The sequence below is a fragment of the Terribacillus jepli genome (genome assembly GCF_047228925.1).
Classification (GTDB): domain Bacteria; phylum Bacillota; class Bacilli; order Bacillales; family Amphibacillaceae; genus Terribacillus.
Map to the genome: position 1 here is coordinate 226888 of NZ_JBFEGH010000002.1, position 57671 is coordinate 284558.

At 44.2% G+C, this 57671-nt stretch carries 52 protein-coding genes (2 of these 52 only partly in view); 10 read left to right on the forward strand and 42 right to left on the reverse strand.

The features are described from left to right. The 4 genes from AB1K91_RS03525 to AB1K91_RS03540 form a co-directional block, all read right to left on the reverse strand. A protein-coding gene (locus AB1K91_RS03525) for a YojF family protein (protein ID WP_413088163.1) crosses the window boundary here: on the reverse strand, positions 1–194 show its 5' portion. Its footprint begins 154 nt before the window's first position; 194 of the gene's 348 nt are visible here — the first part of the coding sequence; it begins with the start codon at positions 192–194; its stop codon lies off the left edge, out of view. Positions 195–325: 131 nt separating this feature from the next. Beyond that, positions 326–3205 (reverse strand): excinuclease ABC subunit UvrA, encoded by a 2880-nt coding sequence (gene uvrA, locus AB1K91_RS03530; protein ID WP_413088164.1) that lies wholly within the window; start codon positions 3203–3205, stop codon positions 326–328. Positions 3206–3210: 5 nt separating this feature from the next. Then, a complete protein-coding gene (gene uvrB, locus AB1K91_RS03535) occupies positions 3211–5199 on the reverse strand; it encodes an excinuclease ABC subunit UvrB (protein WP_413088166.1) in 1989 nt (662 codons plus the stop codon). 170 nt (positions 5200–5369) lie between these two features. Continuing rightward, a complete protein-coding gene (locus AB1K91_RS03540; protein ID WP_413088168.1) occupies positions 5370–6959 on the reverse strand; it encodes a peptide chain release factor 3 in 1590 nt (529 codons plus the stop codon). 250 nt (positions 6960–7209) lie between these two features. Between AB1K91_RS03540 and AB1K91_RS03545 the strand changes: the two genes are divergently transcribed. The 3 genes from AB1K91_RS03545 to AB1K91_RS03555 all read left to right on the forward strand — a co-directional run bounded on the left by AB1K91_RS03545 (position 7210) and on the right by AB1K91_RS03555 (position 12120). Next, positions 7210–7704 carry a PTS sugar transporter subunit IIA gene (locus AB1K91_RS03545; protein ID WP_413088170.1) on the forward strand — a complete coding sequence of 165 codons (495 nt, stop codon included), beginning with the start codon at positions 7210–7212 and terminating at the stop codon, positions 7702–7704. A 113-nt stretch (positions 7705–7817) separates the two neighbouring features. Further along, positions 7818–11021, forward strand: a complete 3204-nt coding sequence (locus tag AB1K91_RS03550; protein WP_413088172.1) for a DEAD/DEAH box helicase — start codon at positions 7818–7820, stop codon at positions 11019–11021. Positions 11022–11304: 283 nt separating this feature from the next. Next, a complete protein-coding gene (locus AB1K91_RS03555; protein ID WP_413088173.1) occupies positions 11305–12120 on the forward strand; it encodes a lipid II flippase Amj family protein in 816 nt (271 codons plus the stop codon). Between the two features lie 58 nt (positions 12121–12178). On the opposite strand, the gene AB1K91_RS03560 is transcribed toward AB1K91_RS03555, so the two are convergent. The 13 genes from AB1K91_RS03560 to flaG all read right to left on the reverse strand — a co-directional run bounded on the left by AB1K91_RS03560 (position 12179) and on the right by flaG (position 26596). Further along, complete coding sequence (locus AB1K91_RS03560) at positions 12179–13372, reverse strand: PDZ domain-containing protein (RefSeq protein ID WP_413088175.1); 1194 nt, start codon at positions 13370–13372, stop codon at positions 12179–12181. A 112-nt stretch (positions 13373–13484) separates the two neighbouring features. Further along, a complete protein-coding gene (locus AB1K91_RS03565) occupies positions 13485–14912 on the reverse strand; it encodes a S41 family peptidase (RefSeq protein WP_413088376.1) in 1428 nt (475 codons plus the stop codon). A 146-nt stretch (positions 14913–15058) separates the two neighbouring features. After that, positions 15059–16450, reverse strand: a complete 1392-nt coding sequence (locus AB1K91_RS03570; protein ID WP_413088177.1) for a murein hydrolase activator EnvC family protein — start codon at positions 16448–16450, stop codon at positions 15059–15061. A gap of 51 nt (positions 16451–16501) precedes the next feature. Continuing rightward, positions 16502–17389: a permease-like cell division protein FtsX gene (ftsX, locus tag AB1K91_RS03575; RefSeq protein ID WP_413088179.1), complete on the reverse strand. Its 888-nt coding sequence runs from the start codon at positions 17387–17389 to the stop codon at positions 16502–16504. After that, a complete protein-coding gene (gene ftsE, locus AB1K91_RS03580; RefSeq protein WP_413088181.1) occupies positions 17379–18065 on the reverse strand; it encodes a cell division ATP-binding protein FtsE in 687 nt (228 codons plus the stop codon). The genes ftsX and ftsE overlap by 11 nt, the downstream gene beginning before the upstream one ends. Positions 18066–18355: 290 nt before the next feature. After that, positions 18356–18649, reverse strand: a complete 294-nt coding sequence (locus tag AB1K91_RS03585; protein WP_413088378.1) for a c-type cytochrome — start codon at positions 18647–18649, stop codon at positions 18356–18358. A gap of 81 nt (positions 18650–18730) precedes the next feature. Next, positions 18731–19829, reverse strand: a protein-coding gene (gene prfB / locus AB1K91_RS03590; RefSeq protein ID WP_413088183.1) for a peptide chain release factor 2 whose coding sequence is annotated in 2 segments (ribosomal slippage) — positions 18731–19756 and positions 19758–19829 — 1098 coding nt in all. Because the reading frame shifts where the segments join, the coding sequence is not laid out codon by codon here. Positions 19830–19921: 92 nt separating this feature from the next. After that, positions 19922–22438: a preprotein translocase subunit SecA gene (gene secA, locus AB1K91_RS03595; RefSeq protein ID WP_413088380.1), complete on the reverse strand. Its 2517-nt coding sequence runs from the start codon at positions 22436–22438 to the stop codon at positions 19922–19924. Positions 22439–23162: 724 nt separating this feature from the next. Next, the gene (gene hpf / locus AB1K91_RS03600) at positions 23163–23738 is read right to left on the reverse strand and encodes a ribosome hibernation-promoting factor, HPF/YfiA family (protein ID WP_413088185.1); all 576 of its coding nucleotides are present in this window, start codon (positions 23736–23738) and stop codon (positions 23163–23165) included. A gap of 179 nt (positions 23739–23917) precedes the next feature. Beyond that, positions 23918–24271, reverse strand: a complete 354-nt coding sequence (fliT, locus tag AB1K91_RS03605) for a flagellar protein FliT (protein WP_411216869.1) — start codon at positions 24269–24271, stop codon at positions 23918–23920. After that, positions 24271–24669, reverse strand: a complete 399-nt coding sequence (gene fliS / locus AB1K91_RS03610; RefSeq protein WP_413088186.1) for a flagellar export chaperone FliS — start codon at positions 24667–24669, stop codon at positions 24271–24273. Before fliS ends, fliT begins: the two co-directional genes overlap by 1 nt. Positions 24670–24691: 22 nt before the next feature. Continuing rightward, the gene (locus AB1K91_RS03615) at positions 24692–26227 is read right to left on the reverse strand and encodes a flagellar hook-associated protein 2 (RefSeq protein WP_413088188.1); all 1536 of its coding nucleotides are present in this window, start codon (positions 26225–26227) and stop codon (positions 24692–24694) included. A gap of 15 nt (positions 26228–26242) precedes the next feature. Continuing rightward, a complete protein-coding gene (flaG, locus tag AB1K91_RS03620; protein WP_413088190.1) occupies positions 26243–26596 on the reverse strand; it encodes a flagellar protein FlaG in 354 nt (117 codons plus the stop codon). 168 nt (positions 26597–26764) lie between these two features. Here flaG and AB1K91_RS03625 point away from each other — a divergent pair. Next, positions 26765–28299 (forward strand): IS3 family transposase gene (locus tag AB1K91_RS03625; protein WP_413088192.1). Its coding sequence is split into 2 segments (ribosomal slippage): positions 26765–27404 and positions 27404–28299, totalling 1536 coding nucleotides; the frame shifts between segments, so codons are not numbered across the junction. A gap of 69 nt (positions 28300–28368) precedes the next feature. Here AB1K91_RS03625 and AB1K91_RS03630 read toward each other — a convergent pair. The 3 genes from AB1K91_RS03630 to AB1K91_RS03640 form a co-directional block, all read right to left on the reverse strand. Next, entirely contained in the window at positions 28369–29136 is a 768-nt protein-coding gene (locus AB1K91_RS03630; RefSeq protein WP_413088193.1) for an acetoin reductase, read from the reverse strand. Positions 29137–29220: 84 nt separating this feature from the next. Next, a complete protein-coding gene (locus tag AB1K91_RS03635) occupies positions 29221–30066 on the reverse strand; it encodes an STAS domain-containing protein (RefSeq protein WP_413088195.1) in 846 nt (281 codons plus the stop codon). A 190-nt stretch (positions 30067–30256) separates the two neighbouring features. Then, complete coding sequence (locus AB1K91_RS03640; protein ID WP_413088197.1) at positions 30257–32758, reverse strand: CDP-glycerol glycerophosphotransferase family protein; 2502 nt, start codon at positions 32756–32758, stop codon at positions 30257–30259. A 171-nt stretch (positions 32759–32929) separates the two neighbouring features. Here AB1K91_RS03640 and AB1K91_RS03645 point away from each other — a divergent pair, with 171 nt between their 5' ends. Next, entirely contained in the window at positions 32930–33733 is an 804-nt protein-coding gene (locus AB1K91_RS03645) for a glycosyltransferase family 8 protein (protein WP_413088199.1), read from the forward strand. 567 nt (positions 33734–34300) lie between these two features. On the opposite strand, the gene AB1K91_RS03650 is transcribed toward AB1K91_RS03645, so the two are convergent. The 16 genes from AB1K91_RS03650 to AB1K91_RS03725 all read right to left on the reverse strand — a co-directional run bounded on the left by AB1K91_RS03650 (position 34301) and on the right by AB1K91_RS03725 (position 48575). Continuing rightward, complete coding sequence (locus tag AB1K91_RS03650) at positions 34301–35341, reverse strand: glycosyltransferase family 2 protein (RefSeq protein WP_413088201.1); 1041 nt, start codon at positions 35339–35341, stop codon at positions 34301–34303. Further along, positions 35342–37252: a tetratricopeptide repeat-containing glycosyltransferase family 2 protein gene (locus AB1K91_RS03655; RefSeq protein WP_413088203.1), complete on the reverse strand. Its 1911-nt coding sequence runs from the start codon at positions 37250–37252 to the stop codon at positions 35342–35344. A gap of 91 nt (positions 37253–37343) precedes the next feature. Beyond that, on the reverse strand, positions 37344–38165 hold the full coding sequence (locus tag AB1K91_RS03660) for a flagellin N-terminal helical domain-containing protein (RefSeq protein WP_413088205.1): 822 nt from the start codon (positions 38163–38165) through the stop codon (positions 37344–37346). 122 nt (positions 38166–38287) lie between these two features. After that, entirely contained in the window at positions 38288–38518 is a 231-nt protein-coding gene (csrA, locus tag AB1K91_RS03665) for a carbon storage regulator CsrA (protein ID WP_411216879.1), read from the reverse strand. 1 nt (position 38519) lies between these two features. Then, a complete protein-coding gene (gene fliW, locus AB1K91_RS03670) occupies positions 38520–38957 on the reverse strand; it encodes a flagellar assembly protein FliW (RefSeq protein ID WP_413088207.1) in 438 nt (145 codons plus the stop codon). Positions 38958–38965: 8 nt separating this feature from the next. Continuing rightward, positions 38966–39559 (reverse strand): DUF6470 family protein, encoded by a 594-nt coding sequence (locus AB1K91_RS03675; protein ID WP_413088209.1) that lies wholly within the window; start codon positions 39557–39559, stop codon positions 38966–38968. A 55-nt stretch (positions 39560–39614) separates the two neighbouring features. After that, the gene (gene flgL, locus AB1K91_RS03680) at positions 39615–40499 is read right to left on the reverse strand and encodes a flagellar hook-associated protein FlgL (RefSeq protein WP_413088211.1); all 885 of its coding nucleotides are present in this window, start codon (positions 40497–40499) and stop codon (positions 39615–39617) included. 7 nt (positions 40500–40506) lie between these two features. Next, positions 40507–42036: a flagellar hook-associated protein FlgK gene (gene flgK / locus AB1K91_RS03685; RefSeq protein WP_413088213.1), complete on the reverse strand. Its 1530-nt coding sequence runs from the start codon at positions 42034–42036 to the stop codon at positions 40507–40509. 24 nt (positions 42037–42060) lie between these two features. Continuing rightward, positions 42061–42552 (reverse strand): flagellar protein FlgN, encoded by a 492-nt coding sequence (locus AB1K91_RS03690; protein ID WP_413088215.1) that lies wholly within the window; start codon positions 42550–42552, stop codon positions 42061–42063. Between the two features lie 18 nt (positions 42553–42570). Further along, a complete protein-coding gene (gene flgM, locus AB1K91_RS03695) occupies positions 42571–42828 on the reverse strand; it encodes a flagellar biosynthesis anti-sigma factor FlgM (RefSeq protein WP_093725505.1) in 258 nt (85 codons plus the stop codon). 84 nt (positions 42829–42912) lie between these two features. Beyond that, positions 42913–43329, reverse strand: coding sequence for a TIGR03826 family flagellar region protein (locus AB1K91_RS03700; RefSeq protein ID WP_413088217.1), 417 nt, complete (start codon positions 43327–43329; stop codon positions 42913–42915). 117 nt (positions 43330–43446) lie between these two features. Beyond that, entirely contained in the window at positions 43447–43980 is a 534-nt protein-coding gene (locus AB1K91_RS03705) for a ComF family protein (RefSeq protein ID WP_413088219.1), read from the reverse strand. Positions 43981–44120: 140 nt separating this feature from the next. Continuing rightward, on the reverse strand, positions 44121–45515 hold the full coding sequence (locus AB1K91_RS03710; RefSeq protein WP_413088221.1) for an ATP-dependent helicase ComFA: 1395 nt from the start codon (positions 45513–45515) through the stop codon (positions 44121–44123). A gap of 48 nt (positions 45516–45563) precedes the next feature. Then, the gene (locus AB1K91_RS03715) at positions 45564–46406 is read right to left on the reverse strand and encodes a DegV family protein (RefSeq protein ID WP_413088223.1); all 843 of its coding nucleotides are present in this window, start codon (positions 46404–46406) and stop codon (positions 45564–45566) included. 192 nt (positions 46407–46598) lie between these two features. Further along, positions 46599–47279: a response regulator gene (locus AB1K91_RS03720; protein ID WP_093725495.1), complete on the reverse strand. Its 681-nt coding sequence runs from the start codon at positions 47277–47279 to the stop codon at positions 46599–46601. Between the two features lie 156 nt (positions 47280–47435). Further along, the gene (locus tag AB1K91_RS03725) at positions 47436–48575 is read right to left on the reverse strand and encodes a sensor histidine kinase (protein WP_413088224.1); all 1140 of its coding nucleotides are present in this window, start codon (positions 48573–48575) and stop codon (positions 47436–47438) included. Positions 48576–48713: 138 nt separating this feature from the next. Between AB1K91_RS03725 and AB1K91_RS03730 the strand changes: the two genes are divergently transcribed. Beyond that, a complete protein-coding gene (locus tag AB1K91_RS03730) occupies positions 48714–49346 on the forward strand; it encodes a YigZ family protein (RefSeq protein ID WP_413088225.1) in 633 nt (210 codons plus the stop codon). Positions 49347–49401: 55 nt separating this feature from the next. Here AB1K91_RS03730 and nagB read toward each other — a convergent pair whose 3' ends face one another. Together nagB and nagA are read right to left on the reverse strand one after the other, a co-directional pair. Beyond that, positions 49402–50157, reverse strand: a complete 756-nt coding sequence (gene nagB / locus AB1K91_RS03735) for a glucosamine-6-phosphate deaminase (protein ID WP_413088227.1) — start codon at positions 50155–50157, stop codon at positions 49402–49404. A 2-nt stretch (positions 50158–50159) separates the two neighbouring features. After that, positions 50160–51317 carry an N-acetylglucosamine-6-phosphate deacetylase gene (gene nagA, locus AB1K91_RS03740; RefSeq protein WP_413088228.1) on the reverse strand — a complete coding sequence of 386 codons (1158 nt, stop codon included), beginning with the start codon at positions 51315–51317 and terminating at the stop codon, positions 50160–50162. Positions 51318–51456: 139 nt separating this feature from the next. Between nagA and AB1K91_RS03745 the strand changes: the two genes are divergently transcribed. Then, entirely contained in the window at positions 51457–52179 is a 723-nt protein-coding gene (locus AB1K91_RS03745) for a GntR family transcriptional regulator (protein WP_413088230.1), read from the forward strand. Between the two features lie 41 nt (positions 52180–52220). Here AB1K91_RS03745 and AB1K91_RS03750 read toward each other — a convergent pair whose 3' ends face one another. Beyond that, positions 52221–52361, reverse strand: coding sequence for a hypothetical protein (locus AB1K91_RS03750; protein ID WP_413088232.1), 141 nt, complete (start codon positions 52359–52361; stop codon positions 52221–52223). A 129-nt stretch (positions 52362–52490) separates the two neighbouring features. Continuing rightward, positions 52491–52994 (reverse strand): VanZ family protein, encoded by a 504-nt coding sequence (locus AB1K91_RS03755; RefSeq protein WP_413088234.1) that lies wholly within the window; start codon positions 52992–52994, stop codon positions 52491–52493. 167 nt (positions 52995–53161) lie between these two features. On the opposite strand from AB1K91_RS03755, the gene AB1K91_RS03760 reads away from it, so the two are divergent. Next, positions 53162–53773: a class D sortase gene (locus AB1K91_RS03760; RefSeq protein WP_413088236.1), complete on the forward strand. Its 612-nt coding sequence runs from the start codon at positions 53162–53164 to the stop codon at positions 53771–53773. Between the two features lie 13 nt (positions 53774–53786). Here AB1K91_RS03760 and lhgO read toward each other — a convergent pair whose 3' ends face one another. After that, a complete protein-coding gene (lhgO, locus tag AB1K91_RS03765) occupies positions 53787–54968 on the reverse strand; it encodes an L-2-hydroxyglutarate oxidase (RefSeq protein ID WP_413088238.1) in 1182 nt (393 codons plus the stop codon). A gap of 24 nt (positions 54969–54992) precedes the next feature. Further along, positions 54993–55676, reverse strand: coding sequence for a FadR/GntR family transcriptional regulator (locus AB1K91_RS03770; RefSeq protein ID WP_413088240.1), 684 nt, complete (start codon positions 55674–55676; stop codon positions 54993–54995). A gap of 233 nt (positions 55677–55909) precedes the next feature. Between AB1K91_RS03770 and AB1K91_RS03775 the strand changes: the two genes are divergently transcribed. Together AB1K91_RS03775 and AB1K91_RS03780 are read left to right on the forward strand one after the other, a co-directional pair. Further along, positions 55910–57187: an Nramp family divalent metal transporter gene (locus tag AB1K91_RS03775; protein WP_413088242.1), complete on the forward strand. Its 1278-nt coding sequence runs from the start codon at positions 55910–55912 to the stop codon at positions 57185–57187. Between the two features lie 127 nt (positions 57188–57314). Then, on the forward strand, positions 57315–57671 hold the beginning of the coding sequence (locus AB1K91_RS03780; RefSeq protein WP_413088243.1) for a cation:dicarboxylate symporter family transporter. 903 nt of this gene lie beyond the right edge of the window; only the first 357 of its 1260 coding nucleotides appear in the window; it begins with the start codon at positions 57315–57317; the stop codon falls past the right edge of the window.

Below are 57671 nucleotides of genomic sequence, written 5' to 3' on the forward strand. Positions count from 1 at the left end.
GCCATTCCAGTACCTTTGATCTTGCCATGCTCGTAAGTCACCTGTGCATTCCGGATAAAAGCACCAACATTATACGCTTTTTCATTTACATGATTAGCATATGCACCATTTGTCGTTTCCAGATGTATAAACACTTTTTTTCCAGCAAATGCATCTATTTGTTCTTGCACTTCATTCAAATCAATCGGCTTCACCGTAAGTCGCTCCTTCCAAAGCTATATCTAAACAAATATTTTACTACAAATCTCACTGTAATGCTCAATTTGATCATTTGCATGGCGCATAGATAGAAAAATACAGCGAGCAAATGCCCACTGTATCTTATTTATCGTTCTGCAACATGCGTCGCATATTCCAATTGACTTGCTGTACGTTCCCGGTCACGTTCGAGAATCGGCTTCAGGTATTTCCCAGTGTAAGAAGCAGGAACTTCCGCCACTTCTTCCGGTGTACCAGTTGCTACGATCTGACCGCCGCGGTCTCCACCTTCCGGGCCTAGGTCGATGAGATAATCCGCTGTTTTGATAACATCCAGATTATGCTCGATGACAAGTACAGTGTCGCCGTTTTCGACGATTCGATCCAATACTTTCAACAATCGTGAAATATCATCCACATGCAAACCGGTTGTCGGCTCATCCAGTATATAGAATGTTTTACCATTGCTGCGTTTATGCAATTCACTGGCAAGCTTCACACGCTGCGCTTCCCCGCCGGAAAGCGTTGTGGCCGGCTGTCCGAGCTTCACATAACCAAGCCCTACATCTGAGATTGTCTGCAGCTTGCGTTTGATTTTTGGAATATTGGAGAAGAATTCCAGACCTTCCTCGATTGTCATATCCAGAACATCTGCGATGCTTTTTCCTTTGTACTTAACCTCAAGTGTTTCCCGATTGTACCGTTTTCCATGACAAACCTCGCATGGTACGTACACATCCGGCAGGAAATGCATCTCGATTTTGATGATACCGTCCCCTCGGCAGGCTTCACAGCGTCCGCCTTTCACATTGAAGCTGAAGCGGCCTTTCTTGTAGCCACGAACTTTGGCAGCATTCGTACTGGCGTACACATCACGGATATCATCGAAAGCCCCGGTATACGTAGCCGGGTTGGATCGCGGAGTCCGTCCGATGGGCGATTGGTCAATGTCGATGACTTTGTCCAGATGGTCCAATCCTTTGATTTGCTTATGCTTGCCCGGCTTCACTTTGCTCCGGTTGAGTTTCTGTGCCAATGTTTTATGCAGGACTTCATTGACGAATGTACTTTTACCGGAACCGGATACACCTGTTACTGCAGTGAATAGACCCAGCGGAATTTGTGCTGAAGCTTTCTTCAAGTTATTCTCTTCTGCCCCGATGACTTCTATGGTGCGATCCTTATCAGGTTTACGGCGTTCAAACGGCAGCGGGATGAATTTCTTACCGGATAAATACTGGCCAGTGAGGGATTTTTTGTCCTTCATCACCTTTTCAGGCGCTCCCTGACTTGTGATCTGTCCGCCATGCTCACCGGCACCAGGACCGACATCGATAAGCCAATCGGCTTCCATCATCGTATCTTCATCATGCTCGACCACGACAAGCGTATTGCCAAGATCACGCATCCGCTTCATCGTTTCGATCAGCCTGTCATTATCGCGCTGATGCAGTCCGATGGATGGTTCATCCAATACATACAAGACACCAGTCAAAGCAGATCCGATTTGAGTGGCAAGACGGATACGCTGTGCTTCCCCGCCAGACAATGTACCGGCTGAACGTGAAAGCGTCAGGTAATCCAGGCCGACGTTATTCAGGAAGGTGATTCTGTCGATGATCTCCTTGGTGATCATGAACGCGATCTGTCTTTCCTTCTCGTTCAGTTCCAATCCTTCCATGAAGTGTTTCACTTCCAGGACGGATTTTTCGGTAACATTGCTGATATGATGGCCGTTGATGAGGACAGCAAGCGATTCTTCACGCAGACGATGTCCTTTACACTTCGGACAAGGTCGATTATTCATATACTTTTCCATTTGTTCGCGGATGAAATCGGATGTTGTTTCCCGATAGCGCCGGGCTATATTAGTTAATACGCCCTCGAATTCAATATTGCTCTCACGGACGCGGCCGAAATCATTTTCATAACGGAAATGGATTTTTTCCTTTTTCTTCCCGTTCATCAAGATATCAAGCTGTCCTTCCGGGAGTTCATTTACCGGTACATCCATATCGATGCCGAAATGGCTGCAGGCTGCTTCAAGCAGTTTTGGATAATACTGCGAGCTCGTCGGTTCCCAAGCTGCGATTGCACCATCACGCAGGGTAAGATCTTTGTTCGGAATAACCAGATCTGGATCCACTTCCAGTTTGGTACCTAGCCCATCACAAGTCGGGCAAGCCCCAAAAGGATTATTGAAAGAGAACATGCGCGGTTCCAATTCCCCGATGGAGAAACCGCAAATCGGGCAGGCATGATGCTCACTGAAAAGCAGCTCTTCCACACCCATCACATCGACGATGACGCGGCCGTCTCCGAGTGTAAGTGCTGTCTCCAATGAATCCGTCAGACGGCCGGTGATACCCTCTTTGATGACGATCCTGTCGACAACCACTTCGATTGAATGTTTCTTTGTTTTCTCCAGCTTGATATCATCGGTGATTTCCACCATCTCGCCATCCACACGCAAACGAATATAGCCCTCGGACTTCAGCTTTTCGAGCACTTTGACATGCTCGCCTTTTTTCCCGGAGATGACCGGGGCAAGGACCTGCAGACGGGAACGCTCCGGAAATTCCAAGATCCGATCGGCCATTTGTTCAACAGTCTGGGAACTGATTTCGATACCATGACGCGGACAAGTCGGTCTGCCCACCCTCGCATATAACAGCCGCAAATAATCATAGATTTCCGTTACTGTCCCGACTGTGGAACGCGGGTTCTTGCTTGTCGTCTTCTGATCGATACTGATAGCTGGCGACAAACCTTCGATCGAATCCACATCGGGCTTGTCCATCTGGCCAAGGAACTGGCGGGCATACGCTGATAGTGATTCTACATAACGCCGCTGCCCCTCAGCATAGATCGTATCAAAAGCTAGCGAGGATTTCCCCGAACCGGATAGGCCGGTCAAAACGACCAGACTATCCTTTGGGATATCGACATCTATATTTTTTAAGTTATTGGCGCGGGCGCCCCTGACCGAAATACTTTTCTTCGCCACTTTCTTCACCCTTCCACTTTTAGTTCCAAGACAAGATCACGAAGCTCGGCAGCGCGTTCGAAATTTAGATCGCGTGCAGCCTGTTTCATTTCTTTTTCCATCTCGGCGATGACTTTTTCCTTTTCCTTCTTCGTAAGCTTCGTCAAATCCGGTGTATCCTTCTTATTCGTTCCGGACTCTTCGGAAGCGATCGTTGCCTTGATGACATCCCGCACTTCCTTCTGGATCGTCCGCGGTGTGATGCCATGCTCTTTATTGTAAGCGATCTGGATTTCACGGCGTCGCAGTGTTTCATCCATCGCTTTTTGCATACTGTCGGTAATTTTATCTGCATACATGATGACATGCCCGTTTTCGTTACGTGCTGCACGCCCCATTGTCTGGATCAAGGAACGCTCGGAACGCAGGAAGCCTTCCTTATCCGCATCGAGTATGGCAACGAGCGAAACCTCCGGAATATCCAAACCTTCCCGGAGCAAGTTGATGCCGACAAGCACATCATATTTTCCGATCCGCAAGTCCCGGATGACCTCGATCCGTTCAAGCGTCTTGATTTCCGAATGCAAATAAGCAACCTTGATACCGATTTCCTTAAGGTAATCGGTCAAGTCTTCGGACATTTTCTTGGTCAATGTCGTAATCAGGACTCTTTCATTCTTCTCTGTCCGTTTGTAAATCTCACTGATGATATCGTCGATTTGACCCTCTATCGGACGGATGTCTATCTCCGGATCAAGCAATCCTGTCGGCCTGATGATCTGCTCGATCATTTCCGGCGTATGTTCGATTTCATAAGGACCTGGTGTCGCGGAGACATAAACGAGCTGTTCTGTCTTCTTCTCGAATTCTTCGAATGTCAGCGGTCTGTTGTCCATCGCGGATGGCAGACGGAAACCATGGTCGACAAGTACTTTCTTACGCGCCTGGTCCCCATTGAACATTCCCCTGATCTGCGGCAGTGTGACATGCGACTCATCGACGACGACAACGAAATCGTCCGGGAAGAAGTCCAATAGCGTATAAGGCGTAGCTCCCCGTTCCCGGAAAGTAAGCTGAGCCGAATAGTTCTCGATTCCTGAGCAAAAGCCCATTTCCCGCATCATTTCCAAGTCGTAGTTTGTCCGCTGCTCCAGACGCTGGGCTTCCAGCAGTTTACCTTGTTCCTTGAACACCTTGAGCTGATCTTGGAGTTCTTTTTCAATATTGACGATGGCCTTCTTTAGATTCTCTTCACGCGTTACGAAGTGGGAAGCAGGAAAAATGGCAACATGCTCGCGATCACCGATGATTTCGCCTGTCAGTGCGTCCACTTCACGGATTCGATCGATTTCATCACCAAAGAATTCAAAACGGATGCAATGTTCTTCCTTTGATGCCGGGATGACTTCGACAGAATCGCCGCGTACACGGAAGGTTCCGCGCTGAAAGTCGATATCATTACGCGCATATTGGATATCTACTAAATTACGAAGCAGCTCATCCCGATCCTTCTCCATGCCGACACGGACAGACAGCACCTGGCTCTTATATTCTTCCGGGGAACCCAAACCATAGATACAGGACACACTTGCCACGATCAGCACATCATTACGCTCGAAAAGAGCAGATGTTGCGGAGTGGCGCAGTTTATCGATTTCATCATTGATGCTTGCGTCCTTCTCGATGAAGGTATCTGTCTGCGGTACGTATGCTTCCGGCTGATAATAATCATAATAACTAACGAAATATTCCACTGCATTATTCGGGAAAAATTCCTTGAACTCACTGTACAGCTGACCTGCCAATGTCTTGTTATGGGCAATGACAAGGGTAGGACGGTTAATTTCCTTCACCATATTTGAAATAGTGAACGTCTTACCAGTACCAGTCGCTCCGAGCAGTGTCTGATGCCGCTTATCCTGATGGATGCCTTCAACGAGACGATCAATCGCCCTCGGCTGGTCACCTTGAGGACTGTATTTAGATACTAACTCAAACGTTTCCTTTTCCTTCAATGCCAAATTCCTCCGTTCTATTTGCTATTTTCATCATAGCACAAAATATATAAAAACACGAACAAACATTCGTTTGAAATTCCACATATCTGCTAGTATAGATTTTTTCCTAATATACGAAACATAAACAAATAGATAGCAAAAAGCCGTCAAAAATGACGGCTTTATTATTAGTTAGAAGCTTGGTCGTATTGGTTGACCTCAAATAGATCGATCAAATCGATTTTCGGATTTTTATCCGTGAACCAGCGGAGGGCGAAGTCGTTCTTGAACAATGCCAAGTATTCCCCTTCGCGATCCTGTGCGAGCAGACTGCGCTCGTCGAATAGACGTTCATCCACTTGCTCGGACTTAAGCCAGCGAGGGATGCGTTCTCCCATCGATTCCAATACCACTTCTACATTATACTCATTTTTCATTCGGTATTCGAATACTTCGTACTGAAGCTCTCCGACTGCACCTAAGATATAGCTGTTGTCGCGTTTACCTCGGAACAGCTGGATCGCTCCTTCCTGAACAAGCTGCTCGATACCTTTCTGGAACTGCTTGGCTTTCATGACGTTCTTGGCAGTAACCTTCTTGAACACTTCCGGCGGGAACTGCGGCAGCTCATCGAATTCGAAATTCGCTTTCCCTTCGACGAGTGTATCCCCGATTCGATAAATGTTCGGATCATATATGCCGATGATATCCCCGGCATATGCCTCTTCTACTGTATCGCGGGATGATGCCACGAATTGCTGTGACTGGGACAGCTTGATCGGCTTCGCTGAGCGGGCTAGCTGTACATTCATACCACGCTCGAACTTTCCGGAGCAGACGCGCAGGAAAGCAATCCGGTCGCGGTGAGCCGGGTTCATGTTCGCCTGAATCTTGAAGATGAATCCGGAGAACTCTTCTTTTTCAGGAGATACGACGCCTTCGGTTGTACGTCGGCTCCCTGGTGCAGGAGCAAGATTCACGAACGTATCAAAGAATGTCTGTACCCCGAAAGGTGCAAGCGCACTGCCGAAGAAAACTGGTGTCTGCTTACCGGCAAGCACACGATCCAATGAGAATTGATCGCCAGCCTCTTCTAATAGCTCCAGTTCATCTTTTGTATCTTCAAATGTGGATTCACTTGTTAAATCCGCATAAGCCGGATCATCCAGCTGATCATAAGGAATGAATGTTTCTTCTTCATTACCGTTAAAGCGGACAAATTGCTTGTTGTATCTATCGAAAATACCCAGGAAACGCTTGCCCATTCCTGCCGGCCAGTTCATCGGATAAGTCTCGATATCCAATACATTTTCGATTTCCTCCAAAAGCTCCAGCGGCTCCCGGCCTTCCCGGTCAAGCTTGTTGATGAAAGTAAAAATCGGAATGCCACGCATACGACACACTTTGAATAGTTTCAATGTCTGAGCTTCGATCCCTTTCGTCGCATCGATGATCATGACGACACTATCCACCGCCGTCAGTGTGCGATACGTATCTTCACTGAAGTCTTCGTGTCCTGGTGTATCCAGGATATTAACTTGATAATCTTTATAAGGGAAATTCATCACAGACGATGTAACGGAAATCCCGCGCTGCTTTTCGATCTCCATCCAGTCGGATGTTGCGAATTTGCCTGATTTCTTTCCTTTTACCGTACCTGCAGTACGTATCAGATTCCCGAAAACGAGCAGTTTTTCAGTCATTGTCGTCTTCCCGGCATCCGGGTGGGAGATGATGGCGAATGTCTTGCGCTTTTGTACTTCTTGTTTTATTTGCATCGGTTCATTACCTACCGTTCTATTATCATTCGTAAAGCCTGATTGTCTTGGTGATCGATTTGTTATCTCACACTGCGTCAAACCTCTTTTCCGCTCTAAAATCAGTCTTTCTCTACTATACATAATGTTAGCGCTTTTAGGCAATATCCTTCCCAGGATGGTTTTTCATTGACCCGCGGGGAGAAAACGCTTTACTATGAGACTAATAAGATTTTCACAAAATCCGATTCATTTCGAGGAGAGACAAGATATGCTAAAGAAACTATTCGGTAAAAGTGTTACAGAAGAGCATTTTGTAAGCCCTGTCAATGGGAAGGCAGTGCCGCTGGAGGAAGTGCCGGATCCAGTATTCGCGGAGAAAATGATGGGCGATGGCATCGCTATCGAACCGACTGATGACATAATTGTCAGCCCGATCGATGCCGAAGTCGTCCAAGTATTCGAAACAAAGCATGCCATCGGCTTGAAAACAGAGATGGGTCTGGAAGTACTGCTCCATATCGGTCTGGATACTGTCAATCTGAAAGGTGAAGGCTTCGATACCTTCGTCAAAACAGGCGATAAAGTCTCTGCCGGCGATAAGCTCGTAACCTTCGACAAGGCGTTTGTCGAAGCGAATGCAAAAAGCTGTGTCACACCAGTGATCATCACCAACTATGAAGCAAGCGAATATACCTTGGAAGCACTATTTCCGGAACAGGCTATAGCAGGAGAAACCCAGATATTCCAAGTGAAAAAGAAATAGACGAAATGGCAGCTGCTTGCTGCCTTTTTTATTTTGCCCTAATTGGGAAGGCTATTGTCATATCTGTTATAATGATAGGATAATGAATTTTTTAGACTGGAGACTGGGCTTTCATGCAATCTTATTTTCTCGATAAACAAGATATCATCAAAGTGACAGGCGATCGATTCTATCGAAGAGGACTGGATTATGTCAATAAAGGACGCGTCCAAGGACTGAGCTTCACGCCTTCCATCAACCAATGGAAAGCTGTTGTCCGCGGAACCGAAAATTATCCTGTGCGGATTTTCTTCTTTGAAGACGATGATCTGGATGGGGTCTGCAGCTGTCCTGCCTATCACACCCATTATACATGCAAGCACATCGCTGCTGTCTTGATCGCAATCAGCCGGAACCGTTTCGATAGTAACGGGTATACCGTTACCGAAGATACCGCTGCCCCGCAAGCTGCCCGTCAGACTGATTTTACCGATCGGCTCGTGCAAGCATTCCTATCCCCTGCAGAACGCCTGCCATCCAAGCCTCCGGAAACATTGAAGCTGGAATACAAAGTCGAGCAGCGCTTTATGCAAACGAACGGCAATACCGTATTTGAGGTCGAATTGAAGGCAGGGACCGCCCGCACCTATATCGTGCGTTTAGCCGAGGACTTTCTAAAAAGCGTGCTGCACCAGACCCGCTATCAGCTGACGCCGAGCTTCGCCTTCGATCCGCGTGTCCATATTGTCACACCAGAAGACAAAGCTATCCTGGAGCGATTGCTGGAAGCCTGCGAAAACAGTATGATACACGATTTCGCCACTTCCACCCTCCAATCGGAGAAACGCGCAATCAGACTGACACCTACCCTAGCCCGTGAGCTGCTGCCGCAGCTTGCAGAAGCTGGTGCCTCGCTCCAATTGCTGCATACGGAACCGATGGACACATTCCGTGTGAGCGACAAGCCGGCACGATTGGACTTCTATCTGTCAACGGATGAAGACGACATGCTCCAGCTTGGAGTGCAGGAAATCGCGGCATATGAATATATCAAAAACTATCATTATCTATTCAAGGATGACACCCTGTATCCGGTGCCTGCCGAGCAGCGAGAATTGGTCAAGGAACTGTTCTCCATCCTTCCTTACCGGCATGATGCACCTCAAACGGTATCCACTAAAAACGTCGACCGTTTCGTGTCACAAGTCGTCGGCATGCTGGAACAAATCGGGCATGTGCATATCGCTGATGCTGTCCGCAGCAAAATCGAAATGGCTCCACTTGTCGCCAAAGTATATTTGGATGAAACGGATGATGTGCTGCATGCCAATGTTTCTTTCCATTATGGAAATCACGTCATCCAGCCAGGACAGCCACAGACAGACATGCCTATGATCAAGCGTCAAGCAGCCAAGGAAGATGCCGTCCTTCAGCAATTGCATGCTGCTGGGTTCCGTTTCTCAAAAGGCCGCTTCCATTTGCTCAATACAGAGTATATGTATCTGTTCCTCCATGAGCATTTGCCGTCTTTACAGGAAATCGCGGAAGTGTACATTTCTGATCGGGTACAAGCGATGCAAGCCGATGATCAGCACGAGGTCTCTTCTTCGATCCGGCTGCAGCAGGAAAAAGGCATGCTGGAAATCAGCTTCGATGTTTCCGGTTTGTCGGAAGCACATATCAATGATGTACTGCAGGCGATGATCGAGAAGAAACGATATTATCGCATACCTGATGGCGCATTGCTCGATTTGGAACAAGAATCGACGGAGAACTTCCAAGACTTCCTGGAACAGTTGCAAATCAAGAAAAACCAGCTGCAAAATCAGCATATCTTCGTGCCAATCGCTCAAAGCATGCAGGTGGAGGAATCCCTCCGCGGGGCAGAAATGGAAGCTGCCTTCCGCACATTGATCGAGAGGCTGCGCCATCCGGAACAGATTGAATTTGCCTTACCGGCCGGACTGCAGGCAGACTTGCGGGATTATCAATTGACCGGATTCAAATGGATGAAGACGCTCGCTTACTATGGTCTTGGCGGCATCCTTGCCGATGATATGGGACTCGGTAAAACATTGCAGACGATTTCCTATCTGACTTCTGAACGAGAAGCTGATCCAACAGCACGCCCATCACTTATTGTCGTACCTTCCTCTCTGCTTTATAACTGGCAGAAGGAGTTCGAAAAATTTGCACCTAATATGCGTACACTGGTCATTTCCGGCTCGGTAACGGAACGGCAGGAACAGCTTTCCCGATTGGAAGAGCATGATATCATCATTACTTCTTATCCATTATTACGGATCGATCACCATGTGTATGCGGGACAGTTATTCGACAGTCTGATCCTGGATGAAGCACAAGCAATCAAAAACCATGCGACCCAGACCGCCAAATCCGTCGGACTGATTCAAGCTGGTAAACGATTCGCACTCAGCGGCACCCCGATCGAAAACAGGCTGGAGGAGTTATGGTCCATCTTCCATACGATTTCCCCCGGGTTGTTCCGCAGCAGGAAATCATTCACCGATATGGAACCGGAAAAAATTGCCCGGATGACTCGTCCGTTCATCCTGCGACGAGTAAAAACGGATGTGCTGCATGAACTTCCCGAAAAAATCGAGACGACGAATTATTCGGATCTTACGCAGGAACAAAAAGAAGTTTATGTCGGCTATCTGGAACGAATCCGGAGAAAGATCGACAAAACGATTGCCGAAAAAGGTTTTGACCGAGGTAAATTGGAGATCCTGGCCGGGCTTACCCGACTGCGCCAGATCTGCTGTCACCCATCTCTGTTCATCGAGAATTACACTGGACAATCCGGTAAACTGGAGCAGCTGCTCGAGGTTATCAGGGAGCTGAAACAAAGTAACAAACGCTTCTTGATCTTCTCCCAGTTTTCCAGCATGCTGGAAATCATCAAGCATGCATTGGACGATACCGACGTCTTCTATCTCGATGGCAGTACACCTTCCAAGGAAAGAATGCAAATGGCAGAAGCATTCAATGAGGGTGAAAGAGACGGCTTCCTGATCAGCTTGAAAGCTGGTGGCACAGGACTGAACCTGACGGGTGCAGATACAGTCATCCTCTTCGACCTATGGTGGAACCCAGCTGTCGAAGAGCAAGCTGCCGGGCGTGCCCATCGGATCGGACAAAAAAATGTCGTCCAAGTGATCCGCCTGCTCACGCGCGGAACGATCGAGGAACGAATCTTCGAATTGCAGCAACGCAAGCGCGCACTTGTCGATCAAATCATCCAGCCTGGGGAAACGATGCTGAACACACTTACAGAAGATGAGATACGCAGCCTGCTGTCGATGCAGGATGAGTAAAAAAGTAGCAAGCCGTGGTGGCTTGCTACTTATCTTTATTAGGCAGATTCCATTATTTCTTCAAACTTATCACTTACATTACTTCTACTATGTAAAATCTCTTCTATACCTCTATGATCATCTAAACTCAAAACCCTCCACCAAATAAGAAAAGACATCTCTATCGTTTAGCAAACCCTTCATAATCCCTCTACTCAATTTATCATCAACAGATAAGGTAATATTTTCATTTTATGGTATTATCAATAAGATTACTAAATCTGTATAAAAAGAAGGTACACTAATGGAATTCATCACTGAAAAACTATTATTTATCGCTCTGTTTATTTTTATCATCCATTCGATTGAAACATTGGCATACGCTGTGAGGTTATCAGGTGCAAGAGTTAAAATGATAGCATCAGCCTTATCCCTATTCAACATCATGGTCATCGTTTCAAGAATGGCCAATATGATGCAGCAGCCTTTCACAGGCAGCTTGATAGATGCTGCTCCAAAAGAAAACACGCTGGTATTCGTTGAAACACAGTTTCGTATTCTTATTGGAGCATCGACTGTCGGTACAATTTTCGGGATCATATTACTGCCCACGTTCATCGCGTTGTTTTCCAGGGCAATCATTCATTTATCAGAGGAAAAAGGCTCTGTGCCGTCCTTAGTGAAAAGGATATTTTCCTTGCAATACATCAAACGAGGTATCACGCATTTCAGTCTCCCCAAGTTTTCCTATCTGCGGGGAACGAAAATGAAAGATATTCCGCTCAGGCTATTTTTCGTCAATATGATCATAACAGCAATTTATACCATCGGTGTGTTAGCCGCTTTATATGCAGCCTTGTTAGCTCCGGAAAGATCCTCTACGGCAATCATGGCCTCAGGCTTAATCAATGGGATTGCAACAATACTATTGGTTATTTTCATCGACCCCAAGCTGTCTGTCATAGCTGACGATGTCGTGAATCAGAGGGGCAGTTATCATACATTAAAAAGTATGTCATTGATGATGGTAACTTCTAGATTACTTGGTACGCTGCTTGCGCAATTATTTTTTATCTGGGGAGCAGAGTATATCGCTTGGTTCACTAAATTCATTGTGTGAATGCGAAAGCCCACTTAACTGGATTCAGCTAAGTGGGCTTTCGTGTCTATTGCTATATTCAACTGCTTTTAAGTGCAGCATGTCTCCGCTGTTCCTGCACAAAGATGATACCGAGCTCATGCGGCTCGCCTTCATACATCGCTCGTTGCTTGATCCGGATTTCGCCTTGTTCGTCACGGATCTCCATCTTGCAATACTGGCTGTTCGACTGGATTGCTTCATAGAAAGCCCGTTCCGTTGTGACGCGGATGCCGTTTACCTTCTCGATCAGCTCACCAGCCAATAACCCCAACCTGTCAGCTGGACTCTCCGGAATAACAGCAAGGACAAACAAACCTTTACTGCTTTCTGTATAAAACATCGCGCGCTTACGATCTTTATTACGGAAGGATAGTGCGATTGCTTCTCTGCCGATAAGTGCGATGACAAAGGCTGCGATAGCGAAATAATAGGAATAAACGCTTGCCAGACTCACTGCTAGGGTAAGCAGCGCCAAAAACAAGACTGCCTGCCCTTGCTTACGCGCTTCGATGAACGCCGGACGGCCTTTGGCAAAGCCATCCATACCAGTCAGCAATGGCACAAGCAGAAGCCCATAATTCGATCCATTCAAATGGAAGTACGGCCACCAAGGAGCGAATGGCTCGATTGCACCGGCCGGCACTAATAGAAAGAATGGAATGAATAACAGCTTACGGAAGCGATGCTGGCCGATCCAACGTCCGCGTGGCCCCTTTACCAGCTCGGGCAGGGTATCTTCTCTTTTCGTCTTAAGGAGCAGAATGGCTTCTGCAATCATGACAATGCTCATGATGAGCGCTAAGCTGATCCAATTCAGACCTTCCATATCATCTGCCCATCCAGGTGGCAGATATTCAGCAGCATATGGAGCTGCGCCGACGGCAAGCAAAAAGCTGAACCCCAAAATATAGGCGGACGACAGCCAAGTGAAACGAAACAGCAGTGTAAGTACAATCGTCACGGCGCTGATCAGTAGTACGACAGCTGGTGCTATGACGATTCCCGCTCCGATACTTGCTGCAGTAAGCAAAAGTCCGAAAATAAGCGATAGAACCCAAGTGCCTGTCCACTCTTTGCCAAAATCAAATACCTTCGTACCAAAATTATTCCGCTCTTTCCTGATTCTGCGGCTGGAAACGATTAGAGTCAGCAGCAATGCCCAATAAAGCAGTGGATTCAAAAAGAAGTTTCCGATCCCATATAGCAGTTCGGTCAACCAATCATTCACCATTATGTGTCTCTCCCTATAAACCAACTCTTATGTATACTGTCTATTCTAACATGATAGTCCACGTTTTCCTATGGCAATAGAAAAAGCCTCCCTATCGAAGGGAGGCTCCATATCATTGACGGAAAAGCTCTTGCAGCGCTTTGTCCATTTGATTATCATGCTTGCCATCGCGTACCTGCTCGATGATCTTCGTTTGCAGCAAATCTGCCGTTTCCTGATCCACTTCACCTGTTGCTTGCAAATCGTTATCCTGCTGGAATTGTTTTACTGCTGTTTCCGTTTTTTCATTGAAAAACCCGTCTTTACGGCTCGGCTCATATCCAAGACCTTCCAGCATGATTTGCAAGTTCTTGATTTTGTCATTATTATCGTTAAACTTCAACGTTTCCTTCTCGTCCAATTGAATCGGAGAACTGTAGAAGTACTCTGGCTGATCCACTTCAACAGTTGGTTTGATACCTTTTTCATGGATCCAGTCTCCGTTAGGCGTCAACCACTTGTACAAAGTCAACTTGAGCATGGAATCATTCTGCAATGGCACTGTTTGCTGTACAGTACCTTTTCCGAATGTCGTCTTACCGACCAGCTCATATCCGCCAGCCTGACTCATAGCACCTGCAAGAATCTCAGATGCAGAAGCACTGCCCTCATCAATCAGGACATTGATCGGATATTTCTTCTTCTCATCTAGTTCGGTATAAAATTCTTGTTTTTCTCCATTTTTATCTTCAATCTGCAAGTAAGGTTTATCACTAGGCACAAAGTTCTTCAGAATATCCTCCACAGTCGTCAGGATACCACCTGGATTACCGCGGACATCGATGACCAATCCATCGATACCGTCTTTCTCCAACTTATCCAAAGCAGTTTTGAATTCTTTAGCTGTACTTTCGGAGAATGACGTGATTTCCAAGACACCAGCTGTCTTTCCGTCCACTTCTTTCGTATCGGCATAGACAGTTTCAACCGGTATCTCGTCCCGGGTAACGTCTATCTTCAATTCCTCTGATACACCTGGCCGCTTAACCGACAAAGTCACTGTTGTCCCTTTTTCTCCACGAATTTTATTTACTGCTTCCTGGAGATCCAAACCTTGCAAGGAATCACCATCAACTTCCAGCACTTGGTCGTTCGGACGCAAACCCGCTTCCTCTGCAGGGGAGTCTTTGATCGGTGCCACAATCGTCACCTGTTTGTCCACCATGCTCACCTCTGCACCGATACCTTCAAATGAAGATTCCAGCTGCTGATTCAATTGTGTGGATGACTCTTCATCCAGGAAAGAACTATATGGATCATCCAGCGTTTCCAGCATACCCTGTATGGCTCCTTCTTGCAGCTGCTGGGCATCTGGCTTGGCCAACGCATTATCCTTAATTAGTTCATATGCATTCTCTACCTCACTCAAACTGCCAGCATCATCTGAAACAGATCTGGAGCCGGAATCTTCCTTCCCTGCATATGATGTAAATGCATAGCTGCCGCCAGCCCCGACAACCAATGCCAAAATGATCGCTATCACGAATGTCGCTTTTTTGATCTGCACGTTCGCCTCTCATCCTTTCTCACTTGTCCAATCGGTTAATCCTACTATTATGCTAAACTCCCTCTATCTTATCACTAAAAGAAACAGATGATGTGAAAAAGGCATCCCCTTTGAAGGGGAATGCCTTTTTCATTTTTATATTAGAAATATTTCATTGGGTCTACTGCATTGCTTTTCGCACCATTCCATTTACCTTCATGGATTTCGAAATGAAGGTGGGGACCTGTTGAACCCCCTGTATTACCCATCTTAGCAATTTCTTGTCCACGTGATACACTTTCACCAACGGATACTTCTCGTTTATCCAAGTGACCGTAAAGGGTTTCATACGTACGGCCATTGATGGAATGTGTAACGATGATAACATTACCGTAACCATTCATCGTTCCGCTATACGAAACAACGCCACTAGCAGCAGAATGTACTGGTGTACCGATTGAATTGGCAATATCCTGTCCATAGTGATTGCCAGTAGATCCGCTACCGAATGGATCATTACGGACACCGAAGCCAGAGCTCAGACGACCTTGTGCCGGCCAAGAGAAGATACCAGCTTGTGCCGATTTGGCACTGGATGAGCTGCTTGAGCTACCTGAGCTGCTTGAGCTGCTGCTCTTAGAAGAGCTGCTTGATTTAGAGCTGGATGAAGATGACTCGCTTGCTGCAGCTTTTTTCGCTGCTTCAGCTGCAGCTTTTGCTTCTGCCGCTGCTTTCTCCTGAGCTGCCAAATCAGCTTGCTCGGATTCTGCGTTTTCCTGCGCTAGACGAAGTGCTTCTGCTTGGTTAGCTGCAAGCTCTTTTTCTTCTTCAGCAGAAAGGATTTGATCCCCTAGCTTCTCATATTCATCCTCAAGCTGCTGTTTCAAATCCTCTTGTTCACTTGCCTGGGATTTCAGGTCAGCTTTGATGTCTTCCAGTTTTGCTTTCTGATCTTCCAGGTTTTGCTTTTCATCTTCGCGCTGCTGCTTTTGGTCCTCAAGCTTCTGCTTCGCTTCGATGTAACCGTTCAAAAGCTCCTTATCGGAATCCATGATAGTTGTAACGGCGTTCAGACGATTTACCATATCACCAAAGTTCTTGGAGCCCATCAATACTTGCAAGTACTGTACGTCCCCGCCGTTTTGCTGAATGCTGACAAGACGGTCGGATAGTTTGTCTTCGCGTTTGTCGATATCTTTTTCCGTTTCGACGATATCACTAGAAATTTTCTCGATTTTCTCGTTTGTTTCCGTGATTTCATCTTCTTTGTCACTCAAAGCATTTTCATTCTTGTCAATCTCGTTGTTCAAATCATCCAGCTTCGCCATCAGATTTTCCTGCTCAGCCAGGTTATCAGACTGCTCGGACTTGGCATCATTGATTTCACCTTCGAGCTCGCTTTGCTTACTGCTGTTCTCCTGCTGTTTCTTCTGCAGTTCATCAATCTCGCTCTGAACGTCAGATGAGGATTTCGCAGACGTCTGAATCGGAGTATGTAGGATTGTTCCTGCAGCTAATGCAGCTACAAGAACGGGCTTGATCATCTTCTTCATTCTTCTCTCATTCCCTTTCTTCCTTTACAAGCGTTTATGTTGTCAGGTTATTTAGACTTTAAGAAATTTACGGACACTCATGACACTGCCCCAGACACCGATAATTGCCCCGATTGCAAGTAATATTCCTGCAAGCTGGAAAGCAAATGGCGCATAAGGAAGGATCTCGACGAAACCAATGCTGATATTATCCGTCAAGTTACCTGACAGATAATAGTATCCGACGAGCACTAGTGCAACTGGAATGATCGCTCCCAATACTCCAAGCAGCAGGCCTTCAATGAAGAATGGCCAACGGATGAAGGAGTTAGTCGCCCCAACCAGTTTCATGATGCCGATTTCCCTGCTTCTGGCAATGATCGTAATTTTGATTGTGTTTGAGATCAGGAAGATAGCCGTGAATACCAGCCCCAGGATAAGAACTGCACCGATTATACGGGCGTACTTACTCACCGCAAAGAGATTCTCTACTGTCGCTTTTCCGTAATCCACTTTGTCCACTCCGTCCAGCTTTGCAATCTCGTCAGCAACGGAGGCTGTATCATGCGGATCGGACGTCTTGACGATGTACGTATCACTCAATGGGTTGTCTTGTTCGAACAAATCCCAATCGGTCTGCCCCATGTCTTCCATCAGCTGGTTTAACTGCTCATCTTTGGAGGAATACTTTACAGAACCGACTTTATCAATCCCTTCAAGCTCACCTTGGATGGATTGCACTTGATCCTGAGCAAGCGTCGGGTCGAGATAGACACTCATTTCGACATCAGACTCGATATTGGTTGCAAACTTATTCAAGTTGAACACAACGGCCAAGAATACACCTACTAAAATCAGTGTCACTGTCACCGCCCCGATGGAGGCGATGGTCATCCAGCCGTTCCGGAATATATTTTTGGAACCTTCTCGCAAGTGGCGTTTCGTGGTATTAAACTTCATACCCATATTCACCTCCTGCTTCATCGCGGACAATGCGACCATTTTCAATGGCGATGACACGTCTCTTGATCGTATTCACGATTTCCTTGCTATGCGTTGCCATTATGATGGTTGTGCCTTTTTGATTGATATCCTCCAGCACCTTCATGATGCCCCAGGATGTCTCCGGATCAAGGTTACCTGTCGGCTCATCGGCAATGACGACCTTCGGATTATTAGCTATTGCCCGGGCAATGGCTACACGCTGTTGTTCCCCACCGGAAAGTTCATCCGGCAGTGATCGGGCTTTATCCTTTATCCCAACGAGATCCAGCACTTCCATGACACGATCCCGGATTATTTTAGGGGATTCTTCGATTACTTCCAAGGCGAAAGCGACATTTTCATAGACTGTCAACTTCGGAAGCAATTTGAAATCCTGATACACCACGCCGATTTTCCTTCTGACTTTCGGGATATGACGTTCTTTATATGTGCTTAAATCTTTGTTATCGACTTTTACAATACCAGTGCTCGGTTTCTCACCACGGAAGATCATTTTGACGAAGGTGGATTTACCGGCTCCGCTCGGTCCTACTAAGTACACGAATTCCCCGCTGTCGATATGCACATCGACACCATTCAGCGCTGTGACGCCATTGGCATAGGTCTTATGCACACCTTTCATATCTATCATGTTTAACTCACCTTTGTATTTATTCTAATCTGTAATCTGCTAATCTACTAACTAAGTATGTCGAACATTGACGAAAGCAATCGAAAAAGCTCTCGAACCTGAAACCATTATAACATCTTATTTCTATTTTTTTAGACATATTAATATTACATTTATGTTTCAAAATATGACAAAAGACTTGGTTTTTGAAATATTTTACGCCGTATCCTGTCGTTTCCACTCGCTAGAAATGCCTGAAAACACAACAAAATACCCATACATCTTGTGTATGGGTATTCGCCACCTATGCTCTATTCCTGCTGATTCTGAAGCCATTCGGCGATTTTCTCGGCCTCTTCTCCCTCAGCCTGACCGGCAGGCATCCCGCCTTTGCCGTTCTCCATTATATCCACAAGTTCTTCTTGCGTATACTTGGAGCCAAGATTATCCAATGGAGGACCGCCATTACCTCCGCTCAAGTCCTGCCCGTGGCACATGGCGCAGTTGTTTTCATAGGCTTCCTGGGGTGTTTCGGCTGCATCATCCTTACTACCGCAAGCAGACAGGATAAACATGCATGCAATACTGCTGCAGATAATCGCCATTTTTTTCAAGAGAATCGCATCCTTTTCTTTTGAGTGGAATAACGGTTCAGCTTGTATGTTACAAAAGCGTTACAGAAACTCTTATAATGTGGAACGCAAGTACGCGTTGATAAACGGATCGAGCTGTCCGTCCATTACAGCTTGTGTATTTCCGGATTCTTCATTCGTGCGATGATCTTTTACCATGGAGTATGGATGGAATACATAGGAACGAATTTGGCTTCCCCAGCCGATTTCTTTTTGTTCACCGCGGATTTCGTTCAACTCTTGCTGCTGTTTCTCGATCTCAAGCTGATACAACTTCGCTTTCAGCATCTTCATGGCATGTTCGCGGTTTTTGATCTGGGAACGCTCGGATTGACATGTCACGACAGTATTTGTAGGAATATGCGTGATCCTTACTGCCGAATCAGTCGTATTGACGTGCTGACCACCGGCACCGCTGGAACGGTACGTATCGATTTTCAAATCTTCTGTCCGTACATCCACATCGATATCATCATCGAATTCCGGCATTACATCACAGGATACGAACGATGTATGACGACGTCCTGAACTATCGAATGGTGAAATCCGCACTAGACGGTGTACACCTTTTTCTGCTTTCAAATAGCCATAAGCATTCAGACCTTTGATCAAGAGAGTTACACTTTTCACACCAGCTTCCTCACCAGGAAGATAATCAAGTGTTTCCACTTTGAAATTATGCTGTTCGGCCCAACGCGTGTACATACGGAGCAGCATGCTCGCCCAGTCTTGGGATTCCGTTCCGCCCGCACCTGGATGCAGTTCGAGGATAGCGTTGTCCTTATCATAAGGTTCACTTAGCAGCATAAGAAGCTCGAATTCATCAAGTGCCTCGCGCATTGATACGATTTCTTCTTCCAACTCGCCGCGAAGATCATCATCATCTTCTTCCTTCACCAATTCAAAGGAAACTTCCAAATCCTCATGGCGGGAAACAAGCTTTTCATAGCCTTCCACCGATTCCTTCAAGCCATTGGATTCGTTGATGATTTTCTGGGCCCCCTGCTGATCATCCCAGAACGTCGGCTCCAGCATTCGATCCTCAAGCTCGGCAATGCGGGCTTTCTTTTGATCTAAGTCAAAGAGACCCCCTAAAGTCAGTTAGTTGTTTGTCCATACGATCCAATTCATTTCTGATTTCTGCAAATTCCATTTTCTCTCACCTCATAAAAGTCTATAGCAAACACCATTTTAATCTATGACAAGGACAAGACCCGCGTAACAACTTGCCCGGATTTGCCACTATCATTGACCGTGGCAGTTCTTATATTTCTTGCCGCTGCCGCATGGGCATGGGTCATTTCGTCCTACCGTATCGCCTTTGACGATCGGGGCTTTTTTCTTTTTCTTTTCTGCTTGGGTATCATCACCGCTGACAGCTTGGACACCTTTTGCAACCTGTTCGCGCTGTAGGTTATCACGGATTTCCGCTTTCAATACGTAGCGAGTCACTTCTTCCTTGATGGAAATGATCATCTCTTCGAACATATTGAAGCCTTCCAGCTGATATTCCCGAAGCGGATCATTCTGGCCATAGGCACGCAAGTGGATACCTTGGCGAAGCTGATCCATCTGATCGATATGATCCATCCATTTCGTATCTACCGTACGAAGCAGGATGACCTTCTCGAATTCGCGCATTTGATCCGGCGTCATTTCTTCTTCCTTCTGTTTCAAATGCTCCCGGATTTTCTTAAGCAGCAATTCTTCGATTTCTTCTTCATCTTTATTCTTCAGCTCATCGACTGTCAGCTTGTCCTGCGGCAGCAAGTTGGCATGTGCGTATTCAACCAATGCATCGAGTTCCCATGCTTCTTCGGAATCGTCAGCTGTATATGCCTGAACAACTGCATGGACTGTATCCTTGATCATTTCTTCGATGATTGGGTTCAAATCCTCGCTGTCGATTACCTCAAAGCGCTGTTTGTAGATGATTTCACGCTGTTCGCGCAGAACATCATCATAGGAAAGGACCGTTTTACGGGAATCGAAGTTATTACCCTCGACTCGTTTTTGGGCGGATTCGACAGCACGGGAAACCATTTTGCTTTCAATTGGTGTACTGTCATCCATGCCTAGACGATCCATCATATTACGCATATTGTCAGAACCGAATCGGCGCATCAGTTCATCTTCCATGGACAAGTAGAACTGTGTCACGCCCGGATCTCCTTGACGGCCGGCACGACCGCGCAGCTGGTTGTCGATCCGGCGGGATTCGTGACGTTCTGTACCGATGACAGCAAGACCGCCAAGTTCCAATACACCTTCACCCAGCTTGATGTCCGTACCACGACCAGCCATGTTCGTTGCGATTGTCACCGCGCCTTTTTGGCCGGCATCCTCGATGATCTCTGCTTCCCGGTGGTGGTTTTTCGCATTCAATACATTATGCGGCACACCAGCACGTTTCAGCAGTTTGCTGATCAGCTCGGAAGTCTCGACAGCCACTGTACCGACAAGCACAGGCTGACCAGTTTCATGGCGGGCCTTGATTTCTTCGACGACCGCACGGAACTTGCCTTCCATGGATTTGAAAATGAAGTCGGATTTATCCTGGCGTGTGATATCTCTGTTTGTAGGGATAACGAGCACGTCCATATTATAGATATTGCGAAACTCTTCTTCCTCGGTCTTTGCCGTACCGGTCATACCGGCAAGCTTTTTGTACATCCGGAAGTAGTTCTGGAAAGTGATGCTGGCCAGCGTCATGCTTTCGTTCTGGATCTGCAAACCTTCCTTCGCTTCGATAGCCTGGTGAAGACCGTCGCTGTATCGGCGGCCCTTCATAAGACGTCCAGTGAAGCTATCAACGATGATGACTTCGCCTTCTTCCACCACATAATCCGTATCACGCTGCATCGTTACATGAGCTTTCAGTGCTTGATTGATATGATGCGTAATGGAAACATTTTTCAAATCGAACAAGTTTTCCAAACCGAAGAATTTCTCCGCTTTGTTGATACCTTCTTCTGTAAGCAAGACAGATTTTGTCTTGATATCATTTGTATAATCTTCTTCCTTCTTCAACACACGAACGAAGGAGTTAGCTTGTGTGTACAGACTTGCCGATTTCGCAGCAGAACCGGAAATGATCAGCGGTGTCCGTGCTTCATCGATCAGGATGGAATCGACCTCATCAATGATGGCAAAATGAAGCGGACGCTGTACCATCTGATTTTTATACAGCACCATGTTATCCCGCAAATAGTCGAAGCCAAGCTCATTGTTCGTACTATACGTGATATCTGCAGCATAAGCATCCTGCTTCTGTTCCCTTGTCATGCCAACGCTGTTGAGCCCGACAGTCAAGCCGAGGAATTCAAATAGCGGGCGGTTATTTTCCGCATCACGACCAGCCAGATAATCATTGACTGTCACAATATGCACACCTTCGCCAGCTAAAGCATTCAAATAAGCAGGCAGTGTACTTGCTAGCGTTTTACCTTCCCCGGTTTTCATTTCGGCAATGTTCCCGCCATGGATGGCGATACCGCCAAGCAGCTGGACATGGAAAGGACGCATGCCGAGGACACGATCGGCCGCTTCCCGCACTGTCGCAAATGCTTCTGGCAGCAAATCATCCAAGGACTCACCATCCTGATAACGCTTTTTGAATTCCATTGTTTTTTCTTTCAATTGTTCATCTGTATATGCACGATATTCGTCTGCTAAACTTTCTATTTGTTCGGCTGTTTTCTGGGCACGGCTGACTTGCTTCTGCGTACCGTCTCCAAACACCCGTTTTAGTAGTCCACGCATCATAACGCTCCTCTTTTAAATCAAAAAAGTATAGTCCAAAAATAATAATAACACTAGGTTTGGCGGTTTACAAGAAAGGGAAATCAACCCAATCAAAAAAGAAAAAAATAGCGACGTCAACAGACGCCGCTTACCATGGAGGAGTGCCATGTCAGACATTCGCAGTACCGTAATCGCTACTCCAGCCGCTTAACCACCACCGTCAGTTGGAATGCACAGTCTCCAGAGGGGAGACTGCGGCATCCTGGTGGGGATCTTGCGGGGAAAAGGAAGCCTGCCCCTCAGAAGACACGTGATCTGGAGGACAGATCACGCTGCATTTGTTCGATGCACCAGCGCTCGAGCTGCTCTTGCTTCCATTGAAGTTCTGCCAGCCTTCGATTGGTCGCGGCAATGATCTCGACGAGCTGTGTGATCGTATGCTCATGCTGTGTGAGTTGGGAATGGGAGACTCGTTGGACAGCATTATCTGAATCCCTGATGGTCAGTACCCCCTTTTGTTGTAGCTGACTTATTTATAACATAGGTCTTTTGAAAGAAAAAATGACCGTTTTCGTAAAACGACCAAGGACTTTCCTCATAAAGTACAAGATTTCGGCACTATCCGACAGCTTTCATCTCTATTTTTAAGTGATTTTGAGATATTCTTCTTTCGTTTTTGCAAAACGGCATAAATTATTTTAAAAGAGCAGACGCTCCCAGCGTCCGCTCTGCATTTCTTTTATCAAGTAGGCTCAATCAGCCCATATCTGCCATCTTTTCGTTTATAGACGACATTCGTATCTCCTGTAACAGAGTTCGTATAAACGAAGAAGCTATGTCCCAGCATATCCATCTGCAAAATCGCTTCCTCGGAATCCATTGGTTTCAAGTCAAAACGCTTGTTTCGTACAATTTCGAACGAATCCAGATCTTCTTCATCTTCATTCGTTGCGACGACAGCACCAGCCGCACCTTCATTCTCCAAAGCAGCGAATGCATGCTTCGGTGCATCCCCGCTCTGACGGGAGCGCCGGTTCACTTTCGTCTTATGCTTTTTGATCTGCCGTTCCAGTTTCGTTACGACCAGATCGATTGCAGCATATAGATCTGCATGACTTTCCTCAGCCCGCAGCAGCAGGTTCTTCATCGGGATCGTCACTTCGATTTTCGACGCATTGTTATGCACACTCAAGTTAACGTGAACCTCGGAATCCACCGGGGAGTCGAAATACCTCTCCAGTTTGCCTACCTTCTTCTCGACGTAGTCCTTGATCGCTTCTGTAGCCTCGACATTCTCGCCACGAATATTGTACTTCATAACAAGTGTCCTCCTTTCATCCTTATGAGGATACTTTCTACATTCCCTTTACATATCCTTTATAAACAAAAAATAAAGACAGAAAAATGTGAAGTTATATCGAATTTTGACACGAATTGGACACGAGAAGAAACCAAACAAAAAACGCCCGAACTCTAATTGTCCGGGCGTTTCTTGTTTTATTTCCGTTTATCCAGGAATCTGCCATCAAGTGTTTGCATGCTCGCATATGGGTTGATGTATTTCGTACCCGATTGCTGCTGCTTCTTGATTGTCCGGATATCGATTTTCAGTTGATCGAAGATTTGCTGCACATGCTTGCTGATACGCTCATTTAGTGGCAGCAATGCCTTGCCGAGTTCTTGCTCTTCAGCTGAGAAAGGCGGCTTCAGTGCCTCCATCTGCTCTGAGCGGATACCCATGAGGTCGGTAAGGGAATTAACTACTTCCTCCCGGTTCTCGGAAGTAACCGGCTGACTGACAAGCGTATCCAATTCAGTTGTTGTATCATATAACGCCTGCACCCGGTTCATCAAACAGTGGCTCCAGATCCGAATTGCTGCTTACGTGTTTGTTTGACGACTTCTTTCCATGTGTCACGAAATTCAGTTATTAGATCCATTGCATTGCTGAGAGCCTGTTGATCGTTATTTGTATTTGCTTGGAAAAGCTGTTGATTTATAAAATCATACAGTGGCATAATTTCCTTCGAAATTGCTACCTCTGGATCAAGCGTAATCATCAGCTCACGCACGATATTCTGCGCCTTCTGAATACTGGTGTTCTTCGCTTCAATATCCTTCTTCTCTATAGCTTGCTGAGCAAATTTAATGAATTTGATACAGCCATTGTACAGCATGAGTGTCAACTCACCCGGAGAAGCGGTCTGGACGGAATTTTGCTGATACGCCTGGTAATTTTGTACCGACATAATTTTATTACTCCTTTAACACTTATCCACCAAAATTGGACATCAGATAAGAGGATTGTTGGTTCAGTTGGCTGATTGCTGATTCCATAGCGGAAAATTGGCGCCAGTAACGGTCTTCTACTTGTTTAAGATGGTCTTGGAAATCATCCATGCGATCCTTGATTTCATTTAGACGTTTTCCAAGTGTGAATTGTTGATTTGTTTTATCAGTATTACCTGCACGCTCGGTAATATTATCCATCGTTTTATCCAATGAATCCTCAATTCGGTTGACAATGCCTCGGCCATCTCCTTCTACATTGTTAGAGAACAGCTTGTACACACCTTCAGGATTTTCACGAAGGGCGGTTTTCAATTCATCCTCATCAATTACAAGTTTTCCATTTTCAAGATAGTTCTTGGAAGTTGTAATCCCTATCTGAGCAAGCTGGGTATACTCCCCACCATTTTCAACCTTGTTGTACCAAGCAGAACGTAATGAGTAAATACCACTTTGCAGGGCTGTTTCCCCTTTAAGCAATCCGCTTTTCGCCTTTTCTTCCCATAGCTTGATCTCATCTTCCGACATCTCTTTTTTCTGTTCATCTGTCAATGGCGGATAATCGCGATAGGATTTCTCGCTAAGCTTTGTATTCACGTCTTCGACAATCTTATTGTATGAATCGACGAATTCTTTGATTTTGTCGTATGCAGCGTCAACGTCATTGTCCACTGTTATGTTGATTGCACTTTCTGTTGTTTGATTAAAGGTGAAAGAAACACCACTTAATGTATAACTATTTTTATTGGAACTAATAGTAAGTGCGCCGTTGTACGTAAACTCGGCATCTTGTGCACCCTGCTTTGCGCTTGGGTCCAGTCCCAGGAATGTATTTAAAAAGCTGCCTTCATCAAATACTATTTCTTGATCTGTTGAACTGTTTTTACCGGTTTCTTTCTTTTCCATGACAACCTGACCAGACTGTTTATCGTAAAAAGCACGAATTCCAAGATCTGGATCATCTGTTATTTTCTTTAAAATAGAGTTGAGACTGTCCGTAGTTTTAACATTAAAAGTCTTAGGTGGTAAAAGTTCACCGTTTTCATCATACGTACTTAGCGAGAATGTACTATCAGCTGTAACTTTTGGATTATCTGCAAAAGTCTGTCCATTAATGGCAGCGTCAGGATCAAAAGTTTTTGTATCAGCCTTTTCACTTAAAACGATGGCTGCTTTCGCAAGCTTGTTAACTTGGATGGAATATGATCCATTAGAAGCATTTGATGCCGCAGTTGCGGTGACTGCAGAACTTGTTGATGAAGTTGACTTTACATTGTACGCTGTCGTTAATTTCATATCACTAACTATTGAATCAAAACTTTTCAAAGAAGCATTAACTTCGCGTAAAGCATCCTGCTGCCATGTCAATTTCGTCTCTTCTTGTTGCATCTTATATAGCTTTTGCCGTTCCGCATTCATCAGCTGTTCCACCATGGAATCTGTATCGATCCCAGAAGCAAGTCCCCCTACACGCATTGAATTGCTACTACTACTGCTTGAAGAAACACTATCTACCATATGATCACCTGCTCCTTAAATTTTCTTATCAACGAGAAGTCCCATGAATTCAGCCATCTTGGCATAGCCATCGAGCAGCTTCTTCGGTGGTATCTCTTTAATGACTTCTTGTGTCTCTGAATCAATCATTGTCACATAATAACGATCTAACTTGTCATGTAGTTCGAATTTCAAGCTCGTGTGGGATGTTTCCAAAAATTGATTCATTGTCTCAATTACTTTCTCGATATCTGATTTATTAGAGTCGATATACGATTTAGAGCTGTCTGAAGCAGTCTCCTTTTTATGTACTGATTCGCTTTCTGCAGGACGATTATGTCCCGACGGTTGTGTAACATGCTGTGAAGCGGAAGATAACTTGTCAATCATCAAAGGCCAACTCCTTGCACATGTGTTTCTTTTTATATCGGCAAAATGAACAGGATGTGAAGCGGCAAGTATAAAAAAAATGCACAAAAAAAGGGCCCAGCGATTGATATGCTCCCCTTTAAGTAGACAGTGAAAAATAAAACTGTTTACTTGAAGGGGAATTTTTATTTGCCTAATTATCGTTTCACAAAAGAATTAAAACTAGAAATCATCCATGCTTGCGAATCAGCCAGTATTAAGCAGGTGGCCACAGCTTATAACGTCAATCCATCCACAATAAAGAAGTGGAATCAGCGATATCGCTTGCTTGGTGAAGGTGCTTTAGAAAATAAAATTATTTGGAAAACCTACACGAAAGAGATCAAACTGGCTGCTGTAAAAGATTATCTATCCGGTCAATACTCCAAGAACGAGCTACTAATAAAGTATGGAATTTCCACTGATAGCCTTCTGACAAAGTGGATAAACCTTTATACTAGTCATAGAGAATTGAAAGACAGCGGGAAAGGAAGTTTAATCTCTATGACCAAAGGGAGAAGGACGACATTTGAAGAAAGGCTGGCTATCGTAAAGGAATGTCTTGATGCCGGGAAAGATTATCGGAAGACAGCTGAAAAACATCAAGTATCTTATCAACAGGTATATTCCTGGGTGAAGAAGTTTTTGGCCGAGGGTGCAGAGGCTCTTCAGGATAAACGAGGATCAAATAGGGACGAGAAGCTTCTTTCTCCGGAGGAGAAAAAAGCTAAGGAACTGGAACTGGAGAATGAAAGGTTGCGTGCGGAACTTGCCTTTCTAAAAAAGCTGAAGGAATACGAAGGGAGGCGTTTCTAAAGCTGCCGCCAATAGAGAAATATACCCTGCTTCAAGAAGTGATAGCCGAGGGGTTTTCCACTCAACTCGTTTGTGAGATAGCTGGAATCGCAAGGTCGAGTTATTATAAGTGGCTTAAACGGGTTGACACCCCCCTAGATATCGAAAACATGGTCATTGAAGAGGAAATGCGTCGATTGCACACGGAACATAATGGTATCTATGGATACCGTCGCATGAGACTGTACATCCAAAAATTCATGAAGAAACCTATTAATCATAAGCGCATCTATCGCCTGATGAATAAGGCAAAGCTAGTCTGTGTCATACGAAAGAAAAGACCTGCCTTTATTAAATCTACTCCTCTCTATACTGCGGAGAATATCTTAAATCGTGAATTCCAGGCAAGCGCACCAAACAAGAAGTGGGCAACGGATGTAACCGAGATGAAATACGGAAACAAGAAGCTGTACCTCGGTGCCATCTTGGATCTATGTGACGGGTCTATCGTCAACTATGTTTATTCTAAATTGAATAATAATGGTTTAGTCATGAACACCATAGATGGTGCACTGGAGAAAGAACCACAAGCCACTCCCCTTCTACATAGTGATCGTGGCTTCCAATACACTTCGCATGCATTCAAAAGAAGGATAGATACACAAGGTATGACACACAGTATGTCAAGAGTGGGGCGCTGCATTGATAACGGACCAATGGAGTCATTTTGGGGTGCGCTAAAAACTGAAATGTATTATTTAAAGAAGTTTTCTACATATGAAGAACTGGCTTCAGCTATCGATAACTATATCCATTTCTACAATACAAAAAGATTACAAGAAAAAAGAGAAGGCCTTAGCCCCCTCGAATACAGGGCTAAAGCCTTCTAACTATCTTTATTATTTCCACTGTCTACTTGACAGGGGGCAGTTCATATGTGCACCCTTATCTGCCGATTCTTAGTTGTAAACGATACCGCCGTCAATTAATACAGATTGACCTGTCATGTAATCTGAATCCTCTGAAGCGAGATACGAAACGAACTTCGCAACATCTTCTGGCTCCTCACTGCGTCCAACGGCGATATCATTGGTGAACTTCTCGAAAGCCTGGCCTTTCTCAAGCCCCATATAGTCCACCATTTTTTCATCGATTCTCTCCCACATGCTCGTACCGACAACACCTGGGCAGTAAGCATTCACGGTGATTTTATCCTTCGCTAGCTCTTGTGCTGCCACCTGGGTCAACCCGCGCACTGCGAATTTCGTAGCGGAATACACCCCAAGCAAACTAAACCCTTTATGACCAGCGATGGAACATGCATTGATGATCTTTCCGCCGCCTTGCTTTTTCATTTGTTCAGCGGCAGCTTGCATCCCCAATACGGTACCGTTGACGTTGATGCTGAATATCTTATTCAAATCATCTTCCTGCACTTCCAAGATTGGCGCAACTTGATCGATACCGGCATTATTGACGAAAACATCGACTGAACCGAATGCTTCTGTAGCTTTCTCTACCAATTGGAACATATCGTCACGCTTGCTTACATTCACCGGGATACTGATTGCTTCCACTCCATTGTTTTTTAGTTCCTGCGCCGTTTCATTCGCTTTGTCTTCCTGCAAGTCGCTGATCACAATGTTGAAGCCATCATTTCCGAGTCGTGTTGCGATCGCTTTACCGATTCCTTGTGCCGATCCTGTGATTACTGCCGTTTTTGCCATTTCAGTCAGCTCCTTTTCTACTAGTTCATAAGTTGTTTTCCACTAGTAAAAAAAATTAAACCTGTAAATGTAAGCAGTTTCAAGTTATTTAATAGAGATTCGACTACTAGTACGTATTGCCTGCGTCAAAGTTGCAGTTGTTCTGGCGTTAAAGCTGACGCCTAACTGTACTGCTGTTTGAGCAATTTCAGGGCGCATGCCAGAGATGACAGTCTCGACACCAACAAGCTTCAATGCATCCACCAGATAGAAAATTTGCTGTGCGACCATCGTATCGATGATGATGACCCCGGAAAGATCGATGAAAAGTAAATCGACATCTTGTACTGTACATTCACGCAGCGTATTTTCCAAAATCAATTTGGCACGATTCGTATCAATGTCTCCAACTAAAGGAAGCAGTGCTGTCGTGTCGTTCAGCAGAATGACCGGGGAGCTTAGCTCATTGATCATTTCCTGCTGGGCTTGAAGCTTACGATTGGAATAGTGATGCATTTCTTCTGTCACTTTCAAAATCACTTGGTCAAAGGCGGTGATGATTATGCGTTGCCAAAGCTCGAACATTTCTTGGGAGACTGTATCTTTATGTATGGTATAAAACTCATTTATCAGATCCAAATGCTGTTCGCGTGTGTTGACAAATTCACGGATGATTTGATGTGTAGGTGTATTCAAATGATTCTCATCACGTGCCACAGTTATGATCCACTCTTCAAAACTTTTGCTGAAGGTCTCTTTATCTTCTACGAATATACGAAAGAAATGTAGATGGAAATCGTAGTTTTGCATTTTGAGGGTTTTAATCGTTTCTGGATCGGTAGAAGCGTAAACGCCTGAGCTGTTTGATTTATCAAGTTGCTCGTACCATTCCTCTGTTATGTCTTTCGCTCTCTCTTCCAAAAACAAATATAAGTCTTTATTCCTATGCATGCTCCTACTCCTCCTGCGGGTTACTTTCACACCTTTAAATATAAGTAATTCTACTCCTTTTGTAAAATAACAAGAAATAAAATGGAAATACACCAATCTATTTGAAATAGGTGAATCGCCTTCTCTATACCCACATCCTCCATAGACTAAACCTATTTTTACATAAAAAAACCGCCATTGAATGACGGTTTTATACAGGCTGGCTATATGCCGCGATTTTCTCTTGGATAAATTGCCAAACACGTTCTGATGACTTATCGTCCTGGAAGTGATGTACCCGGTCACGGATCTGTTTACGCTCATCCTCATACCAAGAGGGATTCTCCAAAAAGGAAGCCAAAGCATCTTGCAGTGCATCCTGAGATACCACTTTTGGTCCAGGAGTCCAGTTTGTATACGAATCGAGAATGAATCCCCGGTTCTGCTGATAAGAGTGTAAATCAACCGGTGTAAAGATAATCGGCTTATCCAGCAGCAAATAATCAAAATAAATGGAGGAATAATCCGTGATCAGCATATCCGCAAGCGGCATGATTTCATACAAATCCATTCCATAACGAGTCAGCATCTCATCCGTCAGCAGATGTACACGCGTCTGCATCTCGAAATGATTCAAAAACAGCTTCTCCTCAGCAGGATGCAGCTTCACAATCAGCTCCAGATTCTCCCGCTCCAGAAAATCATAGAACTGATCATTATCAAAACTCTCCATACCGAAAAGATTATCCCGGTTTAAATTCGTATCGGCTCGATCATTATGGGCCACTTGCCTGTAAGTCGGCATAAAGAAAATCATCCGGCTTTCACTGGGATCGATATCGAATTCTTCTCTTAGGAAATGTGTATCAGGCCGCTGTAGCAATAAATCATTCCGTGGCGCTCCGGTGAGTTGTATATGGTCTGGATTCAATTTGAAGCAGCGAAGCATCAAATCGCTGAAGAAATCCGAGTAAGAACATATATAATTGATGCTCCCCCAACGATCTGCCAACACATGCTTATTTTGCTCATTCTTATCAGCAAATCCCATCGCCTTCAGCGGGAAGCCATGCCAAGTATCGATGATTAGCTGATTTGGATTATAAAGCTTCTTATTATGCTTGATATTAGCTTCGGTGATAATCAGCACATCGGCTGCTTTAACCTTCTCCAGGAAATCATGCGTTTCTTGCTGTAGCAACAGCTCTACATCGAATGAATCCTCGATGGATAACGGTACATGTTTTGCTAGCGCATATGTGTTTGAGCCACTGCTGTTCCGGGCTACCATCACTAACTTCTTACGACCAGTTGCTGTAATTGATAATTGGTCTGGTCGATAAGGCGCCTCTCGATGCAACTGATCGATTTTCCATGCCCCACCCTTATTAATCAGCTCCAAACGGCAATATACTTTCTCAGACCTCTCCTGATCTTTCCATGTTTGTATTAATAGTAACCGTACAGATGCCCGCAAATAGCGATAATCGACGGAATCTACTTTAGGGTATGCTACTTGCCTTGTCACATCTGCCTCGATAAGCTTAAATTCTTCGCTGATATATCGTTGAGTGAAGAATCCTGCTAAATAGTCAATCTCTTCTTCTGTATGAATGACCAATTCAGAACCTTTAATCGCACATGTTAAAATATCATTCAGTACTTTATAGTAGAGATATTGCGGGTCATGTATCGCTTGTAATGGAATTTCGGCGGAGTTTTCTTCCTGCAGTGCCGTTTCCATAAGATCAACCACATAATCAAAATAATATGGTAAGACCATCATTTGGCATGCCTCAGTTGAAGGTAATTCATAAGCACCTTCGACAATAGATGGTAATGCCTTAAGTGTTGGCAAAGTCTCAGATTCTTCTACGACTGGAACAATCCCTCTTGCTAATGCTTTAACTGTAATCTGATGGGAATCCTCGTAGTTTCCATTTACAATTAAAGCTGTTGCTGATTCCAAAAGCGGCCAAAAATCATCTGTCGTATCTTGCCATACAATAGATTTGTCGACACCCAATTGCTGAGACAATTCATAAATGGCAGGCTTATCAGGGCCATCTCCGATAATCGTCAATAATGCCTTTCCCTGGAATGATTGAAAAGAAGAGAGAACTTGTTCGTAGTGGTTGTCAAATAAAGTGAGCTCTCCGACAGCAACAAAGTGTGCCTTATCCAAGGGGCGGGGTATAACCTCAGGCTTTTCTTGCAAAATCGGCTCTCCGATCTTATGCAACCATTGATCTTGAAAAGCATATCGCTGCACCGCTTCCTCCATTTGCTCATTCATGACCAAATGACTGTCACTGAATTTCAGCGCTTCTTCATTGCCATACTCCTCTGGTGCTCTTTGCAGCCAGGAATAAATCCGTGGCACCTGCCCATGCAGCTGTGCTACCGCCGTCCTGCATACATAATTCATTAACGGGATCTGTACCGAAACAATAACATCTGGCATGCCATGAAACTCAAGCGAACTCCTGTACCCTTCAATAAGCGTATCCGGACCCTCATACTCCAGCACCTTTTTCTCGCCATAATAATAAATAGCCGGCAAAGACTTCTCCCACTCAATATTCTCTGGACGATAGGATTGAAATACACGGACTTGATGTCCACGTTCTGTAAGGAAACTTGCTATTTTTATTAATGTTTGTTCTAATTGGTCGTTTCCATCAGCGTAGATCATAGTGAAGTCGATGATCATAGAGAAAACTCCTTGTTTATTTTATCGTTTGTAAGTTGATTAGCTTAAATTGGGAGTGTTGTCCTGTTAGAAAGTAACAGTTGCATTGTACCATGCTTATTTTATGTATTATAATAAAGTAGACATTTAATTGTTGAGTTTCTCATATTTAAGAATGGAGTGTATAGAAAGTTGAATATTATATACGCATTGAACGAAAAATTTGGACAACACCTATTTAATTCTGTTACATCTCTTTTGTCTTCTACTGAAAGAAGAGATATTACTCTTTATATAATCCATAGAGATATTTCTATTCACTTTATGAATAAATTTAATAATTTCTTCGTTAATTTTAATGTTAATATTAATTTTGTGAATTTAAGCGAATTGAATATTCTCATTAACGATCTCCCAACAAATAATAAAATTTCGATAGAAGCTTATTTTAGATTGTTTATTGGAAGGATTATAAATAAAGACGAAGACAGAGCAATTTATTTGGACTGTGATACGATAGTTAATTCCCCAATTGAAGATTTGTATTATCTAAACATAGATAATAAAGTTATTGGAGCTGTTGAAGATGCTTTGAAATTCAATAAGAAATTTCCTGATTTTATAGAAAATCTATCTCTTACAAATTATAATTATTTTAATTCAGGTGTTATGTTGATCAATTTAAAATTATGGCGAGAAAAAAATATTGAAAATAAGCTCCTTAATTTCTTGACTCATAAAACAGATAAGATTATCTACCATGATCAAGATGTCTTAAATTCGATATTAAATTTAGAGTGGTATGAATTGGATTATGCTTGGAATGTTCAAACATTCTTTGTGAATAAAGTGGATAGATATCTGGATAGTTTTAACCACCCTAAAATAATTCATTATATAGGTAAAAAGCCAAATGAATATGGCTGTGTACATCCACTTATTAAGTATTATAATGTTTACAATAATTACTTGATTAAGAAGAATGTTATGTTATGAGGTACTTCAAAAAAAAGATTCAGTGAACTAATATAAAAGTGAATAGAGTGAATAGAGTTCTAAAAAATATTATAAGATAGCAATGAGATACTTAACACTAAGTTTGACCATTTTTGTAAGTAGCCATCGCTAGTAGCGTTCGTTTAGTAAAAACCTTGTCGATATATCAAATTAAGTTTTAAACGTACATATCTAAACGTTCACAGCATGTTTTTTAGGGTTAGATTTTCTTAGAATTTAATTGTCCGCTATATATTTGTACACCTACCTTACTCTTTCTTGGCCTAACTCCTCTTTTCTATATGCGAAGAAAGGTATTAGAATTTTATGATTGCACAAGTATTTTAAGTCTGTTTTCTCATAGAAACTAATCTAGGCATGTACTGAAATTTTCATTTAATGATTTACAGTGATGTTAGTACTGATAATTTTTTTCTATTCATTTCGTATAGATTATCCCCTCCTCGAAATGTTGAAAATATGAACATCTTTTGTTTCTGCAAGAAATTTGCCAAATAAAATAGGCAGGTATCTCCAATTGGAGAATAACCCGCCTATTTTATTTAGCTACGTTATAGTTCTAGTACCAATATTACTTTTTACAGTTTTCAGGAGTGCAATCAAGAGTTGCTGTGATTGGGTATCTAAATCACCGAATACTTCTCCTATTTCCCCAAAAATACTTTTGAAATTGTCAATGCTAATATTTATATATGTATTTGAAAGTTCAGTAACCCAATTAAGGAAAGCGGATAAAGTCAGTTGTCTTTCCGAAAGATTATTTCCATATAATACCTGGCGTACTGGTCCCCAAATATCTCTCATTAAACATGAATTAAAATAAAAAACTTTCAATCCCTCTTTATCATCTACGGAAGAACTATCAATTCTCTTTTCTACAATACGCCAAACTTGTATAGAACTTTTAATTGCTTTTGTGCTTTGTCCTGATCTAGTAATTGATCCCGGGCGTGGTCTAACATAATATGTTGCATCAGCTACATTATAAATTTTCTTCGCTCGTAACATAGACGTAATCGTAAAGGGTTGATCTTCACCGAAATTAATATCTTCAGGATACCTTAATCCTCTCAAGAGTGATTTTTTGTATAACTTCCCACAGCTCCAAATACTGTAAAGAATTTGTGGTTCCTCCTCTAGATTAATAAATCCTTCTTTACTTAAAGGGCTTATTTTCATCATCTTAAGGGGCACAAGTTCTCCATCAATCAAGTGTTGGAAAGGAGCAGTAATTAAATCAGCATTTGATCTTGTAGCTGCGTTATACATTTTCTCAATGGCATAAGAGGGAAGGACATCATCTGAATCAAGAAAGAAGACATACTCACCAGATGCATGTTTCAGTCCCATATTTCTGCTTGCAGAAACCCCTCGGTTAACCGACTGTTGAAATAAGTTGATATTTGTTGGGTATTGCTTACTTTTTTGCTCTGCCAGTTGAAACGATAAATCAGTGGAACAATCGTCTATAATTATGAGTTCGACTTCATGAAAAATGCTCTGTCCAATGACAGAATCAATTGCTTCCTCAATATATGCTTCGACATTGTACATAGGCACAATAATCGTTACCTTGAAGTTTTTCATTTATTTTACCTCTAACCGATGGTTATCTCTTGTTCTAATACGGCTACTCGGAAACTCCTTGTCCATTATTTCTCGAAAGAACATAGAGTCCTTTTTATCTCCTCTAGCCTCCAAGCAGTGCATAATCATTTCATATACAACAAAATTTGCTTTATCCAGATTGATTGCTTCAAACCCAAATGTTAGAGCAAGGTCAATATCTTTGTTTTGAATAGCTAGTTTCATGACATTAACAAAATCTTTTTCATTAAATTTTATGGTTTCAGCCTGTGCATAAAACTCAGCACTCAACCCTATCATTCCATGGCCGAAAAGCACACGAGCGATTACATTGTTATGTTTGCTGGAATGAATATTCCCAACAATATATTCGAATAACTCGAACATTCTTAATTTAATTAATTTAGACAATAAGTGTTCTATCAAATTAAGGCTATCATCAATATTCGTCATTGTAATAAGTGATTCTAACTGAACAAATTCTTCATCAGAGATTACATTCTTAACCATATAGTGTAGTTCTTCTTTTTTTAATCTAATAGCTACAATTACTAAATCAAACAGATCAAAATAGTTGTCAGCGAAAAGATGAAGAGCTGAATAATCATTAATTTTTGAGTTTATTATCTCAAAATCACCTTCAGCCAGCAGCATTTTCATTTCTAGTCCTTTTGTTATCAATACTTGTTTTCTTTGTACCAATAAATGTACAAGGGATGCTGCTCCTATATCAAGAAGTGATTTTAGATATATCCGCTGTGAAGTTGGACTGTTCATTAAATTATTTTTTTCAATAAATTCAGCAACCTCATTATCGGAATGATTTGTTAACAATAACCCAAACAAGCGTTTTATAATTTCAGTGTCATTTTTATTAAAATTAATAGCCTTGCTATAATTTAACACAGCATTTGTTAGGTTCTTTTCTTCTTCATAAATATTACCCAACATTTTGTATGGAAGATATTCTAGGTAATTTACATTATTGATGACTTTCCATTGCTTATCCCAATTTAAATTTTTTAATTCTCTCTTAGCTTCATAATATCGATTTTGGGAATAATATATCCATGCTTTTTGCACACGGAAATCAATTGCACCAGACCATAGTTCGATGGCTTCTTCTACGATTTCCAAAGCTTCTTCGTATCTCTTTAAATTACCTAGACAATGAATCAACCTTTCTACTGCCAACGGAACCCATAAATAATATATCGATTCTTTTTTTTGAAAGGCTTTTTTATATAAATCGGCTGCCTCAGAAAAATTCATCTGAGATAAATTCTCATTTCCTAAGTTAAAATAATCAAATCCATCTGCATTATCCTTTAATTCTGTGTTGATTAGTGGTGTGTTTCGTGAATTTTTGTCTTTTGCCTTTATTGTATGGGCTAAGTAGCCCGAATGGTAGATCATTAAGTTTAATGATCCTATATATAGATTACCATTCTCCATTTGAAGCTGCTCATGGACCTTACGGTAGAAACTTATAGACGGGAGGTTTTTATAGATTCTTATTGTGGATGTGTGGGTAACCCCTTCACCCAGATCGCCTAAGAAGTTTACTTGTGTCACCATGAACGCATTTTCCTTACTACGATCAATACTCTTCAATTGAGTTAAGACATCCTTAAAATTCTCTTCATCCACATATTCATCGGCATCAAGATAAATAATCCATTGCCCGGATGCTTTTGATTGAACAAAATTACGTGCAGCTGAGAAGTCGTTTGTCCATTGAAAATCGTATACATGCTTCGTATATGATGCCGCTATTTCTTTTGTGCTATCTACTGAACCAGTATCTGCTATAATTATTTCATCAACTAAACCTTGAACAGAGTCTAAACATCTATTAAGAACTGATTCTTCATCTTTTGTAATCATGCAAAGTGAAATAAAAGGTTCCATTTTAATCCCCCTATACGAAATAAAAATATCGCATCAAATTATTTGATACGATATTTTTATAAAGGAGCAAAAATGCTCCTTTATAGATTAATTACTGTAGCAACTGAAGAACGCCTTGTGGCTGTTGGTTAGCCTGTGCAAGCATAGACTGTGCAGCCTGAGAAAGGATGTTATTCTTCGTGAAGTTCATCATTTCTTTCGCCATGTCAACGTCTCTCACACGAGATTCAGCAGCAGTTAAATTCTCAGAAGATGTGTTTAAGTTGTTGATTGTGTGCTCTAGACGGTTTTGGTTTGCACCAAGGTTAGAGCGGAAGCTAGAGACCTTGTTGATTGCAGAATCAAGAACATCAATCATAGAAGAAATCTCAGCTGACGTACCTGAACTGATATCTAGTGTCTCAACACCAAGAGCAGTAGCATTCATTGTTTGTAGAGAAACAGTCAATTGCTGTTTGCTGTTCGCACCGATTTGGAAAGTAACTTGTGTTGTAGTACCGTTAAGCAATTCTTTATTATTAAATTCAGTATCAGTAGAAATACGGTTGATTTCATTTCTCAACTCTTTGAATTCATCCTGTAATGCTTTGCGATCTTCGCCAGCAGTGTTCGTATCGTTGGAAGACTGAACTGCAAGTTCACGCATACGCTGTAGGATGGAGTGAGTTTCGTTCAAAGCACCCTCAGCAGTTTGGATTAGAGAAACGCCATCTTGTGCGTTTTTCGCAGCCATATCTAGACCACGGATTTGTCCGCGCATTTTTTCGGAAATAGCCAAACCTGCAGCGTCGTCGCCAGCACGGTTGATTTTAAGACCAGAAGAAAGTTTTTCTAGTGCGCCTTGTGTAGCAGAGTTGTTAGAGCTTAGTTTGTTGTACGTGTTTAGAGCTGAGATATTATGGTTGATTCTCATTTTAAAATTCCTCCTTGAGTGTAAGTACAGCCCACATCCTTGTGGTTTCATTGGTTCGCAGCGGTCGGCCGCCCGTGCTTTCCTTTGCTGTACTATTTATATCGGAGGAAATTAACAGATGTTTAGCTTTTTTCTATATTATTTTTCAAGAAATTGAGTAAATCGACAGATGTTTCGGCTGCTGCACTATTTTCTTGCTCGATAGCCAGGTAAACTTCTTTCCTGTGTATGGCAATCTCCTTCGGCGCCTCTATTCCTAGTTTAATTTGCTCTCCATCTATACTAAGGATTTTCAATTCTATATGGTCTCCAATTTTTACTGATTCTCCTACTTTTCTTGTTAAAACTAGCATATCACGCCCTCGCCTTCTCGGTTTGTAAAGGCGTGCGTGTGGAAAATCTATCATTTAGGATGATTTGCTCTCCAATTAGTGATTCAGCATTAATGACAAGCGGCGCCTGCAAGTTGATTGTACTGTCAATGAAAGGATCCCTCAAAGTCAAAATGGATAAAATCTTCACTTCTTCTGGTTTTGTTATGCCGAGATCTTCTTTCGTTTGCTCACTCAAGTCAAAAGTATAATCCATTTGAAAACGATAAGGACTGGCTACTACAAAAGCAACTACTGCTGTCGTTGTACTTTGCAGAATTTGAAATACTGGATTATCCGGAAAATCAATCAATACAAATGTCTTCTCATCATAGAAACCCGGTAAACCTTTCTCAAAGCGAATTATCTTCTCTTCATTTATAGTCATTTTGCCAAAGTATTTTGTTTCAATTTTCATCATTAAGCTCCTCATATATTTAACTCGAAACCATTGACTCCATAAAACTTCAAGCCCTCAAAATCTACTTTTAGTGATTGGTATTGTTTCATTCCAGTATGTACTTGACCTGGCTGGTAATTGTATTGCGGTTTCTGCGCTGTATTTTTTATCTCTGGCGCGTTGATTTTTACATTGATATCCAACTCGGAGGGTTGATAATCAATCTTGACGGCAAAGTGCGATGGAATCCATCCAATTCCAAACTCTTTTATTTTGCGTTCATATATCCTTTTAGCCTGTGAAACAATTGGATCGCCGCCTTTTTCGATTTTCATCATTTCCTTTCCTTCCTGAACCCGACGAGCTATACCTTCCAAGTAAGATTTTTTTCCATGTTCAGCAAATTCCTCGGTCCGCTTGAAAACTGACTTCAAATCCATATCGTTCCAAGCCTGAGTCTGGTCGATCGTGAGCTTGGATGGTGTAGTATGCATCGTAACTTCCGCTTCTGGTTGACGGATAGTTTGCTCTGCTCCAGGCTGTTGAATGCCAACTGTCGCATCTGTTGTTTGTAGACTTATTTTAGCTTGCTGGGATTGTATTCGTATTTGAGGCAATTGCATATACATAACTCCTCTCTAAACAAAAAGCTCCGCCAGCTGGCAGAGCTCTATCTATTTATCGTAAGAAATCCATCAAAGTCGGTTGAATTATCCGCGCACCTGCTGACATCGCAGCACGATGCACTGCCTCCTGAGATACCATATTCATGATGACTTCTTCCATCTCGGCATCTTCATTATTAGACATCAATTCTGTGGCAGAAAGCTCTTGGTCATCCAATCGAGATGATACAAGATCCATCCGATTCATACGTGCACCTAAATCAGCACGTTCATTAATCAGACTATCGATATTTTCATCAACAGTACCGATGTAACCATCCAAATCTTCATCGGCAGCATCAGAACGTAGTGCAGCAGAGAAATTCTCTAAATCATTGAATAATTTCTCTCCGAACACAGCATCTGCATCCACATTCACCTTTACATCGACGCCCTTGGATAAAGCAAGGTTAACTGGATTCGAGTTAATATTCACCGCCGCACTTCCATCGTTATTAATCGTTACAGGTGCTGTATCGGTGTTAGTTCCGTTGAAAATATATTTACCATTTACTTGGGTGTTAGCAATTGTCGCCAACTGCTCTTTTAACTGGTCGACTTCCTCGGCAATATTCTCCCGCTGTCCTTCTTCATATGTTCCATTGCTGGCTTGAACTGCCAGTTCTCTAATCCTTTGTAGCGCACTTGTGGCATTACCTAAAGCAGAATCAGAGTTATCGATCCAGCTCTGTGCCTCGGAAAGATTCCGCTTGTACTGTTCCACATCACGTACCTCGGTACGATAACTCATACCTTTCGTTGCCACGACGGGATCGTCGGAAGGCTTGGTGATTTTCTTACCGGAAGACAGCTGTTCAGAGTACTTATTCAAGTCGCTGTAGCTGTTGCTCAGATTACGCAGCATACTGTTGGACATCATACTTTGTGTTATGCGCATGTTTTACTTACCTCCCTACTAATCCCATGTTGTTGATGATTTTATCGAGCATTTCGTCGACGGCTGTCATGCTGCGGGCTGCCGCGTTATAAGCATGCTGGAATTTGATCATGTTGGTCATTTCCTCATCAAGTGAGACACTGGAAACAGATTGACGCTGCAAATCAGCTTGGTCAACCAATGAAGTGGAGTTCTTTGTTTGTCGGTTTGCTTCTTGAGCATTTACACCCAATGTTCCGATCATGCCTTCATAAAAGTTCGTGACGGAAGTTCCGTCTGGACCTGCCTTGGGATCCCGCATCGCCTCCGAAAGCGATTTTGCATTCTCACCATTACCTGAAGTGCCATCTTTACTAGCCGCAATCAGCTCTGGGTGACCATCAATATCAGTTGAGAGTTTCAAATTTGCTGCTGCTCCGTACTCATCTCCACCATGATCGAAGAAGTCAATTTCAGAAGGTGTTCCATCTTTATAGTGACCATCCCGCTGAACCGCATTAAGGGCCTCTGCAAAACTAAATGCCATTTGATCAAGTTTCTGCATCATTTCCGGATATGTGCCTTTGACATCCCCACTTTGTATATAGCCATATGAGTCTATTAGACCTTTGAGCTCTCCTTTAGATGTGAAATTCTCAACAGAGATCGGTGTATCTCCGAATGTAATACTTTGGACAACTGACATACCGTTTTCATTCTGTCCATACTGCACGGACATTTCTTTGAATGTCTTCGTATCCGGATCAACCAACACGGTTGCACCCTGTTCATCAACCAATGTGATTCTAGCGATGCCTTGTGCCGCAGTCGGTGCCAGACCACCAGACTCTTCATATTCGACTTTTATATTAAACATTTTAGATAAATTATCTATAAGTACATCTCTTCTATCGTATAAGTCATTTGTCACCATACCATGAGGTTCCATGTCAGCAACTTGCTTGTTCAATTCATTGATTTGGAATAAATAAGAATTGATTAAACTCCTGGAATCTTCGTCGTTATTCGCGATGGTGTCAATTTGAGCCTTTAAATCTACCCTTACTTGGCTAAGGCTGTTCGAAATATAATTAAAAGTCTCCGCTACAGCCTGCCCCTTTTGCAAAGCAACCGAACGTGCTCCCGACTCCTCTGGTGTTGCGGACAAATCCTGAAGCGCACTCCAGAAATCATCCATGACAGCAGACAAGCCTGAATCAGAAGGCTCATTCATGATACCTTCCATTCGGCTCAATGCTTCTGCTTTTGTGTTCCAATAAGAAGCCGTACCAGTTTGCGAACGGTATTGCGCATCCAGGTAGCTGTTGCGGATCCGTTCGATCGATCCCGCCTCGACACCTGTTCCCTGCTGGCCGACGACTTGCGGACGGTTGCGTCCTGCGGCTGGATATGGGGAGATTTGTTCGAAGTTGACACGTTGTCTTGTGTAGCCTTCTGTATTGGCATTGGCTATGTTATTGCTTGTAGTGTATAGCGCCGTTTGCTGCGCAAATAGCGCAGAGCGGGCAATCTCTAATCCTGCGAATGTCGATCCCATGTATTTATCCCCTTTTACCCTGTGTTATGCTTTGGAGTCGAATAGAGCGCGATTCTGCGGCCGCTGCTGATCCTGGTTGGGAGTACCGTAATTCAATGATTGAATGGAGGGAGCAAGCATATCCAGTGAAATCTGCAAAAATTGCATCGACTGCTCCAGCAGCTGCTGATTGAGTGCTTCCTGCTTCTTGAGCTCCGTCACTGCTTCTGTGAGTCCGATTAACTCTTGTTCCAGCTGGTGTGCCATCTGTTGATCCGCGATCTGTTCCAGAAGCTCAGTGACAGTGGACGGCACCGGAAGTCCGGCAGAAGCTGCCCATGATTCTGTTTGCCTGATCCGAAGCTTTTCAAGCTGGGATACAGCTTGCACATGCTTCTTCTCCGCAAGCAGCTGCTTTTGCAGGCTGTCCATGTCATTTGATTTTAAGTGATCCGTTTTGAGGCTGCTGATTTCCACCAGACTCCGATGCAATCTATGCAGTTTTTCAATCGTTTCGAATAAAGCTTGTAAGGCCATGGTTGCTCCTCCTAGGTCTTATGACCAAAAATCCATCATTTTCTTAGCGGTTTTCTCAGCATCGACTTTATATTCGCCATTTTGTACTGCGGCTTTTATCTGTTCCACATGGCTCCTGCGGCTTGCCTGGATTTTGTCGCCTTCTTGGAGGCGTTTCGCTTCCGAGGAAATCTCCAGTTTATCCTGGCGCTGACTTGCCTTCTGCAAATCAGCCTGCTGCTTTAGCTGTTTTGTGTACGGATTGAAACCGGATTGGTTCGGACCTTGAATTTTCATAAGATCTGCACCCCTTTCCAACTTCTTAACACTCTTACAAAGAATATCGGTCAACATCGGGGAAATGTTAAGCGATTTAACGAATTATTTCACAGAACGGTCTGCATTATAATACACACGTTCCTCTTGCATACTCGCTGTTGTACGTTTTTCGTCCAGTTCACGGGCAATATCCAATTCCTTGCGCATTTGATCTTTACAATCCGTGCAGATCTCGCCTTCGGTGATCTGGTTGGAACAGTTGCGGCAAGAATAGGACAGCATCGGGAATTGGCTTGGCAGCAGCCGTTTTTCACGGACGAATTTGATGATCAATGATTCTGGAACTGTTGTTGCTTCGGTGATTTGCTGGATGGTAGCTTGGCGATTCTCACGTTTGCGCAGAAATTGATGTACCATTTGGAAAGAGCGCTCTTCCTCTCGATGACAATTCGGACAAATATCTCGGTAATCTCGTGCGAATACGCTCCCACAGCGGACGCAATTGGCTAGTTCTAACATAGGCTAACGCCCTCCTCCTAGTATAATAGGTACACTAATTTGTGTCCTTGTTAGTATGATTATAGCATGATAATGTGATAAAACCGCTGTTTATACGACATTTGTCATATGGGAAAGTTACCCCCTGATAAGCGTACAGGCAGCCACATAAACGGTACCATTTTCCTTCATCAATCGAGCAGCATGCCGAAGTGTGGTGCCTGTTGTGTATATATCATCAATCAGTACAGCGTATTTTGGGGGTTCTGCCAATAGATAAAAAGGATTATCAGATGTCAGCCTGTGCAAGCGGCTGCGCTTGGATTGCTTTTCTCCATGCTTCCTCCCCAGTACATCTTTCCGTTTTGCTCCTGTAAAATCAGCCAGTACCCCAGCTTGATTGAAGCCTCTCTCTGCCATTCGTTCCGCGCTTAATGGAATAGGCACTGCGACATGCTTGGCATCACGGAAATACGCTTGAAAGAGTTTCTTGAAGTCTGCTTCAAACACTTTCCCCAGCACATAATCCCCGCGGTATTTCCATCTTGCTATATAGTCCTGCATAAATGGCTCATAACCATACAACGATACATTCCTCTTGAGTACAGATCGATAGCTGGATTTTTCCCAATACTGACAATCCGCGCAAGTACCGGAAGCTGTCTGCTTCATACATATTGGACATCCTGATTCCTTCAATCTGTGAAAGGAAGCTTCACAAACAGCACAAAGCAGTGACATGCGTTCAGGCCAAAAAAACGTCGACCAGCTTGGTCTGCTATGATATGTTTCGCCACAGCCTATACAAAACGTCATAATCGCTTTGCCCTTCGATTCATCTCTTGGATGGACTGTACAGCCTTGTCCATTGCATCACTCCTGCCCTCATGAAAGAAGACAACCTCCCCAGTCGGATCGGCAGGACTGCGGCCGGCACGACCAGCAATCTGCACCAACGCAGCCTCATCAAAGACATCATGGCCTGCATCCAGAATCGCAACATCCACAGAAGGAAACGTGACACCACGTTCAAGGATGGTTGTTGTTAATATGATCGCTGTTTCCCGATTGCGAAAAGCCTGCACTTTCTCCTCTCTGTCTTTATCGGCAGCATGGACGGTACTGATAAGTGGTTCAGCTTCGTTTTTCGGCAGAATTTTTTGTGCAAACGGATACAGTGCCCGCTGTGCTTCTGCTTGCAATGTATCAGCCAGTACCACAGTGGGCAAAAATACGAGCAACTGCCTCGTCGGATTTTTCCGTTTATGGAGCCATTTCACGAGTCCTTTCGGAAAATCTCCTTTTTTCAATTGTTTATGCAAACCAAAGCAGATCTTCGCTATCGGTACAGGAAGTGGCTGTCCGTGGAAACGTAACGGAACGAAAACATGCGGGAGCGTTTTGGCGGCAATTTGCTGCTTTTCTTTATGTCGTGGTGTTGCGGTGAGGAAAATGGAAGCACATCTTGGTTTCTTGGCTTTTTCCGAGGCGACATGGAGCAGCTGATCTGCATGATAAGGAAAGGCGTCTATTTCATCAATGATAAGCACATCAAAAGCATGATAGAAACGGAGCAGCTGATGCGTGGTCGCGAGGATCAGTTGACCATCGCCAATCTTATCCGGGCTGCCGCCGTAAAGTGCCTGTACGGTTACTTTCGGAAAAGCATGCTGGAATCGCGGCAGTAATTCCCGGACCACATCCGCGCGCGGCGTCGCAAGGCAAATTCGTTTACCATCTTCCAGCGCAGCAGCTACGCCTTGGAACAGCATCTCGGTCTTTCCTGCTCCGCAGACAGCGTGTACTAGCAGCCGCTCGCTCTGTTTCATCGCTTGCTCGATTGCATCTGCAGCAGCCTGCTGATGGATGGTGAGCTCCCCTTCCCAGGCACATGGCTTGTTATGCCGCGGCCAATCTGCCTCTGGCCCCGACCATTCATAAAAATGTGCACATGCACTTACCCTTCCCATCTGGATACAATTTCGACAATAGAGATGTGCACTGCCACAAATCTGACAAGTAATGAATTGTAAGTGAGGTTGAGTCGCATTGCAACGATTGCAGTGTGAACCGCTTTTTTCTTTACGGATGGCTGAAATTTGTTTGAAGTGATGATGCTGAAGCGCTTGGTCGAGGGTTGTTGTCGGTAGAGGTATTTCATGGCGCAATAGCCGCTTGCCGGCATAGCGTTTTGGGTCAAGTTCCATATATTTGCTCCTTTCCATAAAAAAGGAGAGAATAAAATTCTCCCCCTGTCACTCTTTATACCATGCCAAACCGATGGCGCCTTCTCCTAAATGAGTTCCAATTACCGGACCGAAATAGGAAACATCCACTTCAACATTCGGATATTCGGCTGCCAATTCCTGACGAAGACTTTCAGCTTCTTCCGGTCTGTTGGCATGGATGAAGCATGCTTTCATTTTCGCCCCGCTGGATGCCTGTTCGGCGAATAGTGTTTTGATGCGGCTGATAGCTTTCTTTTTTGTACGGATCTTCTCAAATGGAACGATGATTTTATCCTCGAAATGGAGAACTGGTTTCACCTGAAGCAAACTTCCGATAAGAGCCTGCGCTCCGTTCAGACGTCCTCCCCGCTGCAAATTGGAAAGATCATCTACGATGAAATAAGCATCCATCGTTTCTTTCATTTCATTCAATCGCGTGAGGATCTGTTCTGCAGAAGCGCCCTGTTTCGCCATACGGGCTGCTTCCAATGCATAATAGCCCTGGGCCATACAGCTCAGCTCGGAGTCATACGCATGTACATCGATTCCTTCCACCATATCATCAGCAGCAACCATGCTTTGGTATGTCCCGCTGATTCCGCTGGAAAGATGCACACTGATGACGGCATCATAAGTTTTGCTCAGCTCTTCCAGAAGCTCGATCACTTTTCCAACGACTGGCTGTGATGTTTTCGGCAAGCTTTTCCCTTGCTTGACCTTCTCATAAAAGTCTGAAGCAGTGATATCCACTTCCTCTTCATACGTTGCATCGTCGAAAACGACCTGCAATGGAATCATATATATGTCAAATGCTTCTCGCTGTTCTGGCGTAAGATATGCTGTACTATCTGTCATTACAGCAATATTCATGCTATCGGTCTCCCTTACATTTTTCTGTTTTCTATCTTACCCTATGCTTGTTCTTTTTGCATCAATCAATTAGGAATTTCATCTCATCCAGGGTGATAGGGAGCCACAGATTCCAGGCATATAATGACATTATCTTAGCTTTGCTTCTGCATAAAAACAAAAAAGTCCGGGCTTCATTCCCGGACTTTCCGTTTACAATACTTCGACCCAGCCGTTGCGGATTGCTGTCACAACTGCTTGGGTACGGTCATTAACGTTCATTTTCTGCAAGATATTGCTGACATGGTTTTTGACTGTCTTTTCACTGATATACAGTGCTTCAGCCACACCGCGGTTACTCTTACCATCCGCAAGCAGTTGCAGCACTTCACATTCACGGCGTGTAAGCAAATGCAATGGACGACGATGTTCGCCAATTTTACTGGAAATGGAAGAGTTGCTTTCCTCGGCAAGACGACGGTATTCCTTCACAAGATTATGAGTCACTTTCGGATGCAAATAAGATCCGCCTTCACTGACAACCTTGATGGCATCAATCAAAGAATCTGCATCCATTTCTTTCAGCAAGTAACCTTGTGCACCTGTTTTCAAAGCATGTGTCACGTAGTTTTCATCATCATGGATGGAGAGGATGATGACATTGATATCGGGACGGTGCTTGATCAAGTCCGCTGTCGCTTGTACACCGTTCGTCGTCGGCATATTAATGTCCATAAGGACGACATCAGGATTATACTTTTCAACCAGATCAAGTGCTTCCGATCCGTCATCGCCTTCTGCTACAACCTGAAAAGCCGGTTCGAATTCCAGGATGCGTTTGACGCCCTCTCGAAAAAGCTTATGGTCGTCAATCAATAATATTCCAGTACTCATGTGGTTCGCTCCTCCTACTAGTTCTTGTCGTTATTCATCAATTGCTCATTTTCTCTTTGTCATAGGTAAATATAAGTGCGATAACAAATCCCGACTAAATTAATTCCATTTTACATGCTTCTAATTATAAGCACAATTACCTGAATACCGCCAGTTTTATCCTTCTGTAAGCGGTACCTTGATCAGGACTCGGGTGCCTTTGCCGATTTCAGAATGGAAAGTTATGGAGCCATCGAGCATCTCTACACGTTCGCGCATTCCGATGATCCCGAAGGAGTTTTCCTTCTTCACCGTGACATCGAAACCTTTGCCATCATCGATGATGCTGATCACTACCAAATCCTGCATCACTTCCATGCGGACCTTGATTGTACTCGGTTCCGCATGCTTGACCGCATTTTGGACTGCTTCCTGAGTCAAGCGGAATAAGGCCACTTCATATTTCGGATCCAGCCGTTTTTCAGCCTTCAATGCCGTAAAATCAATATGGATATTATTGAATTCCTCGATATTGGCTAAGTACTTTTTGATGGTTGGCAATAAGCCTAGATCATCCAATGCCATCGGACGGAGATCATAGATGATGCGGCGCACTTCGTAGAGCGAGCTGCGGACCATCTTGCGCATATTTTGGATCTCCAGCAGCGCTTCCTCCGTACTTCTTTCGCGGAAGGTGCGGTCAACCAGTTCGGATCTCAGCAGGATGTTCGCCAGCATCTGCGCCGGACCGTCATGCATTTCCCTGGATAGCCTGCGTCGTTCCTCTTCTTGTGCTTCGATGATTTTCAAGCCGAATTCCTGTTTTTCCTTGGCATCATGAATCAGCTGGGAAACTTGTTTGAAATCATCATTCAAATAATTCAGGACGACACTGATTTTCCCGACAAGGCCTTCCGCTCGCTTCATCTTGAGTTCCAAACCTTGCAAACGGCGCTGAATCTCATCACGACGTTCACGCTGAATCTTTTCCTTCTCACGGGACATTCGCAGTTCAATCTGCAGCTTATGCGTCTGCTCGTACACTTCCCGGATCTGCTCTTCTGAATAGCGATCGAAATCACGGCTTACATCGGACAAGCGCATCTTGGAATAACGGACTTTCTGTTCAAGCTGGTCACCTTCCTTGATCATATCAGCCACTTTCTCTTTCGTGAGCTGCAGATCAGTGAGAAGCTGCTCGTATTCCATCCTCGACTCTTCCCCTATGTAAAAAATCTCATCCTTGCTGTTCTCGACAGCATCCACCATCTCGTTGATGATCCGGTCGAGCGCTTTGTCTTCGATTTTTTTACCCATGTCATTACTCCAATCTTGTATGCTATATCATTCGAATTACCCAACTTCTTTATGGGGTATGCGGGATACTTTTCTATGTAATTCGTCATATTTTCTGCTATCTTTATATAATGAGTGCTCAAGGAGGTAAAATGCAAGATGCTTACAACTTATTTTACCGTAAAAACGGAAGGTTCACACGAAATTGTCATTCAGAAATCCCGTTTTATCGGTCATGTAAAGCGCGTAGAGACAGAAGAAGACGCAATCGCCTTCATCCAGAAAATCAAGAAAGAGCATAAAGACGCCACCCATAACTGCTCCGCCTATATGATCGGCGAACACGACTTGATCCAAAAGGCCAGTGATGATGGAGAACCGAGCGGAACTGCGGGAGTACCAATCCTGGAAGTGTTGAAAAAAAAGGGATTAAAAGATACAGCTGTTGTGGTGACAAGGTATTTTGGCGGCATCAAACTTGGGGCAGGCGGTTTGATTCGGGCTTATTCCGGATCTGCATCCCAATCGATTGATGAAATTGGTGTCGTAAAACGTCAGCTGATGCAGCTGGCAGAAATTCATATCGATTATACATTGCTTGGAAAAGTTGAAAATGAGCTGCGACAATCACCCTACACGCTGCGAACGATTGATTATGCGGACCGTGTTGTACTTCACGTGGCCATGCAATCGGGTAAAGAAGAAGAATTCCAATCATATGTGACGGATATGACAAACGCACAAGCCGAAATCTCCTTTGGCGGTCAAGAATATATAGAAGAAGATGTGTAGAAGTCATTCCACTTCTGCACATCTTCTTTTTTTCGACAAATTATTCCCCGGGAAATCAATCCCCAGTTTGATAATCCGCCGCCTTCAACCCGCTTAATGCCCCCTGATCCGCAATGATGGTCACATTAGGATGGTCTTTGATGATGGAGGCCGGAAATGCTTCCGTCTTATCACCGTACACCAGCCGTTCCAACACAGCCGCTTTTTGTTCCCCAGCCACAAGTAGAAGCAGTTCCTTACTTTCCATGATGTTCTGGATCCCCATCGTGATAGCATGTGTCGGAACAGCATCTAACGCAGGAAAGAACCGGGCATTTGCCTTCCTGGTCGTCTCGTCCAGTTCCACCACATGCGTTCGCTGCTCGAATGGCGTATATGGTTCATTGAATCCGATATGCCCATTCAGCCCAATACCGATCACTTGCAGATCAATACCACCCGCTTTCTCGATCAGCTGCTCATAAGCTTGGCATGCTGTATCCGGATCTGCCGATTTGCCATTCGGGAGATGCGCATTATCCGGTGACAAATCGATATGACGGAACAGATGATGATACATATAATAAGCATAGCTATTTTCGTCACTTGGATCGAGGTCCACATATTCGTCAAGGTTGAAAGTAGTTGCTTCGGCAAACGATATCCGTTTTAATCCATAAGCTTTGATAAGAGCATCATACATGCCTTCCGGGGTGGAGCCGGTCGCAAGCCCAATTACCGCATCCGGTTTTTGGGAAACTTTCTTGATAATTCGCTCAGCAGCCATTACACTGAGCTCGGTGTAATCCTTCGCTTTTTCCATTGTCAGCATGATTATTTCTCCTTCTGATAAGCAAGTTTTCCCCTGCAATAAGTAGCTTGTAATGTCAGCTGGTCATCCAGCAGGACAATATCTGCATCTTTCCCTTTTTCCAGCGATCCTTTTCGATCGTATATGCGGTACTGCTTGGCTGGATTCTCTGCCGTCATTTTGGCGATATCCAAAACAGACGCATTTGCAAATGCAGCCATATTACGAACAGCATCTTTCATCTGCAGCATACTGCCAGCCAGCGTCCCATCCGGCAGCAGTGCTTTGCCATCTTTGACAGTGACCGCTTGCCCGCCGAGATCATACGTACCATCTTCCAACCCTTTTCCGCGCAAGGAATCCGTGATAAGAATCAACCGCTCCGGACCGACATTCTGATAAATCAAACGAAGCATTTCCGGTGCCACATGGATTCCATCCGCTATCAGCTCCGACATGAGGGTGGGTAATAAGAACCCGGCCCCGACAGCCCCCACATCACGATGATGTATCCCATTCATCTGATTGCATAAATGAGTCAGCTGCTCAATGCCCTGCTTTGCAGCTTTCTTTATTTGTTCAAACGAGGCATCCGTATGCCCTGCCGATGCTACAATCTGTTCCGAAGCTAGCAGCTCTGTCAGCTGATAGTCTTCGTCACATTCAGGAGCAAGTGTCACTACCTTGATATTGTTCCCTGATAACTGCTGCCATTTGCGGAAAAGCTCTACATCAGGCTTCCGTATATGCGACAGTGGCTGCGCTCCGGCTTTTTTCGGATTGACGAAAGGCCCTTCCAAATGGACGCCGACAAGTTCAGCTTCGCCAGTTTGATTGGAAAACAAGTCGACTTGTTCCAAGGCTGCTTCAATTGCTTTTTCATCCTGTGTGATCGTCGTGGCAAGGAAAGCAGTCGTTCCTTCATTGGGCAGCCAAGCCGCCATTTTATGCAAACTTTCCTGTGTCGCATCCATCGTATCCGCGCCAGCAGCACCATGGATATGCCCATCGATAAATCCCGGCAGTGCATAACGGTTTTTGCCGTCCACTTCATGACTATATTGCCGCGATGGCTTACCTTCTCCTGTCTCTGCTATTTTTCCTTTACTTATGCCAATATAACCAGTCATTATCTTTTCTGGCAGGCATATTCGGACATTATGAAGCAAGATGTCTCCCATGACAAAATTCCTTCTTTCGTTGATTATACAGTTAGCGTAGCACATGGTATCGTTATTGTCTAATAATATAGACAATATATATACAATCTTTAATGAACATGATATACTGAACGAAATGAAATAATAGAGGAGAACTCCTATGATTGACAAAAACTCGCCGATTCCGCTTTATTATCAGCTGGAGCAGGCGATTCGCGAGCGCATCGAGACAGGCAGCTTATCAGCCGGTGAAATGCTGCCGCCCGAACGGCATTACACGGAGTCATTAGGCATCAGCCGAATGACAGTCAGGCATGCCATGCAGGCTTTGATTGAAGATGGGCTGCTGGAAAGAAGACGAAATAAAGGGCTTTTTGTGAAGGAACAGCCGTATCACCAATCCTTATCAAAGTTGACAAGTTTCAGCGAGGATATGAGGGAGCGCGGCCTTACGCCATCAAACAGGATATTGGAATGGAAGGAAATCAAGTTGAACAGTTTGGCTGCTGGCAAGCTGCAAAAGGAAATCGGCACAAAGGCCATCCGGATCAAGCGGCTGCGCTTGGCTGATAACGACCCGATTGCCGTGGAGATGATTACTTCTCCGCTGGAAATGGCGGAAAATTTGACTGAAAATAAACTAAAGGAGAGCTTCTACACGTATTTAGAAGAGGAAATGAATTTCACGCTGTACCGCGCGGAACAGGAGATCGAAGCTTTATTGGCGGATGAAGAGGTAGCCAGCTTATTGAACATATCACCGGGTGATGCCGTTTTAAGAATTCATCGCTTGTCTTTCCTGAAGGATGAACGCCCATTTGAATATGTAACAAGCACCTACAGAGCGGATAAATATACTTTTACAAGCAGTTTTTACCGCTAGACAGACAAAAGAGCAGTGCCGGGTCCCGGAACACTGCTCTTTTAATTGTGACTTGCCACTCGATATGATTGTAGTTCTTGAATTAGCTTTTTCATCATGGCATCCGTATCGTTGATTTGCTTGTTTTCCGTCTGGGAGATGAGTTTTGCTAAGATGTCTTTATAAATTTCCTGCTCTCTCACTATGTCACCTCGTTTGGTAAATCGATACAATACATTATGTACGCATGTGGTATCGCGTGACATAGTGAACTATACCACATTTCTCCAAAACGATGTCCATTTTTGCCAAAAATAAGAATTTCGGCACAGTTATGATCGCTTCCAGTAGATGTGATATAAATTTCTTCCGATGATTACCACCAAGAGTCCTGCACATGCTCCAATTGTATCGATTACCACATCACCTATATACGGCGTCCTGCCAGGTGTAAGGCTTTGATGGAATTCATCGAAACATGCATAAAGGATTGATATTACCAAAGAAATCCTCAATGACAAGCGATACTTCATACCAAATCCTTTATATAGCGCCGCGAATGCGAAAATTGCCAGAATGAAATAAACACTGAAATGGGCCGCTTTCCTTATAAAAAATTCCACAACGGAATAAACCCCTACTGCCTGCACACTGACTTCTTTCCCATGATAGGTAAAGTGGATTGGTGAAAGGAACGGTTCAAGCGGGCTTAAGTCAACATGGGAAGCAAGCATCGGCTTGATATCCTGTTCCTGATAAGGAGTGGCAGAAAACAGGAAAATGATGAGGATACAAACTAGCGGCAGCATACCATAAACCCATTTTTTCAAGCTCATCTTCTCCCCTCCCTTTTTTTGGATAAGTTAAGATTATACCATAAAGGCATTGTATCCGCCGCTTCCGTTTACTAAACCTTTACACGAAACAGCTTCCCCACTGGAAAATATTTATATATAATAATATTTAACTATTATACAAGCCACCTGTACATAAAGGAGAATATATGAAACGATTCGCTGTCATATTAGTCATTGCTGGGCTTTTATTGGTAGGATATGGAGGATTTGAGTGGTACACTGCCTCCAAGGCGCAAAAAGATTCCCTCACCGATGCAAAAACAATGCTTCATGAGGCACATGCAGCCGAGAAGCTCACACCTGAGGAAGCAAAAGAAGAAGCAGGCAGCTTCAAGCCTGGACAAGGAGATGTCGTCGGAGTTCTGCATGTTCCAAAACTGGATGCAGATCTCCCGATCGTGGAAGGGACAGATGCAGATGACCTGGAAAAAGGAGTCGGTCATTATAAAGGAACCGCCTATCCGCTCCAAAATGACCAGATTGTCTTATCTGGTCACCGCGACACTGTTTTCCGCAATATGGGAGAGGTAAAAGTGGGGGATACATTTGTCGTTGAAATGCCATATGGTTCCTTCACCTATAAAGTTGAAAATACGAAAATCGTCGATAAGGACGATTTGACGGTCATCGTCCCCACCGCACCGGATGAAGTGCTGACAGTGACGACATGCTACCCGTTTTCCTATGTAGGAGACGCACCCGAACGCTTTGTCTGGACAGCGGTCCCCGTAGATACAGAAAAAACCGAGCAGCCTTGACTGCTCGGTTTTTTCATTGGGCTTGCTTCCAAATGGCTTTACCGATTTCAAGCGAAGCTGTCGCTGCCGGTGATGGTGCATTGCACACGTGAAGGGTACGTTTGCCGCGGATCAGCTGGAAATCATCCACCAATCCCCCATCACGCTGCAAGGCTTGTGCCCGGACACCTGCCGGGGCTGCTTCCAGATCATCTGCATCAATAGCAGGGATGAGTTCCTGAAGACTTTTGACAAATCGGCTTTTGAAGAAAGATCGCAAGTATTCCGCCGCACCTTGGCGGCAATATTTGCCGGCAAGCTTCCAAAATCCAGGAAAGCGCAGCGTATCAGCCATGTCTGCAAAAGCTACATCCGTTTTCCGGTATGCTTCTCGTTTGAAGCCGAGTACAGCATTTGGCCCAGCCTCCACTCCCCCGCCGATCATCCGCGTAAAATGGACGCCCAAGAATGGAAAGGCTGGATCCGGAACTGGATAAATCAGATGTTTGACATAGTGTCTCGCTTGCGGTTTAAGCTCATAATATTCCCCGCGGAATGGGATAATCTTCGTATCGGTCAAAAGACCGGCAGCTTTTGCAACTCGATCGCTATGAAGGCCGGCACAATTGATTACATACCCCGCCTGAATCGGATCTTCCTTTGTATGGATGACTGCTTGGTGCAGCTTCTCTTCGATTTTCACCACTTCACTGCTGAGCTTGATGATACCGCCCCTCGACTGGATTCTTTCAGCCAGTACATGACATACTTGCTTATAATTCACGATACCGGCCTGGGGAACCCGGATGGCAGCCAGACCGTTCGCATACGGTTCGATTTGCTGCAGCCGGTCAGCGTCGATTTTCTCGATGGCAAGACCGTTGGCCAGTCCTCTGCGAAAAAGCTGTTCCAATTGCTGCCGCTCTTCTTCTTTGGTCGCGACAATCACTTTCCCGCATTGCTCCACTTCGATGTCTGCTTCACGGCAGAAGGCTAGCATGCTTTCGCTGCCTTGCTTTGCAAAGGCAGCTTTGAAGCTGCCAGGTTTGTAATAGATACCGGAATGGATGACGCCGCTGTTGTGACCAGTCTGATGTAAAGCTAGCTTAGGCTCTTTTTCCAGAATGACTACCTTTCTATCAGGTGATTCTTGCAAAATGGCATATGCAGTGGCCAATCCAACGATGCCACCGCCAACAATAGCTATGTCATACATCTGTATCGCCCCTTTGATCAGTTGTCAGGGGGTGAGCTTCTTCTCGACATTCCGCAGATGAATCAAACACTGCAGGCGCGCAAGCTCTGCTTCCCCTGCCCGGATGGCTTCATAGATATTCTCATGTTCCTTGTAAATGATATGCTTATTTCGGATGATTTCCTGTTTTTCTTCAAAAGACAGAGCCAAAGCTTTCTTATAAACTGTGTCCAGATTGGCAAATGTCTGGATCATGACCGGATTATGCGTCGCTTTCATGACTGCAAGATGAAAAGCAAAATCCGCATCCCGCCCTTTATGAGATTCAGCATCATCGACACCTTTCATTAATTCAAGCGCTGATAGCATCGCATCCAATTCTTTCTTCGTCCTGCGTTCTGCTGCCAACATGGCCGCTTCCGGCTCGAGGATCTTCCTCATTTCGAAAAGATAACGAAAACTGGCGAGATTCGTTTCATCGACCATCACTTGCTGAAAGAATTCACCGTGAAATGCTTGCTCCACATATGTGCCGCCACCTTGCTTTGACGTGACGGCTCCTTGCGCTTTCAATTCGCTCAATGCTTCCCGGATCGAAGCACGGCTGACACCATACTTTTCACACAGTTTTTTCTCCGTCGGCAGCTTTTGTCCTGGTTTGACATCCCCTTCCACAATTTGTTCCAATATCTCGGCAGCAATTCGATGCGCCACTTTCTCCTTTTTCACGATTTCCTCTTCTTCTCCTTTTCTTGTCTGACAAGTACCAACCTATAAAAATCACAAAATATTATTCCAAAGGAAGGACGAATTCTTAAAACGTTGATATATCTAGGTTTCTTTAAATCTCTCATTATTTTATCATTCCATTTGTTTTCAGCAAGGCTTTTTTGCCTTACAAATTTATCTTGCCAACTCCTGTCTTTTGCGTTTACAATCACATTAGCGAAGGGGGTACGTGTATGGAAAACGAAAACAAATCGTTGGCGCCCGCCAGTCCTACTCCTCCGAAAACCTTCGGCCAGAAACTCCGCAATGTCGGACCTGGCTTCGTCACCGCAGCAACGGGCGTCGGAACAGGCGATCTCATCGCCGCGCTTGTAGCCGGATCAGGCTTTGGCATGATGCTCGGCTGGGCAATCATATTAGGTTCCATCATCAAATATTTCCTCACCGAAGGGGTCGGCAGATGGCATCTTGCCACTGGCAAGACCATCCTGCAAGGCTGGCACTCCCTTGGTAAATGGGCAACCGGCTATTTCGGTGTCTATGCAATTGTCTGGGGCATCCTCTATGGCGCTGCAGCAGGATCCACGAGCGCATTGATGATGCGGTCGATGTTTCCGATCATGCCGCTTTGGGCATGGGCGATCGTCCATCTTCTCGCAGGTTTCGCCTTGATCTGGACAGGTAAATACATGTTGTTCGAGAAAGTGATGCTTGTCTTCATCGGTATCATGTTTGTCACAGTGGTAGGAACTGCAGTTATCTTACTTCCTGATATCGGCAATATCATTCAAGGAATTGTCATACCAAAAATGGATGCTGGAAGTTTCTTGCTCGTCATGGGGCTGATAGGCGGCGTCGGAGGGACAATCACGATGGCTTCCTACGGTTATTGGCTGCAGGAGAAGAAATGGAAAGGGAAGGCCTGGGTCTCGATGATGCGCGTCGATAACAGCGTCGCCTACGTCGTGACTGCAATCTTCACACTTTCCTTGATGGTGATCGGTGCCGAGTTCCTGCATAGCTCCAATATCAAGATTGATGGAGAAGAAGGCTTGATCACACTATCTGGCATGCTTGGGGAAGAGTTCAACGGAGCTGTTTCCTGGATGTTTATGATCGGCGCATGGTCGGCGGCTTTTTCTTCCCTGCTTGGCGTGTGGAATGGCGTCCCGTATTTGTTTGCCGATTTTCTCCGGACCATCCGAAAAAATGGGCAGTCGCAAGACAAACCAGTCTCTGAAAAAGACCCTGCCTATCGTTTTTATCTTATCTGGCTTACTTTTCCGCCGATGCTGTTGTTATTCTTCGGCAAACCAGTGGGACTCGTCCTGCTTCAAGGAGCGCTGGGAGCATTGCTCATGCCGTTCCTGGCTATAACACTCATATGGCTGCTCAACTCTAAGCGCGTCGAACCGGATTACAGGAATGGCTGGATCACAAATGGCGTTTTGGGAATCAGTATCTTGTTATTCGGTGCATTGATGGTCAACGAATTAATCAATTTATTTTGATTTTCCAAGTGGAGGGCACATCTGTGTGCCTTCCTTTCTATGTCAGGAAAGTTGACATCATTCTAGTAAGCTATGCTATTATTATTACTCAAATGTATTCATAATCTTACAACGTTGGGGGTACAACATGAAGCGTTTTAAAATTGGATTAGCCTACCAGATATTAATTGGTCTAGTGCTAGGTGTAATCGTTGGTGCTATATTTTATGGCAGTGAAACTGCCGTTAATGTATTACAGCCATTTGGAGATCTTTTCCTTAGAGCTATTAAAATGATTGTAGTACCTATCGTCGTAGCATCCATCATTGTGGGAGTTGCAGGCGTAGGAGATATAAAACAAGTTGGTAAACTAGGTTTCAAGACTATTCTTTATTTCGAAATAGTAACGACTATTGCTTTGGTTGTCGGACTAGCATTCGGGAACATTTTCCAGCCAGGAGCAGGCATCGATCGCTCCGCGTTAGAAACCACTAGTATTTCACAG

Bases quoted from the DNA above. Each gene is read 5' to 3' on its own strand.
- AB1K91_RS03540 (WP_413088168.1), bottom strand. From the start codon at position 6,959: ATGCAAATAAAACAAGAAGTACAAAAGCGCAAGACATTCGCCATCATC.
- AB1K91_RS03545 (WP_413088170.1), top strand. From the start codon at position 7,210: ATGCTAAAGAAACTATTCGGTAAAAGTGTTACAGAAGAGCATTTTGTA.
- AB1K91_RS03550 (WP_413088172.1), top strand. From the start codon at position 7,818: ATGCAATCTTATTTTCTCGATAAACAAGATATCATCAAAGTGACAGGC.
- AB1K91_RS03555 (WP_413088173.1), top strand. From the start codon at position 11,305: ATGGAATTCATCACTGAAAAACTATTATTTATCGCTCTGTTTATTTTT.
- AB1K91_RS03560 (WP_413088175.1), bottom strand. From the start codon at position 13,372: ATGGTGAATGATTGGTTGACCGAACTGCTATATGGGATCGGAAACTTC.
- AB1K91_RS03570 (WP_413088177.1), bottom strand. From the start codon at position 16,450: ATGAAGAAGATGATCAAGCCCGTTCTTGTAGCTGCATTAGCTGCAGGA.
- ftsX (WP_413088179.1), bottom strand. From the start codon at position 17,389: ATGAAGTTTAATACCACGAAACGCCACTTGCGAGAAGGTTCCAAAAAT.
- ftsE (WP_413088181.1), bottom strand. From the start codon at position 18,065: ATGATAGATATGAAAGGTGTGCATAAGACCTATGCCAATGGCGTCACA.
- AB1K91_RS03585 (WP_413088378.1), bottom strand. From the start codon at position 18,649: ATGGCGATTATCTGCAGCAGTATTGCATGCATGTTTATCCTGTCTGCT.
- secA (WP_413088380.1), bottom strand. From the start codon at position 22,438: ATGCGTGGACTACTAAAACGGGTGTTTGGAGACGGTACGCAGAAGCAA.
- hpf (WP_413088185.1), bottom strand. From the start codon at position 23,738: ATGAAGTACAATATTCGTGGCGAGAATGTCGAGGCTACAGAAGCGATC.
- fliT (WP_411216869.1), bottom strand. From the start codon at position 24,271: ATGAACCGGGTGCAGGCGTTATATGATACAACAACTGAATTGGATACG.
- fliS (WP_413088186.1), bottom strand. From the start codon at position 24,669: ATGTCGGTACAAAATTACCAGGCGTATCAGCAAAATTCCGTCCAGACC.
- AB1K91_RS03615 (WP_413088188.1), bottom strand. From the start codon at position 26,227: ATGGTAGATAGTGTTTCTTCAAGCAGTAGTAGTAGCAATTCAATGCGT.
- flaG (WP_413088190.1), bottom strand. From the start codon at position 26,596: ATGATTGACAAGTTATCTTCCGCTTCACAGCATGTTACACAACCGTCG.
- AB1K91_RS03630 (WP_413088193.1), bottom strand. From the start codon at position 29,136: ATGGCAAAAACGGCAGTAATCACAGGATCGGCACAAGGAATCGGTAAA.
- AB1K91_RS03635 (WP_413088195.1), bottom strand. From the start codon at position 30,066: ATGCATAGGAATAAAGACTTATATTTGTTTTTGGAAGAGAGAGCGAAA.
- AB1K91_RS03640 (WP_413088197.1), bottom strand. From the start codon at position 32,758: ATGATCATCGACTTCACTATGATCTACGCTGATGGAAACGACCAATTA.
- AB1K91_RS03650 (WP_413088201.1), bottom strand. From the start codon at position 35,341: ATGAAAAACTTCAAGGTAACGATTATTGTGCCTATGTACAATGTCGAA.
- AB1K91_RS03655 (WP_413088203.1), bottom strand. From the start codon at position 37,252: ATGGAACCTTTTATTTCACTTTGCATGATTACAAAAGATGAAGAATCA.
- AB1K91_RS03660 (WP_413088205.1), bottom strand. From the start codon at position 38,165: ATGAGAATCAACCATAATATCTCAGCTCTAAACACGTACAACAAACTA.
- csrA (WP_411216879.1), bottom strand. From the start codon at position 38,518: ATGCTAGTTTTAACAAGAAAAGTAGGAGAATCAGTAAAAATTGGAGAC.
- fliW (WP_413088207.1), bottom strand. From the start codon at position 38,957: ATGATGAAAATTGAAACAAAATACTTTGGCAAAATGACTATAAATGAA.
- AB1K91_RS03675 (WP_413088209.1), bottom strand. From the start codon at position 39,559: ATGCAATTGCCTCAAATACGAATACAATCCCAGCAAGCTAAAATAAGT.
- flgL (WP_413088211.1), bottom strand. From the start codon at position 40,499: ATGCGCATAACACAAAGTATGATGTCCAACAGTATGCTGCGTAATCTG.
- flgK (WP_413088213.1), bottom strand. From the start codon at position 42,036: ATGGGATCGACATTCGCAGGATTAGAGATTGCCCGCTCTGCGCTATTT.
- AB1K91_RS03690 (WP_413088215.1), bottom strand. From the start codon at position 42,552: ATGGCCTTACAAGCTTTATTCGAAACGATTGAAAAACTGCATAGATTG.
- flgM (WP_093725505.1), bottom strand. From the start codon at position 42,828: ATGAAAATTCAAGGTCCGAACCAATCCGGTTTCAATCCGTACACAAAA.
- AB1K91_RS03700 (WP_413088217.1), bottom strand. From the start codon at position 43,329: ATGTTAGAACTAGCCAATTGCGTCCGCTGTGGGAGCGTATTCGCACGA.
- AB1K91_RS03705 (WP_413088219.1), bottom strand. From the start codon at position 43,980: ATGAAGCAGACAGCTTCCGGTACTTGCGCGGATTGTCAGTATTGGGAA.
- AB1K91_RS03710 (WP_413088221.1), bottom strand. From the start codon at position 45,515: ATGGAACTTGACCCAAAACGCTATGCCGGCAAGCGGCTATTGCGCCAT.
- AB1K91_RS03715 (WP_413088223.1), bottom strand. From the start codon at position 46,406: ATGAATATTGCTGTAATGACAGATAGTACAGCATATCTTACGCCAGAA.
- AB1K91_RS03720 (WP_093725495.1), bottom strand. From the start codon at position 47,279: ATGAGTACTGGAATATTATTGATTGACGACCATAAGCTTTTTCGAGAG.
- AB1K91_RS03725 (WP_413088224.1), bottom strand. From the start codon at position 48,575: ATGGGTAAAAAAATCGAAGACAAAGCGCTCGACCGGATCATCAACGAG.
- AB1K91_RS03730 (WP_413088225.1), top strand. From the start codon at position 48,714: ATGCTTACAACTTATTTTACCGTAAAAACGGAAGGTTCACACGAAATT.
- nagB (WP_413088227.1), bottom strand. From the start codon at position 50,157: ATGCTGACAATGGAAAAAGCGAAGGATTACACCGAGCTCAGTGTAATG.
- nagA (WP_413088228.1), bottom strand. From the start codon at position 51,317: ATGGGAGACATCTTGCTTCATAATGTCCGAATATGCCTGCCAGAAAAG.
- AB1K91_RS03745 (WP_413088230.1), top strand. From the start codon at position 51,457: ATGATTGACAAAAACTCGCCGATTCCGCTTTATTATCAGCTGGAGCAG.
- AB1K91_RS03755 (WP_413088234.1), bottom strand. From the start codon at position 52,994: ATGAGCTTGAAAAAATGGGTTTATGGTATGCTGCCGCTAGTTTGTATC.
- AB1K91_RS03760 (WP_413088236.1), top strand. From the start codon at position 53,162: ATGAAACGATTCGCTGTCATATTAGTCATTGCTGGGCTTTTATTGGTA.
- lhgO (WP_413088238.1), bottom strand. From the start codon at position 54,968: ATGTATGACATAGCTATTGTTGGCGGTGGCATCGTTGGATTGGCCACT.
- AB1K91_RS03775 (WP_413088242.1), top strand. From the start codon at position 55,910: ATGGAAAACGAAAACAAATCGTTGGCGCCCGCCAGTCCTACTCCTCCG.